Source organism: Amycolatopsis albidoflavus, assembly GCF_039525725.1.
Classification (GTDB): domain Bacteria; phylum Actinomycetota; class Actinomycetes; order Mycobacteriales; family Pseudonocardiaceae; genus Amycolatopsis; species Amycolatopsis albidoflava.
On sequence record NZ_BAAAHV010000015.1, the window covers coordinates 175685 to 233355 of the forward strand.

Annotated in this window: 48 protein-coding genes (2 of these 48 running past the window's edge); 26 read left to right on the forward strand and 22 right to left on the reverse strand. The window is 67.0% G+C overall.

All coding sequences use genetic code 11. The annotated features are described in order from the left end of the window. Both mmsA and mmsB read left to right on the forward strand, forming a co-directional pair. On the forward strand, positions 1–1087 hold the 3' portion of the coding sequence (gene mmsA, locus ABD156_RS25495) for a multiple monosaccharide ABC transporter ATP-binding protein (RefSeq protein WP_344278632.1). Its footprint begins 434 nt before the window's first position; only the last 1087 of its 1521 coding nucleotides appear in the window; the start codon falls outside the window, past its left edge; the stop codon is at positions 1085–1087. Then, positions 1084–2325 carry a multiple monosaccharide ABC transporter permease gene (gene mmsB / locus ABD156_RS25500; RefSeq protein ID WP_344278635.1) on the forward strand — a complete coding sequence of 414 codons (1242 nt, stop codon included), beginning with the start codon at positions 1084–1086 and terminating at the stop codon, positions 2323–2325. The genes mmsA and mmsB overlap by 4 nt, the downstream gene beginning before the upstream one ends. A gap of 48 nt (positions 2326–2373) precedes the next feature. On the opposite strand, the gene ABD156_RS25505 is transcribed toward mmsB, so the two are convergent. The 6 genes from ABD156_RS25505 to ABD156_RS25530 are packed head-to-tail and all read right to left on the reverse strand — an operon-like array spanning position 2374 to position 7801. Then, positions 2374–3054, reverse strand: a complete 681-nt coding sequence (locus ABD156_RS25505; RefSeq protein WP_344278638.1) for a GntR family transcriptional regulator — start codon at positions 3052–3054, stop codon at positions 2374–2376. A 29-nt stretch (positions 3055–3083) separates the two neighbouring features. Further along, complete coding sequence (locus ABD156_RS25510; RefSeq protein ID WP_344278641.1) at positions 3084–4460, reverse strand: FAD-dependent oxidoreductase; 1377 nt, start codon at positions 4458–4460, stop codon at positions 3084–3086. Next, the gene (locus ABD156_RS25515) at positions 4453–4710 is read right to left on the reverse strand and encodes a (2Fe-2S)-binding protein (RefSeq protein WP_344278644.1); all 258 of its coding nucleotides are present in this window, start codon (positions 4708–4710) and stop codon (positions 4453–4455) included. The genes ABD156_RS25510 and ABD156_RS25515 overlap by 8 nt, the downstream gene beginning before the upstream one ends. After that, positions 4707–5858 carry an NAD(P)/FAD-dependent oxidoreductase gene (locus tag ABD156_RS25520; RefSeq protein ID WP_344278647.1) on the reverse strand — a complete coding sequence of 384 codons (1152 nt, stop codon included), beginning with the start codon at positions 5856–5858 and terminating at the stop codon, positions 4707–4709. Before ABD156_RS25520 ends, ABD156_RS25515 begins: the two co-directional genes overlap by 4 nt. Beyond that, complete coding sequence (locus ABD156_RS25525; protein ID WP_344278650.1) at positions 5855–6856, reverse strand: proline racemase family protein; 1002 nt, start codon at positions 6854–6856, stop codon at positions 5855–5857. Before ABD156_RS25525 ends, ABD156_RS25520 begins: the two co-directional genes overlap by 4 nt. A 39-nt stretch (positions 6857–6895) precedes the next feature. Next, entirely contained in the window at positions 6896–7801 is a 906-nt protein-coding gene (locus ABD156_RS25530; RefSeq protein ID WP_344278653.1) for a dihydrodipicolinate synthase family protein, read from the reverse strand. Between the two features lie 164 nt (positions 7802–7965). Here ABD156_RS25530 and ABD156_RS25535 point away from each other — a divergent pair, with 164 nt between their 5' ends. The 5 genes from ABD156_RS25535 (at position 7966) to ABD156_RS25555 (ending at position 11785) form a co-directional block, all read left to right on the forward strand. Then, complete coding sequence (locus ABD156_RS25535; RefSeq protein WP_344278655.1) at positions 7966–8505, forward strand: SigE family RNA polymerase sigma factor; 540 nt, start codon at positions 7966–7968, stop codon at positions 8503–8505. Then, on the forward strand, positions 8502–8870 hold the full coding sequence (locus tag ABD156_RS25540; protein WP_344278657.1) for a hypothetical protein: 369 nt from the start codon (positions 8502–8504) through the stop codon (positions 8868–8870). Before ABD156_RS25535 ends, ABD156_RS25540 begins: the two co-directional genes overlap by 4 nt. A gap of 38 nt (positions 8871–8908) precedes the next feature. Then, positions 8909–10087 (forward strand): hypothetical protein, encoded by a 1179-nt coding sequence (locus ABD156_RS25545; protein ID WP_344278660.1) that lies wholly within the window; start codon positions 8909–8911, stop codon positions 10085–10087. Positions 10088–10427: 340 nt separating this feature from the next. Further along, on the forward strand, positions 10428–10751 hold the full coding sequence (locus ABD156_RS25550) for a hypothetical protein (RefSeq protein WP_344278663.1): 324 nt from the start codon (positions 10428–10430) through the stop codon (positions 10749–10751). Beyond that, complete coding sequence (locus ABD156_RS25555) at positions 10748–11785, forward strand: tyrosine-type recombinase/integrase (RefSeq protein ID WP_344278665.1); 1038 nt, start codon at positions 10748–10750, stop codon at positions 11783–11785. Before ABD156_RS25550 ends, ABD156_RS25555 begins: the two co-directional genes overlap by 4 nt. A gap of 502 nt (positions 11786–12287) precedes the next feature. Here the strand turns inward: ABD156_RS25555 and ABD156_RS25560 are convergent. The 11 genes from ABD156_RS25560 to ABD156_RS25610 form a co-directional block, all read right to left on the reverse strand. Then, the gene (locus ABD156_RS25560; protein WP_344278667.1) at positions 12288–12449 is read right to left on the reverse strand and encodes a hypothetical protein; all 162 of its coding nucleotides are present in this window, start codon (positions 12447–12449) and stop codon (positions 12288–12290) included. Between the two features lie 174 nt (positions 12450–12623). Continuing rightward, the gene (locus ABD156_RS25565) at positions 12624–15935 is read right to left on the reverse strand and encodes a KAP family P-loop NTPase fold protein (RefSeq protein ID WP_344278670.1); all 3312 of its coding nucleotides are present in this window, start codon (positions 15933–15935) and stop codon (positions 12624–12626) included. 14 nt (positions 15936–15949) lie between these two features. Beyond that, positions 15950–16390, reverse strand: coding sequence for a P-loop NTPase fold protein (locus tag ABD156_RS25570; protein WP_344278673.1), 441 nt, complete (start codon positions 16388–16390; stop codon positions 15950–15952). Between the two features lie 379 nt (positions 16391–16769). After that, positions 16770–19880 (reverse strand): WD40 repeat domain-containing protein, encoded by a 3111-nt coding sequence (locus tag ABD156_RS25575; protein ID WP_344278676.1) that lies wholly within the window; start codon positions 19878–19880, stop codon positions 16770–16772. After that, positions 19874–22642, reverse strand: coding sequence for a WD40 repeat domain-containing protein (locus ABD156_RS25580; protein ID WP_344278679.1), 2769 nt, complete (start codon positions 22640–22642; stop codon positions 19874–19876). Before ABD156_RS25580 ends, ABD156_RS25575 begins: the two co-directional genes overlap by 7 nt. Positions 22643–22719: 77 nt before the next feature. Next, complete coding sequence (locus tag ABD156_RS25585) at positions 22720–24702, reverse strand: hypothetical protein (RefSeq protein WP_344278681.1); 1983 nt, start codon at positions 24700–24702, stop codon at positions 22720–22722. Next, entirely contained in the window at positions 24689–25690 is a 1002-nt protein-coding gene (locus tag ABD156_RS25590; RefSeq protein ID WP_344278684.1) for a caspase family protein, read from the reverse strand. Before ABD156_RS25590 ends, ABD156_RS25585 begins: the two co-directional genes overlap by 14 nt. Before the next feature lie 5 nt (positions 25691–25695). Continuing rightward, positions 25696–26628, reverse strand: a complete 933-nt coding sequence (locus ABD156_RS25595; protein WP_344278687.1) for a hypothetical protein — start codon at positions 26626–26628, stop codon at positions 25696–25698. Continuing rightward, on the reverse strand, positions 26625–27038 hold the full coding sequence (locus tag ABD156_RS25600) for a hypothetical protein (RefSeq protein ID WP_344278690.1): 414 nt from the start codon (positions 27036–27038) through the stop codon (positions 26625–26627). Before ABD156_RS25600 ends, ABD156_RS25595 begins: the two co-directional genes overlap by 4 nt. A 543-nt stretch (positions 27039–27581) precedes the next feature. Next, on the reverse strand, positions 27582–27896 hold the full coding sequence (locus tag ABD156_RS25605; protein ID WP_344278692.1) for a hypothetical protein: 315 nt from the start codon (positions 27894–27896) through the stop codon (positions 27582–27584). A gap of 511 nt (positions 27897–28407) precedes the next feature. Further along, positions 28408–29451: a hypothetical protein gene (locus ABD156_RS25610; protein WP_344278695.1), complete on the reverse strand. Its 1044-nt coding sequence runs from the start codon at positions 29449–29451 to the stop codon at positions 28408–28410. A gap of 2542 nt (positions 29452–31993) precedes the next feature. On the opposite strand from ABD156_RS25610, the gene ABD156_RS25615 reads away from it, so the two are divergent. Further along, positions 31994–32482 carry a class F sortase gene (locus tag ABD156_RS25615; RefSeq protein ID WP_344278984.1) on the forward strand — a complete coding sequence of 163 codons (489 nt, stop codon included), beginning with the start codon at positions 31994–31996 and terminating at the stop codon, positions 32480–32482. Between the two features lie 202 nt (positions 32483–32684). Here the strand turns inward: ABD156_RS25615 and ABD156_RS25620 are convergent, their stop codons facing one another. Both ABD156_RS25620 and ABD156_RS25625 read right to left on the reverse strand, forming a co-directional pair. Further along, complete coding sequence (locus tag ABD156_RS25620; protein ID WP_344278698.1) at positions 32685–33017, reverse strand: hypothetical protein; 333 nt, start codon at positions 33015–33017, stop codon at positions 32685–32687. A gap of 161 nt (positions 33018–33178) precedes the next feature. Beyond that, positions 33179–33916, reverse strand: a complete 738-nt coding sequence (locus ABD156_RS25625; RefSeq protein WP_344278701.1) for a helix-turn-helix transcriptional regulator — start codon at positions 33914–33916, stop codon at positions 33179–33181. A 519-nt stretch (positions 33917–34435) separates the two neighbouring features. Between ABD156_RS25625 and ABD156_RS25630 the strand changes: the two genes are divergently transcribed. The 5 genes from ABD156_RS25630 to ABD156_RS25650 all read left to right on the forward strand — a co-directional run bounded on the left by ABD156_RS25630 (position 34436) and on the right by ABD156_RS25650 (position 41579). After that, positions 34436–34873, forward strand: a complete 438-nt coding sequence (locus tag ABD156_RS25630; protein ID WP_344278704.1) for a hypothetical protein — start codon at positions 34436–34438, stop codon at positions 34871–34873. A gap of 87 nt (positions 34874–34960) precedes the next feature. Continuing rightward, positions 34961–35584, forward strand: coding sequence for a helix-turn-helix transcriptional regulator (locus ABD156_RS25635; RefSeq protein WP_344278707.1), 624 nt, complete (start codon positions 34961–34963; stop codon positions 35582–35584). A 181-nt stretch (positions 35585–35765) separates the two neighbouring features. After that, positions 35766–36566: a hypothetical protein gene (locus ABD156_RS25640; RefSeq protein ID WP_344278710.1), complete on the forward strand. Its 801-nt coding sequence runs from the start codon at positions 35766–35768 to the stop codon at positions 36564–36566. A 143-nt stretch (positions 36567–36709) separates the two neighbouring features. Then, entirely contained in the window at positions 36710–38725 is a 2016-nt protein-coding gene (locus tag ABD156_RS25645) for a hypothetical protein (RefSeq protein ID WP_344278712.1), read from the forward strand. Between the two features lie 43 nt (positions 38726–38768). Beyond that, positions 38769–41579: an AfsR/SARP family transcriptional regulator gene (locus tag ABD156_RS25650; RefSeq protein WP_344278714.1), complete on the forward strand. Its 2811-nt coding sequence runs from the start codon at positions 38769–38771 to the stop codon at positions 41577–41579. Here the strand turns inward: ABD156_RS25650 and ABD156_RS25655 are convergent. Continuing rightward, positions 41572–42195: a helix-turn-helix transcriptional regulator gene (locus ABD156_RS25655; protein WP_344278717.1), complete on the reverse strand. Its 624-nt coding sequence runs from the start codon at positions 42193–42195 to the stop codon at positions 41572–41574. The genes ABD156_RS25650 and ABD156_RS25655 overlap by 8 nt on opposite strands. Positions 42196–42365: 170 nt before the next feature. Between ABD156_RS25655 and ABD156_RS25660 the strand changes: the two genes are divergently transcribed. Both ABD156_RS25660 and ABD156_RS25665 read left to right on the forward strand, forming a co-directional pair. Beyond that, on the forward strand, positions 42366–42986 hold the full coding sequence (locus ABD156_RS25660) for a helix-turn-helix transcriptional regulator (RefSeq protein WP_344278719.1): 621 nt from the start codon (positions 42366–42368) through the stop codon (positions 42984–42986). A 125-nt stretch (positions 42987–43111) separates the two neighbouring features. Next, on the forward strand, positions 43112–43777 hold the full coding sequence (locus ABD156_RS25665) for a response regulator transcription factor (protein ID WP_344278722.1): 666 nt from the start codon (positions 43112–43114) through the stop codon (positions 43775–43777). 36 nt (positions 43778–43813) lie between these two features. On the opposite strand, the gene ABD156_RS25670 is transcribed toward ABD156_RS25665, so the two are convergent. After that, entirely contained in the window at positions 43814–44755 is a 942-nt protein-coding gene (locus ABD156_RS25670; protein ID WP_344278725.1) for a sterol desaturase family protein, read from the reverse strand. 384 nt (positions 44756–45139) lie between these two features. On the opposite strand from ABD156_RS25670, the gene ABD156_RS25675 reads away from it, so the two are divergent. From ABD156_RS25675 to ABD156_RS25700, 6 genes are all read left to right on the forward strand, one after another. Next, positions 45140–46114, forward strand: coding sequence for a sterol desaturase family protein (locus ABD156_RS25675; protein ID WP_344278728.1), 975 nt, complete (start codon positions 45140–45142; stop codon positions 46112–46114). Beyond that, positions 46111–47367: a bifunctional glycosyltransferase family 2/GtrA family protein gene (locus ABD156_RS25680; protein WP_344278730.1), complete on the forward strand. Its 1257-nt coding sequence runs from the start codon at positions 46111–46113 to the stop codon at positions 47365–47367. The genes ABD156_RS25675 and ABD156_RS25680 overlap by 4 nt, the downstream gene beginning before the upstream one ends. A 25-nt stretch (positions 47368–47392) precedes the next feature. After that, the gene (locus tag ABD156_RS25685; protein ID WP_344278733.1) at positions 47393–49192 is read left to right on the forward strand and encodes an ArnT family glycosyltransferase; all 1800 of its coding nucleotides are present in this window, start codon (positions 47393–47395) and stop codon (positions 49190–49192) included. Between the two features lie 62 nt (positions 49193–49254). Then, positions 49255–49638 (forward strand): GtrA family protein, encoded by a 384-nt coding sequence (locus ABD156_RS25690; RefSeq protein ID WP_344278987.1) that lies wholly within the window; start codon positions 49255–49257, stop codon positions 49636–49638. After that, positions 49635–50816: an alpha/beta hydrolase gene (locus ABD156_RS25695; protein ID WP_344278734.1), complete on the forward strand. Its 1182-nt coding sequence runs from the start codon at positions 49635–49637 to the stop codon at positions 50814–50816. Before ABD156_RS25690 ends, ABD156_RS25695 begins: the two co-directional genes overlap by 4 nt. A 14-nt stretch (positions 50817–50830) precedes the next feature. Continuing rightward, positions 50831–51040: a hypothetical protein gene (locus ABD156_RS25700; RefSeq protein ID WP_344278735.1), complete on the forward strand. Its 210-nt coding sequence runs from the start codon at positions 50831–50833 to the stop codon at positions 51038–51040. A 2-nt stretch (positions 51041–51042) separates the two neighbouring features. Here the strand turns inward: ABD156_RS25700 and ABD156_RS25705 are convergent, their stop codons facing one another. Then, complete coding sequence (locus ABD156_RS25705; protein ID WP_344278737.1) at positions 51043–51978, reverse strand: endonuclease/exonuclease/phosphatase family protein; 936 nt, start codon at positions 51976–51978, stop codon at positions 51043–51045. 333 nt (positions 51979–52311) lie between these two features. Here ABD156_RS25705 and ABD156_RS25710 point away from each other — a divergent pair, with 333 nt between their 5' ends. The 5 genes from ABD156_RS25710 to ABD156_RS25730 all read left to right on the forward strand — a co-directional run. Then, complete coding sequence (locus ABD156_RS25710; protein WP_344278739.1) at positions 52312–53739, forward strand: FAD-dependent oxidoreductase; 1428 nt, start codon at positions 52312–52314, stop codon at positions 53737–53739. Then, on the forward strand, positions 53736–54680 hold the full coding sequence (locus ABD156_RS25715) for an ATP-binding cassette domain-containing protein (protein ID WP_377927633.1): 945 nt from the start codon (positions 53736–53738) through the stop codon (positions 54678–54680). Before ABD156_RS25710 ends, ABD156_RS25715 begins: the two co-directional genes overlap by 4 nt. A 32-nt stretch (positions 54681–54712) precedes the next feature. Then, positions 54713–55507 carry an ABC transporter permease gene (locus tag ABD156_RS25720; protein WP_344278990.1) on the forward strand — a complete coding sequence of 265 codons (795 nt, stop codon included), beginning with the start codon at positions 54713–54715 and terminating at the stop codon, positions 55505–55507. Positions 55508–55887: 380 nt separating this feature from the next. Beyond that, complete coding sequence (locus ABD156_RS25725; protein WP_344278744.1) at positions 55888–56250, forward strand: hypothetical protein; 363 nt, start codon at positions 55888–55890, stop codon at positions 56248–56250. Between the two features lie 2 nt (positions 56251–56252). After that, on the forward strand, positions 56253–57671 hold the 5' portion of the coding sequence (locus ABD156_RS25730; protein ID WP_344278747.1) for a hypothetical protein. Its footprint extends 309 nt past the window's final position; 1419 of the gene's 1728 nt are visible here — the first part of the coding sequence; the start codon lies at positions 56253–56255; the stop codon falls past the right edge of the window.

The window sequence follows — 57671 nt, forward strand, 5'->3', positions numbered from 1 at the left end:
CGGCAAACAGCAACTCGTCGAAATCGCCAAAGCCCTGTCCAAGCGCGTCAAACTGCTCATCCTCGACGAGCCGACCGCCGCGCTCAACGACGACGATTCGGCGCACCTGCTCGCGTTGCTGCGCGAACTGCGCGACGACGGCGTGACCTGCGTGATCATCTCGCACAAACTCGGCGAGGTCACCGCGATCGCCGACACCGTCACGATCCTGCGCGACGGCAAGACGATCGAAACGCTCGACGCCGCCGGGCTGAGCGAGGAACGCATCATCACCGGCATGGTCGGGCGCGACCTCGAACACCGTTTCCCGCCAAGGGAACCGGACATCGGCGACGAGGTGCTGCGGATCGAGGACTGGACCGTGCACAGCCCGAGCCAGCCCGGCCGGGTCGTAGTGGACGAGGCGAATCTGACGCTGCGCCGCGGCGAGATCGTCGGACTGGCCGGGCTGATGGGCGCGGGCCGCACCGAACTCGCGATGAGCGTCTTCGGCCGCTCGTACGGCACGAATATCTCGGGCCGGCTGGTCAAGGACGGCAAGGAGATCACGCTGCGGTCCGTCCGAGACGCCATCCGCAACGGCATCGCCTACGCCACCGAGGACCGGAAACTGTACGGGCTCAACCTGATCGACGACATCCAGCGCAACACCACCGCGGCCGGGCTGCGCACCGTGGCCCGCCGCGGCTGGATCGACGAGCACGCCGAACACGACGTCGCCGCCCGGTTCCACCGGGACCTGCGGATCAAGGCGCCGTCGGTGCGCAGCGTCACCGGCAAGCTGTCCGGCGGGAACCAGCAGAAAGTCGTGCTGGCCAAGTGGATCTTCACCGATCCGGACGTGCTCATCCTCGACGAGCCGACCCGCGGCATCGACGTCGGCGCGAAGTACGAGATCTACACGATCGTCAACGAGATGGCCGCGCAAGGGAAAGCGGTCCTCGTCATCTCCTCCGAACTCCCCGAACTGCTCGGCCTCTGCGACCGCATCTACACCCTGTCCGCGGGCCGGATCACCGGCGAGGTCGCGCGCGCCGAGGCCACCCAGGAACTGCTCATGCGACACATGACGAAGGAACGGCCATGACCACCACGAACCCGGTGCGGCCCGCCGATCCGGCCGCCCCGCCCGCCGGGCGCAGCCCCCGGCGGATCTCGATCAACCTCCGGCAAAGCGGCATCTACGTCGCCTTCGCGCTGATCGTGGTCCTGTTCGAGGCGATCACCGGCGGCGCGCTGCTCGAACCGCAGAACATCTCGAACATCATCGTGCAGAACTCCTACGTGCTCATCCTCGCCGTCGGGATGATCCTGGTGATCATCTCCGGGCACATCGACCTGTCCGCGGGCTCGGTCGTGGCGATGACCGGCGCGGTCGCCGCGGTCCTCACGGTCAACCTCGGCCTGCCCTGGCCGCTGGCCGTCGTGATCACCCTCGTCGTCGGCGCGGTGATCGGCGCCTGGCAGGGATACTGGGTCGCGTACTTCGGCATCCCCGCCTTCATCGTGACCCTCGCCGGGATGCTCGCCTTCCGCGCGCTCACCCTCACCGTGCTCGGCAACCAGGGCATCGGCCCCTTCCCCGACGCCATCCGCACCCTGTCCAACGGCTTCACCGGCGGCTACCTGGGCAACATCGGCCTCGGCCCCCTCGGCGGCGCGGACCTGTTCAGCCTCCTCGCCGGCGTCGTCGTGATCGCCGGAATCGTGCTCACGCAATGGCGCAAACGCAGCGCGCGGCTCGGCTACGGCCAGGAAGTCGACCCGTTCCCGCTGTTCGTCCTCAAGATCGCCGTCGCCGCCGCGCTCGTGCTCGCGGTCGTCGTGCAGCTCGCCCGGTTCCGCAACCTGCCTTGGGTGCTGGTCCTGCTCGCCGTGCTGGTGCTCGGCTACTCCCTGGTCGCCGGGAAGTCCGTGTTCGGCAGGCACGTCTACGCCATCGGCGGGAACCTGCAGGCCGCGACGCTGTCCGGGGTCAAGGTCAAATCCGTGACGTTCTGGGTCTTCGTGAACATGGGCGTCCTGGCCGCACTGGCCGGCATCATCTTCGCCGGCCGCCTCAACCAGGCTGGGCCGACTGCGGGTGTGAACTTCGAGCTGGACGCCATCGCCGCCGCGTTCATCGGCGGAGCCGCGGTCCAGGGCGGTGTCGGCAAGGTTGTCGGGGCTATCACCGGCGGCCTGATCATGGCGGTGATCAACAACGGGATGTCCCTCGTTGGCGCGCCCAGCGAACGCGTCATGCTGGTCAAAGGTGCCGTGCTGCTCGCGGCGGTCGCTTATGACATCTGGACGAAGCGGCGCGCTGGGGCCGCCGCCCGCTGACCTTCGGTGGGCGGTGCTTCGGCGCCGCCCACCGGGGTTCCGCGAACGTCAGGAATTCCGCTTCCGCTGCGTAGGCTCAGCACTAGCCCACGACTCGCGCACATGCCCGATGTGCGTACGCATGAGCTTCTCGACCAGCCCAGCATTCCCACCGGAGATCGCGTCGAGGATCGCGTGGTGCTCGCGTGCGGACTCCTCCAATTCGCCGCGTTCGGACAATGCAGCGAGCCCGTAAAGCCGCGTATGCGCCCGCAGATCGGCGATCAGCGAAGTCGCCCGGCCATTCCCGGCGTAGTCCAGCAGCCTGAGGTGGAACGCCCGGTCCGCCTCGGTGTACGCGACCAGGTCGCCCGCGGCCGCTTCGTCCACAATGGCCTGGGCCATGGCTCGAAGTTCCGGCAGATCACCGTCCGGAATGTGCGCGACAGCGCGGGCCACCAGAGAAGGCTCGATCAACATGCGAAGCTCGGTGATCTGGTCCAGCTCGCTCTCGGCCATCTCCGTGACCCGGTAACCCTTGTTCGGGACCGTCTCGACCAGGCCTTCGCGAACCAGGTCGAGCATCGCTTCGCGCACGGGAGTGGCGGATACGCCGAACCGTTTGGCCAGCTCCGGCGCGGAGTAGACGTTGCCGGGTTCGAGCTCCCCGGCCACGACTGCGGCGCGAAGGGCGTGCGAGACCCGCTCCCGGAGTGTCGTCTTCTCGAACTCCTGGATGTTCGCGCTCATCCGTCACTCCTCTTCATCGGACGCTCATCCTAGTGAGCTTCGTCCGTCGCGAGCCGTTCCAAGGACACCGGCATCGCGATCGACCGTTTGGACATCGGCGCGAGATCGTTGACCGCCAAGCGTTTTCCCTTGCCCTGGGCGAGCTTGGCCGAGGCGAATCCGCATACGCGGCCCTGGCACCAGCCCATCCCGGGTCGTGCCAGGAGCTTCGCCGTCCGCGCGTCGACGGCGCCCAGAGACTGGCAGGCGTCGCGGATGTCCTGGACGGTCACCTCTTCGCAGCGGCACACCGTCGTGTCCGGTTCGAGCCAGTCCTGCCAATCCGGCGGCAGAGGATGCGCGCGATGCATGGCAGTCGCGAAAGCTCTCCCCCGCCGCACCTGGCGCTGGAGGCGTCCGGCGCGTCCGCGGTCCACAGAGCGGCCCTGGTCCCTAGCCGCGGCCAAGCCCGCGAGTTCGCCTTCAGCAAGTGCGAGCAGCGCCCCGCCGACTCCGGTGGCCTCGCCCGCGACATAGACACCGGCGACATCGGTGCGTTGCCAGGAGTCGACCACGGCGACCAGCGATTCGTCGAGGTCGACGCGAGTAGCGGCACCCGCCGCGAGGATCAGTTCGAGCGACGGCGTGAATCCCCATCCCAGGGCGACCAGGTCGATTCCGTCGAGCGTCTCGGTTCCGGCGCGGTCGACCTTGCGAAGCCGCACGGCGTCGACCTTGTCGCCGCCTTCGATGGAAGCCACGATCGTGCGGGTCCGGAAGGGAATGCGGTGCCGCGCGAACGCGGCGGCGTACGACACGGCTTCGCCCATTTTGGCCGGAACAGCCATCGCGCCGAGCGGTGTCCGCAGCCAGCCCGCGAGGCTGTTCGCGTCGCAGACAGCGACGACCTCCGCGCCCGCTTCCGCGAGTTGCCGCGCCACCGGAAGCAAGAAGGGCCAGGTGCCCGCGACGACGGCTCGCCTGCCGGGGAGGACGCCATGGGCCTTCACCAGGGCTTGGACTCCGCCCGCCGCCATCACCCCGGGGAGATCCCACCCCGGGATCGGCAGCTGGCGGTCGTAGGCGCCCGGGCAGAGGATCAGGGAACGTGCGCGGAGGACGGGCGGGGCCGCGGTGCGCACGCTTTCGTGGACCGGTGCCAGGTGAAGGCTGTGCTCTCCGCCCGGTTCGAGAAGCCAGACCTGGTGTTCCGGGTAATGGTCGACGTCGATCAGGCGTCGGCGCAGCGACTCAAGTGTCGTGCCCTGCTGCGCGGCCGCTTGATCGCTCGGCCGGCGCCAGTACTGGCCGCCGATCTGGGACGAGGCGTCGACGAGTGCCACGCGCAGGCCGTTCCCGGACGCTGCCGCCGCGGCCGCGAGACCGCTGGGACCGCCGCCGACTACGATCACGTCGTACCTACTCATCGGAGTCGCTCCGAACGACCATTCCGTCCCGGACGGGAACCAAGCAGGCCCGCTGGTCAGCCACGTCGTCCACGGTGATCAGGCAGTCGAAGCAGACACCGATCCCGCAGAACAGGCCCCGGGGCCGACCGCCGCGGCGAGTCGTGCGCCACGAGCGCACCCCGGCATCGGTGAGCGCAGCTCCGACGCTCTGGCCGGGCGACGCGGTGAGCGGCTGGCCGTCGAAGGTCAGCGTCACGATTGTGGTCACGAGGCCTCCATCATGGCGAACCGTTCGGGTGCGAAGGGCGAGATGTCGAGGTCGGTCGCCTCGCCGAGAAGCGCTTGGACGAGAATCTTCGCTGTCCCGGCGGAAAGACCGATGCCCGCGCCTTCATGGCCCGCCGCGTGCCACAGGCCGGGTGCCCGGGGGTCCGGTCCGATGACCGGGAGGTGATCGGGACAGTACGGACGGAACCCCAGGTAGCTGCGCATCACCTTGGCCCGGCTCAGCGACGGATAGAGCACGAGCGCCTTCGCGGCGATCTCCCGGAGTGCCCGCGGCGACACGGAACGGTCGAAGCCCACCCGCTCGCGCGAGGAGCCGATGAGGATCGTCCCCGCCTGAGTTCCCTCGACGACCGTTGACGTTTGGAGCCCTTCGCCGGAGCTTTGGGTGCTGGCGACGTATTCCCCGGCGTACACCTTGTGGAACACGGTCGGCGGCAGCGGTTGCGTCACGAGAATGAAGCCCCGGCGCGGCAGAATGGGGACCTCCACGCCGGCGAGCGCGGCAACCTCCCCCGCCCAGGTTCCCGCGGCGTTCACGACGCATCCGCCGTACCGGTCTCCGCGATCGGTTCGGACGCCGAGGATCCGGTCGCCGTCCCGGAGAAACCCGACGACGCGGGTGCCGGTGCGGACCTCGGCGCCGCGTTCGCGCGCCATCCGGAGCAGGTGAGCCGCTACCAGCATGGGTTGCACCTGGCAGTCCTGGGGATAGAACGCGGCTCCGGAAAGCTCACGGGTCAGATGCGGCTCGTAGTCGGGAATCGCTTCCGGGGCAAGGTCAAGCACCTCGACACCCGCGATACGTTGCCGCTCGGCCAGTTGGGCCAGCCCAGCAGCGGAGTCCACTGTGGACGAAACGACCAGGCCGCCTTTCTGCTCGAACTCCCAGAGCGAGCCGTGCTCGCCAAGCTCCTCACGCCAGGCCGCCAGCGACAACAACGCTAGATCGAGTTCAGGTCCGGCTTCTTTGTCCGAGACCAGCAGATTCCCTTCGCAGCTGCTGGTCGTGCCGCTGGCCACCTGCCCTTGTTCGACGACTTCGACGGAAAGGCCCGCACGGGTCGCGAACCAAGCCGTGGCGGCGCCGAGCGCGCCGGCGCCGATGATCAGGACGTCCGGCGTGGTCACAGCTCGAACCCGGCGGGGAACGGATCTGTCGGGTCGAGCATGTACTGCGCGGTGCCGGTGATCCAGGCGCGCCCGGTGATGGTCGGCACTACCGCCGGTATTCCCCCGACTTTCGTTTCCTCGACCAGTCTCCCGGTGAAAGTGGTGCCGATAAAGGACTCGTTGACGAAATCGGTGTCCAGGGCCAGTTCGCCGCGTGCGTGCAGCTGAGCCATCCGGGCGCTCGTCCCGGTGCCGCAGGGCGAACGGTCGAACCATCCGGGGTGAATAGCCATGGCGTGCCGCGAATGTTTCGCGTCGGAGCCGGGCGCTTTGAGGTAGACGTGGTGGCAGCCGGAGATGTCCGGGCGTTCGGGATGCCGGGGCATCGCGTGTTCGTTGATCGCGTCCATGATCTTCAGACCGGCGTCGAGCAGCTCGTTCTTGGCCTTCCGGTCGAAGGGCAGGCCCAAGTCGCCGAGGTCGACGATCGCGTAGAAGTTCCCGCCGAACGCGAGGTCGTAGCGCACGTCCCCGAAGCCGGGAACCTCGACGCTCGCGTCCAGCGCCAGCGAAAAGGAAGGCACGTTGCGGATCGTCACCGACGCGGCTTTCCCGTCCGTGACCGCGACCTCGGCGACCACCAGACCGGCAGGCGTTTCCAGCCGAACCGTCGTCACCGGCTCGACGACGGGAACCATCCCGGTTTCCACCAGGACCGTCGCGGTCCCGATCGTGCCGTGCCCGCACATCGGAAGCAGGCCCGAGACCTCGATGAAAAGCACGCCGTAATCGGCGTCCGGTCGCGTCGGCGGCTGCAGGATGCTGCCGCTCATCGCGGAATGCCCGCGCGGCTCGCACATGAGGAAGGTCCGCAGGTCGTCGGCGTTCTCCTGGAACCACACCCGGCGTTCGGCCATGCTCGCGCCGGGAAACACGCCGACTCCGCCGGTCACCACGCGGGTCGGCATGCCTTCGGTGTGGGAATCGACCGCGTGGATGATTCGAGTCGTCCTCATCGGTTCTCGCTTCCTGGGCGAAGTTCTTGCGGCAGCGGATCAGCGATAGCCCTTTTCGAGAGCAGCCTTGGTATCGGCCTTCACCCGGCCCGCGGCGGCGCCGGTCAGAGCGCGGCGAGGCGGACGGCACGCGCCGCCCTTGCGCCCGGCGAGGTCCATCGAAACCTTGATCGCCTGCACGAACTCGGTCTTGGAATCCCAGCGCAGCAACGAATGCAGGTCCCGGTACAACGGGATCGCCGAGGCGATGTCCTGGGCCTGACCCGACGTCGCCAGGTCGTAGAGCTTCTTCGACGCGACCGGCAGCGCGTTCGGATATCCGGCGATCCAGCCGACCGCCCCCGCGATGCCGAGTTCGAGCACCACGTCGTCGCTGCCGATCAGCACGTCGAGCCCAGGCGCGATTTCGGCGATCTCGTACGCGCGCCGGACATCGCCGGTGAACTCCTTGACCGCCACGATGAGGTCTTCCTCGAAAAGCCGCGCGAGCAGTTCAGGAGTCAAGTCGACCTTGGTGTCATACGGATTGTTGTACGCGACGATCGGAAGGCCCACCACGGCCGCGGCGCGATAATGCTCAACGACAGCGTCGGCGTCGGCCCGGTACGCGTTGGGCGGGAGCAACAGCACCGAGTGCGCGCCGGCCTGAGCCGCCTGCTCGATCCATCGGCAGGTCTCTCCCGAGCCGTACGCGGCGGCACCGGGCATGACCCCGAAACCGTCCGGCGCGGCCTCGACCGCGACTTCGACGACGCGCGCCCGCTCCTCGTCCGTGAGGGTCTGGTACTCCCCCAGCGAACCGTTGGGAGTCACGCCGTCCATGCCGTTTTCGGCAAGCCACCGGACGTGCTCGGCGAAACCGTCGTAGTCCACCGAAAGGTCGTCGTCGAACGGCAGGGCGGTCGCGACATGGATGCCGCGCCAAGGTCGGTCCACCGGGCTCATCGGGTCTCCCTGGTTCCGGCAATGTGTCATGTGACATTGCACTGAGACTCTGGCACGACACTTCTCTCTTTCGCAACCGCTCGACTTTTCGCGCTCGCTTCCTATGACCTGGGTCACTCCACCCGCATGCAACCTCCCAGCCGCCACGAGGCCTGTACCCCGTTGTGGAGCAAGACGCGGGCGGTGCGTGGTGGGAGGACGAGTTCGTCGCGTACGTCATGGCGTCCTCGAGTTCCGTGCGCGCCACCGCGTTCGTCCTGTGCGGAGACTGGCACCGGGCCGACGACCTGCTGCAGGTCACCTTCCTCAAGCTCTACCGCGTGTGGCCGAGGCTGGTCCGGCGGGGCGAGCTGGACGCCTACGTGCGGCGGATGGTCGTGCGCGCGTTCCTGAACGAAAACCGGCGGAAGTGGCGTTCGCGCGAGCACCTTTCCGCGGAGCTGCCGGACGTCAGCACGGCACCGGAACCCGACCATGCCCAGCGGCTTTCCGTGCGCGCGGCGCTCGACGGCGTCCCGCCGAAACAACGCGCGGTTCTCGTGCTGCGCTTCTGGGACGACCTCAGCGTCGACGAAACCGCGGCCGCTCTCGGCTGCTCGGCGGGCACCGTCAAAAGCCAGTCCGCGCGCGGGCTGGCGACCCTGCGCAAACTCCTCGATCCCAGTCAGCTCGGACACCTGGCGTTCCAGCAGAGGCAGGCATGAACGACGAAGAAGCACGCGCGGTGATCCTGCTCGCCGGGCCGGCGGACGTGCCGCCGCCGGGCGTGGATCCCGAGCGGCTGCTGTCGGAAGGCCGCAAGCGACGCCAGCGGCGGAACCTCGTCGTGGTCGGCGGGAGCGCCCTGACGACGGCACTGCTCGTAGTCCTGGTGACAGTGACCGCAGGCCAAACGGGTCCGGCCACCGCGCCGCAGACCGTCCAGCCCGCCGTCGCGCCGACCACCGGAACCCAGCCCGCCCCGACCCTCGACCCGACACCCGGCAGCAGCTCCCCCGGCCTGTCCTCCACCGGAACCGCCCCGAACCGCACGACGACCACTGGCAGCCACCCCACCAGCCACCGCTGACCGGTACGCCAGTTCCCGCACCACGAGAAAGAACCCTCTTGACGACGCTTGCCGAACCAGCCGCCTTCACCCCGCCGGCGATCCGCTGGCACCAACGCCCGTACGTCCGCGCGGTCGGCCTGTACCTGTTCATCCGCGTGTTCAGCGTCGCGCTGCTCGCGCTGTTCGCCGCGAGGACCGGCCAGCCCCTCATCGGCCGCCTCACCGCCTGGGACGGCCAGTTCTACCTGGATATCGCCGATTACGGCTACTTCGGCACCACACGCGGCCTGTACGACGCGGCGGGGAACTACGCGCCCTACACGCCGCTCGCGTTCTTCCCGGCATACCCGACCTTGCTTCGCGTCGTCGCGCCGATCACGTTGGGCAGCACGGTCCTGTCCGGTCTGCTGGTGAGCACAGTCGCCGGATGCCTCGCCGCCGCCGCGATCTTCCGGCTGGCCCAGCGAATCGACGGCCGCGCGCGCACCGGGTTGCTGCTGGTGGCGCTGTGGGCCGGAGCACCGCTCGCCATCACGCAGTCCATGGTCTTCACCGAAGCACTGTTCACCGCCTTCGCCGCCTGGACGCTCGTCGGAGTCGTCGAACGTCGCTGGCTGCTGGCCGCCGCGTGCTGCGTTGGCGCAGGCCTCACCCGCTCGACCGCCGCGGTCCTCATCGCCGTCGTCGGCGTCGCCGCGGTGATCGCCTTCATCCGCACCCGCGACCGCTGGACGACCATGATCTGCGCGGTGCTGTGCCCGCTCGGCTTGCTCGGCTGGTGGGTCTTCGTCGCGGTCTGGACCGGCAGCCCGACCGGCTGGTTCGACCTCGAATGGGACAACTGGCGAACCCGCTTCGACGGAGGCCGCGAGGCGGTCGAATTCTCCTGGCAGAAACTGGCATCCGGTTCTTCAGTGATGGAGACGCTGACCGTTTTCGTCGTGCTGGGCGCGGCCGTGCTCGCCGTCCTGCTGCCGAAAACGCTGCGTCCGCTGTCGCGATGGTGGCCGCTCGCCGCCTACGGCGCCGGAATCGTGGTGCTGGTCGTGGGCACCGCGGGCCTCCCGACCGTCAAGCCGCGCTTCTTGGTCCCCGGTTTCATCCTGCTGTTCCCGATCGCCCGCGGCCTCGCCGCCCGCCGCCCGGGCACCGCAGTGGCCGCGACGGCCGCCTTCGTTCTCATCGGCTGTTGGTTCAGCGCCTACTCCCTCACCGGCTGGCGCTACGTCGTCTGACGGGCCGGATCAGCGAGGACGCATCACCGGACTCCGCACTGAGCGAGCGCTAAGTCGAGTTTTCCGGGGATACATCCCCAAGCCCCAGACCTGACCGAGAACACGCTTCACCGGGCGGTGCGCCGCCCTCTACAGCGCCTCACCCGCTCGCCCCGCAAACCTGTTCGCACCACCGTGATGACCGGGCGGTGGTCGGATGTCTGAGCCGCGAATCGCCGCGCTCATACCCCCGGGTGCGCCTCGCAGAATTCCTGAGCCGAGCAGGCTCTCGGAGCCGCTTCCACTGCCGCCGCAGCCTCCGGAGCACGAGCGCGCAGCTTGGCGCTACTCGATAGTCAAGTTGGATGCCTCCGGCCGGCTGGCGAGCCGAGCGTTGCTGGAAGCCCTCGGCTGGAGCGCGGAGACCCCCTTGACGCACGCCCTTCGGCTCGGACCCGCCGTGCTCATCCGCTCGGATCGGTACGGGACAGCCACCGCAGACCGTGACCTGCGCGTCAAGCTTCCAGCTGCTCTGCGCGCACGGTGTGCGCTCCGCACCGGCGACCCGGTGCTGCTGGCCGCCAGCCCGACGCACCAGATCCTCCTGATCTACACCGTTCCGTTCCTGGACGAGCTGCTGTCAGACGCCCATCAGCACATCAGCTCCGGCGGCCAAGACCGATGACCGCCAACTCTTCCTCCGAGATGGTCGCGGCCGCGAAGACGCTCATCGCCACGATGGGCCTCTCGCAAGCCGAGCTCGCCGAAGCGAAGGCGGCGGCCCTCGCGACGCCGACCATCGCCGAATACGTGCCCAAGGCCCTCAAGGCCGCATCCCCCAGCTCCGCAGCGACATGGGGGATCTACCTGAACATGCTGGCCGACGAGTGGCCCGACCGCCGCCTCGACGAACCGACCCCCACCGAGATCATCAACCTGTCGATCAAGGTCCAAGAACGCTCGATCCTGGGCAGAGCGTCCCGAGGGGGCCACGGCGCTCGCGCCAACTTCATCGACGCCGTCAGATTCTTCTACCGATGCGCGCTCGCGGACAAGTTGCTTATCCAGAGCGACAGCCCGCTGCCCGATCTGAAAAGACCGCCGAAACGCCAAAGCCTCCGCCGGGCTCTCACCCCCCGGCAACTCGCCGAAATCAACGAAGTCGTCGCAACCACCGGCCGGGATCCAGCACTAGACTGCCTGGTCATCCGCCTGCACACAGAAACCGCCTGCCGCCGAGGCGGCGCGATCGCGCTGCGCCCCTGCGACCTCGAAACGTCCCAGCTCACCATCCGGTTACGAGAAAAAGGCAAGACCGTCAGAGACCAACCTGTCTCCACCACTCTGATGGCGGGCCTGCTGTCGCATGTCGAACACCGATCACCCGACGCGGACCCGACCGCACCACTCCTCGTCCGGACCACCGGCAAACCGCTCGACAACAACTACTACCAGAACCTTTGGTACCGGATCGGACAACATGTCCCGTGGGTCAAGAACCTCGGGGTCACTGCCCACTGGCTCAGATACACCACGCTGACCTGGGTCGAACGCAACTTCGGGTTCGCCGTAGCGGCCGGTTACGCGGGCCATGTCCCGGTCGGCAGCCGAGCAGGCAACACCCTCACCTACGTTGCGGCGACACTCGAAGAGATCGCCACTGCGCTGTCGACGTTGACAGGGGAATCACATCCACTCGCAGCAGCCGCCGTGGAGTAGGGCACCGGCAGCTTGCCACGGACGCAAACCAGCATGACGAGCTTGTGGCCCTCCGTATCGTGAGCGGAGGGTCGCAGGCTCAAATCCTGTCATCCCGATCGATAGGGGCTGGACCTGCGGGTTCGGCCCCTTTCTCGTGCCGCCGGACGCGGTACGGGAGCAAGCACAGCGCTCAGTGACACTCCTATTTGAGGATTTCGCCTGCGCACCCGAGCCCTGAAGCCCGCTCCGCCGGCCTGGCACTGGATTTCACAAGACGGGGGCTCCGCGGATACGCGTCGCTCACCCGGAAACGGACTCGCGGTCCAGATACTCGCCGATGAAGAACCGCCGACGGGAACACGCAAGGGTGTGCGACCGATCGTCGACTGCGCCCCGATCACCTCCCCACGACGATGGTGGGGTCCCCCGTCGGGACCAATTGCTCCACCTTACGCACGACGTGCGCTGCGGCCGACGGGAGGATCGGACCTCCGGCGCCGACTGCCGGAGCCAGCCGCTCCTAGCCGTCGAACTTGCGTGCGGACTTCGTCGCGAAGTGCTGCGCGAGAGCTTCTCGCCCGGTCGCCAGGAACCCGATCAACAGGTTGTTGACGCCGTTCTCGCAGTGCGTCCACTCCTTGTCGAGGTCGGCGTGCCGAAGACCCCGCCTCGAGAAGAGCAAGCCACGTCTTTGACGCCATCAGATCGCGAACACAGCACCAGACCAGCTGGACAGGAGCCATGACAGCGTTTCCGGCACCCGCAGGTCGCTGTCACCACCGCGCGGGTTAGGTCTGCGGTGGCGGTGAGGATCCCACAATGGCCGGCCAAATCCGTCGTCGACGGTCCGGCTACATCAACGTCGCTTGCCGAAGTCGATCACTCGGCGAGAACTCAAGAGGCTGGCCGCTTTAGTTGCGTAGCCGAGGGGTTCGAGGCCGTGCAGAGCGGCGTTCTCCAGTTCCTTCTTACCCTCGACCGCCCGTTGTGCGGCGGCGTCGAAGGCACTTCGAACAGACTTTGGCGGACGTCCGATCTTGGGCATGACGCGGAACAAGGATTTCACCGCTTCAGCGTTGGATCCCCCGGAAGAGTTCAGCTCCAGCATCGCGATCGCTACCTGCTTGAAAAGCTCGACCCGTTCGGGATCCTTTCGTATCGAGGCGGCCGCCCACAGATTCAGAACCGCGACGCGCATGGAGTTGTTCCTGCTTCCGCTGTACCGCTCGACCAGCGTTTCCACGACGCCGGCCTCCTTCGCGCCAGTGAGGTTGATCGCGGCGATCACCTTCGTGTCCGGCATCGACGAATCTGGCTTGCCCACGAATGCTCGGATGAACTCCAGATGCTCCTCCTCACTCCAGCTGGCCGTGACGTTCTGGAATGCGGCGACGACATCTGAAGTCAGAAGGGACGTGCCCATTGCAGTCGAGAGCAACACTTGAGCGTCGGCACGCGTGACCACTGCGAGCCGGAGCCAGGTCGCCAGCGGCTCCGCGCACTCGCCGACGAGTTCGTCCGCCAGTTTTGTCATCGTGCCAGCCGCGGGCAGCAGATCGGAAAACGATGGCAGATGATGTCCGGCATGGTTCAGAGACTGGAGTAGAAGCCGCACGCGGCCGAATCGTGCCATCCAGTGTTCTTCGGCCAGGGCGGTCATCAAGTTCATCGCCAGAGTGGTGGCACCGTCCCTCTCAATCTCAGTTCTGAACACTTCTGGAACGTTGTCGAAAAGGTATGACTGCAGAGCTTCCCCTCGGTCGTCCGGTGCGATGTCTGCGCGGAGGGTCTTCGTCAACGAGTCGATCAAGGTCGTCGTCAGCAAAGCGGGGTCCATGAACCCGTGCGCAGCCAGCACGCGCGCCGCGGCGACGGCCGGCCGCCTCGATGCGGCGTCAGATTCGGTCTCGATCACATCCCCGACGGTCTGCACCACCTTGTCGGTGATGTCGGGCCGAGCCCCGGGAAGCGGCTCGATCTGCGTAAGCAGTGCGGACGCGGCGCGCTCGACGTCGGCGACATCCGGGGGATTTTTACCAGTGTTGCTGCTCCACAGCTTGGTGACGAGACTTGTCCAGCGCTGGTCTGCGTCGGGGATACGACTGCCCGGGATGATCGCAGCCAGCCAGCGGGGCCACGAAGCCACGGCACGGAACTCTGTCGAGCGGAGGATTTGCGCAGCCAAATCGCCATCCGATGTGGGCGGCAAGTCGGCGATGATCTCGTGGATCGCCGTACGTCCGTACCTGTGTTCTATGGCGAGTACCAGGTTCACGATCGCGTGAGCCGAGTCGAGGTCGTCGTCACGCAGGTCGTGAGCCAGAGCTGCGAGGCTCGCAATGGCCTGCTTGGCGGCAGTCGCCTTCGGAGATTCGACCGACTCGGTCGATGCTGTCGCGGCGGCGACCACAGTCGTCGTGTCATCCGCTGTCGCGGGCTGCGCCGAAGCCGTGATGGGCGGGGTTTCCAGAGCCTCAGCCAGCAGTTTCGGCAGTATGTGAGCGAGCCGCAGCAACTCGAGTCTGACAGGGGCGTTCAAGGCGCGAAGCGTCGCGAGCGTCGCTTGGCGGTGCGAGCTGCACAGACCTCGGGCCAGCAACGCGTTGGTACCTGCGGCATCGGCGGCTGCGGCCGTCGGCTCTCGGAGGATGAACTGGACGTCGGCTTCCTCGTCGGCTTGGACGATTCGGATGATCCGCTTGCGGAGTCCGCGGGCATCACCTGCCGCGCACAGCGTCAGATGCCAGGCTCCCGCAGCGTTTCTCGTTGTCAGCATGTTGATGCCAGAGTGCTCGAGGTTGGAGATCGAGGTGAGAACCTCGTCGGCCACGATGTCGTAGGACAGACCCGGCCGCTGTTGTGCCAGCTCGACAAGAGCAACGGCGATGTTCTGCTCCGCTACACCAAACGAATGACGCATACGCGTGGTGAGATAACGCAGCGCTGCATCGCGTCGATCTTGAGGCCCGTCTTCGGCCCCGACCGCGTCCACGACCACTGCGGTGTCGCCGTCTTCTGCAGAAGCCAGAAGCCGCTTCGCGGACGCGGCATCGAGGCCGAAGAGGCTCTCCTCGCTTCGCAGGAAAACAAGATCGCGCGATGGGCCCTCGACCGCGCGGGTCCGCCGCAGGTAGTTGAGAAGCTGGCGATGGTGAGTGTGGAGGGTGTCGACGATCCGCTTGTTCCCGGTCTCGGCGGCGCCCTCACCGTTTTCGTTGCCCTCCCCGACCATGAGGGGTGCGAGTTTGGCATCCGGGTTGTTGTACCTCTGGGCAAGCTCTTTCGCATCGGGGTCGATGTCATCGGGCAGGCTTTCGGAATTCTGCAATGCCATCACGTGTGCCGGAAGATCTGAATCGATGACCAAGTCCCGGCCGAACAGAGGGAACTCCACTCGAAGACACACCAGTTTTGCCAGGGCCGGCGCCGACCGCGCAGGGTTCTCGTGAAGCTGCTTGGTCCGAAATCGGTCCTCGGCAAGCCTGTAGGTCAAGGCAAAGGTGTTAAGCAGGTGCTTCACACGGCGTGGGCTGGTCACGTGGCCGGGAATCAGGACTGAGATAACCAACGGAAGATCGGTCAGTTCACTCCAGACGCCGGACTGACGATCCTTCACCAAGTTCAGGGCAAACTCGCCGATGTTGGGGGCGAGCAGAGCGGGAAGGCTGATCTGGTACTGGAAGACCTTGTCGAGGTAGGCACTTCCCGTGCTGTAGTAAGGGTTGTATGCCGTCAACGGCGTGGGTTGCTGCGATTTTCGCGACAGAGCCGCTTCGAGTACCTGTTGATCAGCGGCAACTATGAAGACACATCGGTCTGTTCCGAGGAAGGTTCGCACTGCATCCAACGTGGCGACCACGTCTTCCGAACTGCATCGGTCGAGCTCGTCTACGAAGATCACCACACGGTCTGCTCTGGAGTCCCTCACCAGATCCGCGAGGAGTGCTTCGAATTGTTCGTCGCTGTCCGGCTTGGACAGGCTGCGTTCGGCCGCGAGATTCTTACCGACCAGTGCGATTAGCCCCGACAAGAGCGTCGCCGGAACTAGCCCTGCGGTGACAGCAGTGCCCGCCATCTTGGTGAAATTCTCGCCGAACGGGCCAGCCTGGAGCAGGGCGACGATGGCGATGGCACCCATGAGGAGCGACACGAGGGCGGCGAGCAACAAGGCGAAGACCCAGATCAGCGTCCAGACACTCGCGGCGGGGACACGGAATCCGTCCGAGTGCGTCCCGAGTAGAGGTCTTCGTGATACTTCGCATCGGTTACTCCGAGTTCATTCGCGGCAGCGGTCACGAACGTCCGACGCAGTGGGTTCTCCGCGTATTTGAATGCGTCGAAACGAACGAACCGCACCCCTTTTACCCCATGGAGCCTGCCTTTCACGAGGTTCGCAATACCAGACTTCCCCGAACCCCATGGGCCGTACAGAGCAATGTTCGTCGGAGTGTCGACTCTCGTCGCAAGCTCGACAAGCTGGTCAGCTATGCGCTGGTGCTCGAACCGGTCCTCTTGGACGTCCGTGAGTTCTCGATCTTCAATCAAATCCTCAGGGCCGAGCAACCTGGACCTCGAGGTGACGTCTGCGTCAAAACCACCCACCCCTGCTACCCGGCTGTCCATACCGCACCTCCCTCAGCGCACTATAGAGAAGTCGTCCGACACTTTGAGACCGGACACAGCGCCTTATGTTGTAGCGATACCCATCGGTGATATGAATATTTTCGACGCGCGACCGACGGCGGTTGCAAAATAACTATTGCATGGTCACACTTGCCCTGACAATCGCGCATCGAGCCATATGTGTTCGCTAGGCGAGCGTGGCACCGAGGCGCTCGTGCTGGTTCGAAACGCAGTGGCCCGGCTGGACTGCGCATTGTTGCTCTTGCCCCCTCGGCGGTGCCCTTCGTTCGAGCTGTCGGCTCTGGCGGGCCGGTACTCCATAGGCGTGGTGCTGTCGACGAGCGTCACGTCGTGAACGTTGCCAGGTGAAGCCACACTGTCACAGGCGGCAGAGCACAGTCTCGCCGTACTCGGCCTCAACAGACGGGGCGACGTCGCGCAACAGGGTTCTCAATCGATCCCAGCCGCCCATCGCGCATGCTTTGCGCTGCGCCGCAACAGGATCAAGAACGATATCCGTACTAGTCGCCGGAAACTCGCCACTGGAAACAACCGCCGGGCCGTCGCGCCACAACGTCTTCGTCTGAAAACGCACCGGCAACGTCGTCGCGACGACCGGGAGATCCGCCCTCAGGTCGAACACACGAAGTTTCCGGTCGCGCCCGCCGGACACCACAAGGTCGCCATACGTTGCCAGCCCGGTGACCTGACCGCCATGCCCGGGCAGCGGCGCGCCGGTCCATTGCCCCGCCACGAGCCGGTAGGCCGTCATGGTTCCGGCAGCGCCCGCGGCGATCAACGCACCGCTCTGCGACATCGCGGTCACGGCCGGCTGCTGCGTGCTGACTCGCTGTCCGGCCCCGACAGCCCTGCCATGCTCGTCCAGCGGAAGCACGACCACACCGGCACGACCGCCGACAGCCAACTCCCGCCCGTCCGCGGTCAGTTGCAGCTGGGTGATCACGCCGGGATCCTGGTAAACCCGCACCTCGTTCATCGCAGCGAACTGGTCCGCGGACACCGCGAACAGGTCGCGTCCCCGGGCGACGAGCAGCCGGCGCCGGCTCGGGTCGAATGCCGTCGCAGTCACCTCTCCTTTGGCCGGCGTCAGATCGGCGACCTTGGCCAGGAGACCGTTCCGCACTTGGTAGACATGCGCCGCGCCGTGGTCGTCGCGGACAACGGCGGTCCGCGTCGAAGGTTCGAAGCTCAGCGGCGAATCGACGGCTCCGTCGAACGAGGTCGGGGAAGGCTGGCTGTCCGCGAGCCGGCCGCTGGCCCGGTCGACCAGCAGCAGCGCACTGGACGAGGGAAAGTTGTCACCTCCGCCGCTGGCGACCAGGATCAGCCCGGTTCCCGGTACCGGGTAGGCGCCGGTGATCGCGCGCGCTTTCGCCATGTCGGGGCGGCCGGGTGCGCGCCAGACGAGCAGAGAGCCGGATGCCGAGGGGATCGCCATGCGCTGGCCGTCCGGGCTGATCGCGACCGCTCCGAGATCGCCTGCGCCCGACGGATAACGGCGGTACGCAGACGTCTGGGTCACGGGGTGGATGCCCGGGACAATGTCGATCCGGTCAGCGCCCAGTACTGTGGCCGCGGCGCTGAGGACGGCCGAGCCGCCGCCCGGAGCGGTGATCAACCGGGCCCCGATCGCCTGGCGCACCGGTGATCCGACCGGGGCGAGCGTGTCGAGTCTGAACGTGTGGAGGTCCCCGGAGAACTCGCTGAACGCGACCCATTTGCTCCTGGTATCGAACGCGATCGACGTGATGCCTGTCCCGGCCTGGGCAGTCGCCAGCACGACGGGAGGATCGGCGCCGATTCCCAGCACTTCGAACGTCTTGCTGTCGCCGCCGACAGCGAGCGCCCCGCCAGGGAGCAACGCGACCGCGCGAATCGGTGCGCTCCCCCTGCTGAGCCGCTGATCGGGCGTGTGCGCTAACGAGTGGACCAGCACAGCACCGTTGTCGCCGCCCACCGCGAGCGAGGCCGAGTCCGGGGAGAACGCCAGCGCTGCCGCACCAAGCAGGTTCGATCGCCATACCGTTCGGCCCGCTTTCGCGTCGTAGACGAGGACTTCGCCCCCGCCGGCCGCGGCGAGCCATCGTGAATCCGGCGAGAAGGCGAGTGCACGCACCGCACCCGGCAACTTCTCCGCCGTCGTCGCGGCGGCGGGCTGCGCGAGATTCCGCAGGCCGACCGTCCCGTCGTCGGACCCGGTCGCGGCTAAATCCGAGCTCAACGCCACCGACTTCGGACTGCCGTGCAAGGCGGGAAGGATCTCTTCCAAACCGACTTCGCCGTAGAGAGCTCTTGTCAGACTGTCCTGCGGCAGCTGCCGGTCAGAGCCTAGCGCCATCGCCGCAAGCGCGTACCGGATCGCCTCGTCCGGCCAGCGCGACTGCATCGCGAGGACGGCCAGCGTATCGGCTTGCTTGTCTCGTCGCGCTTTCTCAGCCTTTACCGCCGAGCCATTGCCGGTCAAGACCAGCACCGCACCGACCAGGGCGCAGACGAGTGCCGCGGCGACAGCCATCCGGCCTCGGCGCGGACGCCGGAGCGAGTCGACCGCCTCCCCCACCGTCGCCACCCGCACGACCTCGGCGGACCCGGCGGGCCGTTCCGGTTGCGCATCCGAAAGGAGCAGCCGCATGTCCGCCATACCGGCTGGTTGCGGCGCGGTGTCCGCGGGAACAGGCTCCAAGACGCCGGACGGCGCCAAGCCAGCCAGAAGCACGCCGTCTTTGCGCGCCGTGGCTTTGGTGCGGTAGGCGAGGTCGAGCGCGAAACTCAGTGCGACCGCGGCAGTGGCACCGATCGAAGGGCCGCCGACGACCGGAACCGCGTGGTCCTCGAATTGCACAGTCCAAAGGATGCTGCGGCCGGGCACAAACCGGTCCTGGTTGGTCGCCCAGGTCCAGGCGACAGCCAGCTGTTCCCGAACCTCCGGGGTGATTCGCGCGAACATCATCGCTCGCGGGTCCGGCAGCAGGACGTCAGCACCGACGCTCTCGACTACGTTCGCCGCGAACTGGCCTACACGGCCATCGGGCAGCGCGAGCGCCAGCCGCACCTCGCGCACCGGGACCGGCTCATCGACCAGCAGTGCGGCGCTCTGCCAACCCCACTCGGGAAACTCCGCACGCAAGATCGACACCGTCGCATCGGGGGGTGCCTCGCCGGAATCGCCGTGCCACAGCCGGGCTGCTTGGACCAGTGATCTGTCGTCGGAAGCGATCCTCGCGTGCGCTGCGGAGGCCACCGCACGCGCGCGATCGGCAAGGTCGGGTTCGACCTCGGTCAAGAGCGCGAACACGTCGTCGTCCTCGGGTTCCTCGCCCACGATGACCTGCAGATCGGTGTGCTCGCTGGTGCAGTACGCCCACCAGCCGCCGGCGACCAGGTAGCCGACGGCTTCTTCGGCAGGAGACAGGTCGCTGAAGGCGTGCCCGGTCGCGGCAGTGATCCGGCTCAGCACAGAATTCAGCACGGGTGCGGCACCTCCGGCATGGTTTCCTCGGACACGTTCAAGTCCTGTGCGGTCGCGGGCCGCCCCGCGAGGAGGCACGCACGTTTGACGAGGACGTCCGTCGCGAGGGGAAGGATCTGAATTCTGCCGGTGTTGCCCCCGAAAACGGCGTAACGGCCGTCTGCGGTGATCGCGGCGGAATACACTCCCCGATAGTTCTCCTGCTCACGCGGATTCGGGTCGAGCCCCGGCAACTGCGCCATGAGCGTCAGGTCGTCGGCGCGAAGCACGGCGTTCCTGTCGTCGGCGCCGCCCGACACGACCCGGCCCGCGCTCGTCGACGACGCCAACGCAAGGACGTTCGAATCGTGGCGGAACGACACGACCACGGGAAGGGGCCGCAGGTTGTCGTCGGTTGCGGACACCGAGCCGTCGCCCTCGCCTACGAGAACCCGGCCGTCCGGCAGCGTCGTCATTCCGCGCGCCGTGTACTGGTCGTCGCGGACGTCGTGCACTGTGCCGGAATCCACGGCCGCCCACCAAGTGGCCCCGACGATCGCGGAGCCGGTGAACCGCGACTCCGCCGCGTAGACCCGCCGGCCGCCCGCGCCGAAGATGACCTGGTGGATGACGTTCGCTCCGGTGCTCCAGGTTTCGATCCGTCTGCCGGTGGCGACGTCCCAGAGCGAGACGGTGCCGCCCGCGCCCGCGGCCAGTGATCGTCCGTCCGGCGAGAAAGCCAGCCGGTACACGGCTTTCTGCCCGGTCGAGAGCTGTCGACGCACCGTGCCGTCCAGGTCGCGGATGAGCACTGTTCCGTCTTCGTGGCCGCTGGCCAAAAGCTTGCTCGGGGCAGAGGCGGCGAGACTGTACAACGGCGACTGGTTCGCCGGCGGAATCGAACGCACGATGCGGCTCTGAGCGGCGTCGACCAGGTCGATCCGCCCGGCGGCTCCTGCGGTGAAGACTGATCCGGGGAGGAACGGCGCCGGCACGATGTCCGTGATGATCCCGTCTTGCCGCAGCCGGTTTCCCTCGAGGTCGGTCCATACTGTCGCAGCACCCCTCGCTGTGCGGATTACCGCGGTCCGCAGTGCGCCGTCAGCCGCGACGGCGGCGGTGCCGAATCCGCCGCCGAAGGCGGCGCTCGCGGGCCTGCCTTGGGCGAGGTCCCACATCTGCGTCGACGTCGCCGCGGTTGCGCGATCGATGGTGGTCGACACGCCTGGTCCGGAGAACGTCGTGACGAGCGCGGCGTCGGCGTGTTCGTCCGGATTGAGCGCGTACACCGCCGTGCCCGCGTCGAACGACCGGCGTCGCTTCTGCGACGCGGTGTCCCAGACCGTGACGTGGCCGCCGAGATCTCCGCTGACGAACGCGGTCCCGTCACGGCTGACCGCCAACGCGCTCACGCCTTGGGCGAAGGGACTCTTTCGCGCCCGGAGGAGGACCGTCGGCTGCTCGCTCAGGTGGCGGACGCGATAGGCGAGGAGCTGGTCGGTCACGCGGCGTCCGACCACACCGGCGACCAGGGTGTCCGCGGCGGTGAACATCGCGGACGTGACTGTCGCCGCGACAGTGGCGGAACCGACCTGGGCTCCGGTCCGGGCATCGAGCACGTCGATCCGGTGGAGGTTCCCCAGCACGCCCACAAGAGCGCCGTCCGGGCTGACCGCTACCTGCCTGATCGCTGATGCGTCCTGCTCGGCTGAAGTTCCGAGCGACTGCGGTGCCAACGTCTCGACGTCCCATCGGACGAGCCGGCCGTGTTCGTCGCCGGTGAACAGGTATCTTCCGTCTCGGGAGAACGCCGAAGCGGTAACTCGGCCGCCGCCGGCGTAGCCCGTCCGCGGCACTCCGGCTCGGTCGATCCGGCGCAGCTCGACGGAATGATCGGGCCCGCCGGTCGCCAGCAGTACACCGTCAGGGCTGACGTCGACGGTCGACGCGTCTTCGGCGAGAACGCCGCCGAAGCGACTGTCGATCGCGTTCGCGCCGAGCAGGCTCGCTTGCGCGGCAGCGTCGTCAGGATTCATCGAGACAGCCGTCGCGGCCGCCAGCGCGGCAGCAGCCGGGTCGCTGGCGAGCTTCTGCCGGGACACTGCCGCGAGTTCTTGAACCTGATGGGCTCTCTGCGCGTCCCGGGCCTCACCCTCCTGGACTCCGGCGTACGCGAGGAGTCCGGCTACCAGCGCGCCTACGGCAGCAAAAGCCGGGACAGCGTTCGAACGAGGCAAGGCCGCGAACACCATGGCATCCCGCGCCCGGCTCCCTGCGATGACCGCGGGGAACTCCCCGCGGCGCGAGCCTTGTGCCGCAGTCTCGTTCTTCCTCGCGACAAGCAGTCGCGTCCGCCGGCCCGCGAGCGCGGCCACCTTGGTGTTGAGCTCCGTGACGGTGTCCAACGCGCCGTTGGCATCGAGTCTCGCCGAGATATAGGCATCCGGATCCAGTCTGCGCCGTGAAGGACGGCTGAGACCGAACAAAGCAGCGAGGCCGACGCCGAATGCCGCGCCCAGCGACCCGCCGTCGAGGCTCGGTTCGTCCAGCGTCGACCCGTCGGCGTTACGAAGGCACCACTCGACGGTCCACGGCCGCTTCGGGGATCGAGGAAACTTGTCCCGCGCCTGGGCCCAAGCGTAAGCGTTCTCGAGAGCCTGCGTGAAAGCCGGCAGCGATCGGCCCGCCATAGCCGGGTGCGCGGCCAACCCCGAGCCCCTGTCGCGAGCCCGGCGCAACTCGAGGACGACTGTCCTGGCTTCGATGCTGGTCGCCTGGTACACCGCTGGCACCCGGACCAGACGGCGGAGGCGCCAACCGGACGGGAGCCAGGCACGCAGCCACGTCGGTACCGCCTTCCTCACTCGCTGTCCGAACGGAGCCGGTCGTAAAGCTCCTGCAGCGCGCGAGTTGTCGCGCTGTTCGCGCCGAGGGCGATGGATCGTTCGACCGCCTCGATCGGCAGTTCCGCGGCCAGCAGCGGCTCCGGGACCAGGAAGACGGCTGCTCCCGGCCTGGGCAGGCCCACGCGCAGGGCACCTGTTGCCTGGCCTTGCGTGCGCAGCCAGACAAGAGGAACCACAAGCTGCTGGTCAGGTTCGTCCGGCTTGCGGACGCTCACGACGGCGTACCGGTCCTGGTCTCGGCCGCGGTCGCTTCGCACCACCAATTCGAGGCCGTGATCGACACGCTCGAAAGCCGAAAGGCGCAGAGCCCCGTCGGCGAGTGCGGTCATCCGCCGGATCGGCTCTTCGCCCGAACCGAACCTCGCGCCTTCGGCAGGCTCGAGCGACAACGCTTCGACGGCGACAAGCCCGCCGATCCGCTCGATCAGCGGCACGCTGACGGTGAACGAACCTCGCTCGCTGGCGCGCCAGCGGGCTTCGCCGTTTTCGAATCGCAGCAAGTGCCGCGCGTGGGTCTGTCGAGACAGCAGCAGAGAGAACTCGGACGGCAATTCGCTCCCCAGTGCGAAAACCCGAGCGCCGCGGCCCTCCGGGTCCAGCTCCCACCGAATGCCGACCAACGGCCCGGGAACCTCCCACTCCTTGCTTTCGGGAACCGTCAGCCGGGTGGCCTCCGGATCTCGGTCGAACAGCTCCTGGAGCGCTCGGAGCGCCGACTGGCTCTGCTCGCCAGTGTCGTCGGCGACCGCGGCCAATGCCTTCCGCGCCGCGGCAAGCGGGAGCCCGGTCAGCTCCGCCACCGACTTGGCGTCGCCGCTCCGGACCGCGGCCGCCACCGGATGGTTTTCCTCCTGCAGCAACGGCGTGAGATGCCGGCCGGCCCAGTCCGCGACATCGACCGGTCCGGACGGTGCGGTCAGGTACGGTCCGAGCGAAGACAAACCCGGGGCGAGATCGGACAGTGGCGAGCTGGCCCGGATCACCTCGGCGCCACGCTGGTCCGCAGGCAGCAACGCGCGCCAATACGCCGCAGCCAGCAATGGCGGCCACTCAGCAGTTTTTCCGGCCCCAGCGACGGCGCTCAGCGCGCGTACGTCCGGATGATCCGGCAGCAACCGACGTGCCTCGACAAGCAACGCTTGCTCCTCACGGTGCCCGGTCCCCGCGGCCAACGCGGCAGCTGCCACAGCGATCATCGGTGCGCCGCTCCACCGCTCCGCCTCGGTCACCAGGCGGTCCGGGAGCGCAGGTCGGTGCACGTCCGAACGACGCAGCAAAGACTCCAGCAACACGTCACGCTCGCGCTCAGGCCGCCACGGATCTCCAGACGGGCTGAGATGAACCACTGCCGACCGGACGTCGGGCCCGGCCTCGCCCGACGGGATGAACACGACCGTGCAATATCCTTCCGGCAGCCACAGCGGAAGGGCCCGTGCAGCTTGCCCGATCGTGAATCTCAGCAGGTAGCCGCCCGCTGGCAGGAGTTGAGCTCGCACCTCGAACGATCCGTCCGCAGGCCCGGAGACGTCGGCGGCTCCAGGCACCAGATGACCTTCCGGAGTCACCAATTCGACGACATGGCGGCGCGGGTCGTCCAGAACGACGAAAACGCTGACAGCCCTCGGATCCCGAGCACGCATGCGCTTCCACGCCATGCGAATGAACTCGGCTTTGGCGCTCCCCGCCAACGGCGTCACCGTTTCGAACGGTGCGTCGACATCGGTGCGGACGTACGCCTCGGCACCCCGCAGCGCGACAAGCCGGGTCGAGTATCCGTCTCCGGCATTCGCTCGCAACTCGTACAACCCCGCGGCAAGCCGTGTCCGGAGCCGGCCTGTTCCCTCGGCGGCGACCCGGAACGCGGAATCGACCAGCGTCAAATCGGTCATCGGATGACGAGCGGTCAGATCGACCCGGACTTCCTCATAGCCGGACATGGTGCGGTCCTTCCCCTCCTGGAAGCCGGAACAACCCGTGGTCCGCGAACTGCGCGACGTCGGGGGGCAACGGGCACACCTGATAAATCCCGGGGTACAGAGCGACGGCGTGTTCGGCGTCGGCGACCTCGAGAACCTCGGACGTGTTGTCGCCGTGCACCAACTCGACCCGCAGATCGCCTCGCGGGAAGGACAGCACCACATCGCGTTTCGGGGGTTTGACATTCACCACGACGGTGGCATTGCGCCGGGGCACGAACTCGCAGGTCTGTACGCCGCCCAGCAGATCGGCCACGTAGGTTTCGATCTGGTGGACCGTCACGTTGCCGTCGCGATCGGCCGCGTTGCCCCTCAACGCTTCGAGCAAACGCTCGGTGAATAGCCCCCGGCCGTCTCCCCCGTATGCCGAACTGCCGACAGTCGCGGCGTAGCCGATCACCGCCGCTTCGGTTTGCCGGCCGGTGCGGATTCCGCTGAACGGCGGCCCGTAAGCGTTCCTGCAGTCGTATTCTTTCCGGCAGCAGTCCGCGAAGATGAGCACCTCCTTGAAGAGACCGCTTTCTTCGTACCAGCTCCGGTATTTGTCCAGCTCTATGTGCAGGCCGAGCATTTCCTCGGTGGCATTCGCCATAATGAGCGCGCCCTGCCCTTCGATCGGCTTGAAACCGTGTCCGGCCACGAAAACGTAGAGCCGGGTCCGGTGCCAGGCCGCCGGGTCCGCGCTGATCGCGTCCTGCACCCGCAGCTGCACGTCGCGAAACGCCTCGTTCACTTCGAGCTGCGTCGGAAGAGCGTCCTCGATACGCACCTCGCGGTCGGACGCCTTGACCTCCCGGACATTGGCTTCCAGGAGTCCGCCGCCTGCCGGATCGACCAGCCATTCGCGAAATAGCCGGGCGTCGCGCTGAGCCGTCGTCAGGTTACTCAGACCCGGGTAGCGGTCGATCCCGATGACGACCGCGAAATGGAGATCTTTCAGTGCCGTCACCGGCATCATTTCTTCCCTTCCGGCGAGGTGAACACTGCGTTCCTCGGACGTTGCCCGCGATGCAGGTACATGGACAGATCGCTCCCCCGGCCCGGCTCGTCGTCCGGGTCTTCTGGGAGCGGCAGCCGCAACTGCTCGTACAGCTGGAACCGGTACAAAGCGAACGCGCTCTCGGTGAGATCCGCGAACGCCGCGACCCGTGCCGGCAGCCAGAACCACGCCGTCGCGACACAAGTCGCCGCCCCTACGAGAACGGCCCACCACGCGAAGAATCCGAAGAACGTGAAGGCGGCTCCCCAGATCAACGCGGACAAGCAACTGTCGACAGCGGCGCGGGCACTCAGGAATTCTTCCCGTACGCTCTCCGGCAAGACCAGCCACAACCGCGGCCAAACCGCGGCCGGGGCCAAACCGAACCGCTCAACGATGCGGACGTCAGCCGCACGAGCGACGTTCCCTAGCGGTGTCGGCAAAAAATAGGCGGGGCTGCTGGGCGCGGGCATCCGCCTCAGCCGCTCGTCCAGCCGGGCAAGCCGCTGCTGCTCGTCCGGCGTGGAACTCTCGTCCACTGAAGCGACCTGCTGCCACTGTTCGTTGAGCTTCTCGGCACGATCACGCGCACGCCTCGACGCCCACTCTGAAACCTTCCCCAGCCCGAACCGCCAAGGCCCCTGAAGCAGAGCAAGGACCGGAGAAACCAAGCGACGCACCACCAAACACGACGTGGCGACCACGACCAGCGCCAAGACCGCCAGCGACGCCTGGACCGCGACGGGTTGCCGCGCCACCGGCCCGATCAGCGCGTTGACACCCCCGTCGCGGCGCGCGCCGTAAGCCGCCGCGAGAAGCCCGCCGGCCCAGAAGATCAACGCGCCCACCGCCGTCGCCGCCCACCGATCAGCGAGCTTTCCGGCCATCAGCTCCCAGAATTTGTTCACTCCGCCACCAGCGCGACCTGATGGTCCGGGCACAGTCCCATGTCGATCGACGCGTCCCGCTGGAACCGGGAGTACTTGCCGTCCACCGGGCAGACAAACTTCCGGCGCGGGACCGGCATCGCCGGCCCGAGCCCGTCGATGCCGCGTTCCTCGAACCCCTGCGGCCTCAACGGCCCGGCACCCCAGGACGCCGTCGCCCGCCGCATCCACCTGGCGGTCTCCGGGCGGCTGCCCAGAAGAACCTGAAGCCGTGCCCGCGCCCCTTCCGGGTCGTCCACGGAACGCTGCAGCAACGCCTCAATGTCCCGGTCATACGCGGCAGCCGCGGCGGCGCTTTTCAACAGGCCGGGCAACTCCGGCCGGATACGGCGAGCAGCATCGAGGAACCGGTTTGTGTTTTCGTCGCTCACGTGGTTCCTCCAACCAAATACGCGCGGGTTCGATGGAGTAGGTCGCTAGGGGCCGCCAGCCGTTACAGCCCGGACAGCCGCAACATGGCCAACGACCTCGCCGGCGCACGAGCAAACGAGCATGGTTCGGTGCTGTCTTCAGGTCGTCTGGAGGTTGATGCCCGTTGCAGCGCCACCTCAAGGTTCCAGTCGCCCGACGAAGTCCTCCGCCTCGGACTGACGGGTACCCGAATAGGCACAACGGCACCATTTTTCATAAACATGTGACTTCATGACGACGATTTACGTTGCGTTTGCCCGAAACGCTGTTCGACGACCGCGCGTGGGACCTGGTCCGGGGCGGCATCCGCCCAGTCGAACTCGGGCTGGTTCTGCACGGCAAGACGCTGCTGCAGCATTTCCTTCCGGTGTCGAACCTCGCCAGTGTGCGACGTGGGCGGTCTGGCTGCGTCGTCCTGTCACCGAGATTCAGCCTAGCGCGCCGCCTGCCCAACGTTGCATTGAGAAGAAACTGCCGGCGTGCCTCGTTTCGTCCGCAGCATGCTAGAAGGCGACAGCGTCCGGGATGCCGTTCGGCAGCTCGCGCTGACGGTTCACCTTCTGGAGCATGGCAACGACCGCGTCCTTTGGGTCACGAACGTCCTTTGACAGGCCGCGCAGGACGGCGTCCTGGTCCCCGCCGCGCTCGCCCGCGATGTCGTAGGCGAGTTCGGCTTCGATCCACTCCGGATAGGAGTCGAATCCGCGGCCGGTGACGACCGAGGAGCGATCGAAAATGAGCCATTTGCGACCTGCGTGGGGCTCTTCATGCGGCCGAAGCCGAGCTGCGCTCGCCGCATCGAGTACCACACCGTCCATCGTGGTGGCGATGCGCTTCGTCGGCAGATTCGCCAGCGAGAAGACATCCTCCGCTTTGACGACCTGACACTCCGAGCTTGGGTCAATCGCTTGCTGGACGAAGTGGTGGCGGGCGTCGAGGCCGGCGTAGCCCCGAAATGACGATCACCTCACCCCATGGCGGCGGATGTCGAGTTGTTCACGCGCGGGGTTTGCACTCGTTGGCCGCAGCGCTGCGGCTGCCTGCACCAGAGCACCTCGTCTCTGAGTTGGCCGATGAGCTGCTGGAGCCATGACGAGGTTGATGGCCACAAACGGTCGCACCGAGCAATAACTGTCACTACACGTAGATCGCGAGTAGCACTAGTTGCGCACAAGGGCTCTCGCCAGTCGCTTCCGAAATCGTCAACTCGACATCCGTGTCGGCTATTGAGTTCGCGACGATCGCTCTTGTCTTGCCGGCACAGGCCACGCCTCGGCGAAGACGCTGCCGGCAGCCATGACGAGAGCCCACTGCTCGTCCGTGTAGTCGTCAGACTTGGTGGTCAACCGACTGGTCTTTCTCATCGTCTGTCTTGCCGACCGCCGCTAAGATGCCCTGACGCAGATAGTCATGACGCATCGCGAGTGCTTCTGCTGCCTTCGAGATGTCTTCGTCGTGATGCTCCGACAGCGGCTGGACCGCTTGCACGACGGCATCCGCGGCACCTGGACTGCGGACAAGCATCGACTCCAACCAGGTGAACTGGACATGGGTCATTCGCCGGTCCCCACGGCGGAACACCGCCCTAGTTGCGTCAAGCACCCAGTCCGTCCCGAGCAGACCCGCCTCCTCTGCACGGATCAGTTCTGACTGCGCCAAGGCCGCCACCCTCTCGTACCCGCCATCGAGCAATTGCACAAAAGCGGCAGGGCGATCCGCGACTTCACGAGGCGTGAGATCAAGCTGCGTGTACATCGCCAGGTAACCGCGGATGTCGCCAGCCCGGAACCGCCGGCCCAACGCTGTGGCGCAGCGGTCGATCACGTCATCACGGCTGAAGCGGCCAGCCGCGATCGCCTCCATGACGGCATCCGCGAGCCCCTTGCCACTCTGCCGTACGAAATATCGGCCGGCACCGGCGGTGGAGAACGTCCGGAGCAGGATCGGGTCCCAAGCAGCCCCGGATTCCGGGACGCCGCCCCGCGCCCAAGCCACCACCACCGAATCGGTCGCAGGCAGCAACATTCCGACCTCGTGCGACAGCGCGCTGACCAGCCAGAGCTGGTCAGCGCTAATCCGGTTCAGCCGCGCCAACCGCAGCACCAACTCGACCAGCCACTCCCGGTCCCGGATTCTTAAGCATTTCATGAGCAGCCGTCGTACCGACACCCCAGCCGAGTTCCCCAACTCTATGCCGTACCGGCCGATCCAGCGCGCAACCACCGATGCCAATGGCAAAACCGCAGTCGCAGCGAGCAGCATCGCGTCGCATTGGCGCTGCCCTAGCGCACCAGGACTCCGTTGAAACGTGCGCTCGTACTCGTCGATCGGCGCAACGAGCCCTGCGAACGCAGACGCCGGCAGGTTCGCCACGAAGTCCGCCACCTCAGCAGTCGCACCCCGTTCCAGAAGTCTCCTCAGGTAAAGCCACCCGCTCACCGGCGCTCAGATCCCCTGCACGAGCACGAGGCCATCCCGGCCTTGGTCATACGCCGATCGCCGGTCAAGACATTCACCGCAAAGACCACCTGCCACCGACAATCTCCTCAACTCAATGACAATTCAATAAATGCTCATTGCTCAATACGGAACCGCTTCATCCAGTCTCGAACACGAACCATTCCGACTGGATTATTGAGCCGTGATTAGATCTGTTCACTGGTTGCAACTTAACCAGGTACGAGACTGCTCGAAGCTAGCAGGCGACCACTGCCACGCAGTCGCGCACAGCACCAACTGGCGAAACGGGCAAGGATTTGTGCCCCAAGAGACATGGTGCCTCAGGGGCAGCATCATTCCGCATCGGAACAAACTGGGGTGCACACCGCACAGCCGGAGACAGCGCGAGACCCTTCCCACAATGAGCACACGCGGCGCATCGCATGGCAACCAGTGCGCGCTCGCCGTTCGGGCGAAGCAACGGACGCCTCGCAAAAGGCATGAGGCCTGCGACCCGGCGCCCGCAACACCGACATCTCACCCACCAGAGCCGTCCGTCGCCTACCAGCAGGAATACAGCCGACCGGATACACGGATCGCGCGGCGGCGACCGCAACGACGCCGCACGCAGACACGTGCCGCTAGCGCACGCCACTGGCCAACTTCGCGCGACCAGGGCAATGCAGCGAACTGATCAGAGCCACACGGACAGGTCGATTCGGGCACATGTGATCCTGGCAGCTTTTACAGGCACGGAGATCGCCAAATTAGGCACGCCGGATCAGCCGATCAACACTCGGCCGTGTTTGCTCTGCCCGCAATGCCCTGGACCGGCGACCGCGTCCGGCCGACCATGAACGCGAGACGAAGCAAGTCCGGCACCAACTCGCCCGCCTTGAACAAGCACGCATTGGTCGTCGCGACCGAAACGGCAGGCATTCCCATCCCGAACGATCATGCCCGTGCAGCCGCGAGACGAAGCGGCGCAGCCAGACTGCCACGTGAACGCTGTCGCGACTGGCTGCTCAAGGAGGCCTTCCACCCATAGCCGGCATCGACGGCTCATGACTCGACTCACCAGCCGATCCCAAATATTCCGGCACCACCATTCCGATGCGTCAGGTTTTCCCTAAAATTTCGCCGCTTTCGCGGTAAGCCAGCAGGGCACGCAGTCGGTTTCGTTCGCCAACAACTCACGCACTGCTCCGACTCCGATCGCCGCGTCCAAGCCGTCGACGAACGAGCCGCAGGAACACCCGAGGCACCGCCTGCATCTTCAGTGCCCACAGCCGACACCCATGGTAAATATAGCCGTCCTCCGGCGACATGATGGACGTATTTCCCAGAGTCTTCGCCGAGGACGAAACCTTCGAATGGCGGCTTGTGAACGCCCCGAGGGCAAAAAGCGGCCGACTTCCGGGCATCGTGCCCAGGTCCAAACGCGACTGACGACCCCCACGGCCTAACATCGCATCGCGACGGCAGATCAGACGCCTTCGCAACCGGCCGCGCGGTTCCCTCTTCCGCAAGATGACGTGCGGTCACGGCGGTCCCCGTCCGGCCCAAGGCCTCAGGCGGGGACCGTCCGTTTCCGGGGATAGAGCCAATCTGCCTCGTCGCCCCGCAGCACCTGGCCCGGCCGCGAACCACCTTGGCAAGGCCTGCAAGGGAAGATCTTGCGTGTACTTTCGGACTCCGATCCCGGTACCGATTAGACAGAAAACATCCGGCCGTCCAGAATGCCTTCCACCGGGCGGAGAGAGCGGCGAATGCCGTGCCCGGTCCACTTGGCCAGGAATGGGGCTCCTGACCTCAGCGTGCACCTCCAGGAGAACCATGACCAGGAAACTCATCGCCCGCACCTGCGGCCTGCTGGCGTTGTCCACCGCCGTCCTGTTAGGCGTCGCCCCCGACGCGCTGGCCAACTACCCGACGGCGCCCCCGCCGCCCTGTGGCGACTACTGCCCGCCGCCGGTTACCAGCACCAAACCGGCACCCCCGTCCCAGTCGGCACCGCCCACGTCGACGAGCAACTACCCGACGAAGCCGACTTCCCCCACCCAGTCGGCACCGACCGCGACCAGCCATCCCACGACTGGTCCCTCGACAACCACGGCAGCCGGCACTCAGCGCAACACGCCCGTCGCGGCACCACGGACTGCGCCAACTCCGGTTCACCAGGTGAAACAGATCCCAAAGGGCGCACCCGAGACCGGCGGAGGCGGGACTGCCGACGACTCGCGATGGCCACTGCTGCTCCTTGGTCTGATCGCGGCCGGCGGGCTCCCAGTGGCCGCACGCCGGATCCGGGCACGCAGGAACTGAAGTGAAGATGGCGAGCCCCCGCATGCGCGCGCTCTCCGCAGTGGGCGGTGCGGGGGCCGCCCTCGCAGCGGTCCTCGTCCTTACAATAATGGGCCAGGACCCACAGGCTTCGTCAACTGCACCCACCGCGGCAGCGCTGCGACCAAGTCCCATGGCACCTGCCACGACCGCAGCTTCCCGGGTCGCTCCGGCCCCCGTCGCCACTGCCATTCGCATCCCGTCGATCGGAGTCACTTCCACTCTGATTCCACTGGGTCTGAACGCCGACGGAACAGTTCAGGTCCCTTCGCTCGACACACCAGGTCAAGCCGGCTGGTACCGCTACGGGCCGTCTCCCGGCGAGCCCGGCCCTGCGGTTGTCCTCGGCCACGTGGACGGGAGCCACAAGGCAGGGGTTTTCTACCGCCTCCATGACCTCCGGCCGGGCGATACGGCTGAGTTCGACCTTGCCGACGGCACGCACCGCACGTTCGTGATCACCCGACTTGATCAGCAACCGAAGGATGCGTTCCCCACCGCCGCCGTCTACGGCGAAACACCTGATCCGGAACTGCGGCTGATCACGTGCGGCGGCGCATTCGACCGGGCAAAACACTCCTACGTCGACAACGTAATCGTGTATGCCGTTCTCCGGGAGTGACCTTCGGGCAGACACATCTGCCTTCACTCACCGGCGTGCCGGAATGGGGCCGCGGGCCTGCGAGGTCCGTGATCAACTGCTCGTGATGATCCAGTGCCCGCTCCCGACGGGCATCGGCCGTGGCTCGTCTCTCCGAGCCATGCCAGTCATCACACCTGTGGCACGCGGTCGTCGCCCCATGACGACTGCGTGCCACAGGCCTTCACAGATCCATCGAGTCCTTGACCTTCTGCGCCGCCTCGTTGATCGCGTTCTCGGTGTCTTTGGCGACCTTCGCCGCGTCGTCCAAGTTGTCGGCCTGCACCCGCAGCGCGTCAGGCAAATCCTTCAAGAAGGACTCGATATCGGCCGCATGCATCTTGTTGTCGAGATCACGGCGAAACTGGTTGGCGGCTTTGTCGGAAGGCAAACCCGCGACAACCTTCGGGTCTATCAGGTTTCCGGCGAGCCCCTGTGCCTTGGTGGCAAGGTCGTGCAGGCGGCGCGCAAGATCGGCGATCTTGTCGGGGTCATAGCCGATCAGCCCGTCGGGCATGGTCCACCTGCTTTCGTCGCGAAATTTTCCGGATCGTCGCCGGAGAACAGGAAACAGGCAAGGCGACTGCCGCTCACTCTGCCCTGCCGCACTGCCATCAGTTGCGCGAAACACCCTGGGCCGGCGACGAAAATTGGGAGGCGACGCCAGTTCCAGACGCGTCAGCCGGTCGGTTGATGTTCCTCGATGCGAGGACAGCTGGCCAGCCAGCGGAGAATTGCCTGCGCTCTGGTGTCGACGTGAAGCTTGGCGAAGATCCGGTTGATGTGGTTCTTCACCGTTTTTTCGCTCATCCACAGCACTTGTGCGACGTCACGATTGCGCAGACCGAGGGCCATTTGGCGGAGCACCTCGATCTCCCGGGGGGACAGCTGCGCGAGATCAGCGGCTTCGCTGCCCTGCGGCCCGGCGAAAAGCCGGACTACTCGTTCGCCCGACTGCCCCGCAGCCTCGGCGACCGGGTGTCTGCGCGCCTGTTGAACAGGCAGCCGGACGACTGTCGCCCTCGCAGCCGAAGGAGGGAAGCCTGCCGCGCGAACAGCACCGACCAGGTCCTCCTCGACCAGGTCATCGAAACGGAACACTTTCGCCGCACCGCGCCGCGCCAGAATGGGTGTGTGCCGCTCGTCGCCGCGCCGCACCACCGCTACGACGACTGTCCGGCAGGCAAGACCGGGCAAGACCGACAACACATCGGCCAGCCGGTCCCCCACGTCCAGCAACAGAACGGCCGGCCGGATGTCCACGGCGGCTTTGGCCGCAGCCCAGACCGAGTTCGCCTCAGTGACTGCCGCGGCAGGCAGCCATTCCATCAGGATCGCCCGGATTCCTTGCCGGACGACGACATCCGAACTTGCGATCACGGCGCGGCCCGCGACCGCGGCGAAGCTGTCCGGCATGGTGACCACCCTCCCTGGTTCGATCGGCGGAGAGTCGGGCTCGAAAACTGGCCAGATCGAATCAAGCAGCCGCAGACAAGTTGCCGGACGCTCTCAGCCCGGGTACCAATTTCGCCCTCTCTCTGCCCTAAACGGCCAAGTTGATCAGCTGAATCGCCCTTCTCGCGCGCGCGGTACCGCTTTCCGCCGCTGCATGCCCCACCGCTGTCTCCCGAGAACCACCTAACCGCGCCGGATGCCGCCCCCGGCAGGCGGATCACCGTCCTCAAGGCGATTCAAAGGGCGGGTCTTCCCGTTTCCGCTCCTTCGCGCTCCCAGCACGTTCCCATGACGTTCGGGCAGTCCCCGCCCTGCTTCCAGGGCAGGCACCGCGTCCTGAAACTCGTTTCCGGCTGGTTCCGACGTTCACTGGTTCCGATAAGCCGGGCACCGGAATACTCGGCATCCACACGAAAGCCGACGGCCATGACCAGTACGCTCAGAAATCTCAAGTCAGAGTCCGAGTCGGTCCCACGCGACATGAGCGCCGCCCTTCAGCACTATCGCGCGTGCGGATGGCCGGTCAGCCATGACAGCGTCGGCAAGAGCGTGCTGGTGCGAACCGGAAGCACGGTCGACGCTATCGTGCTGGACCCGTCCCTGAGCGGCGAGGTGCTCGCACATCTCGAGGTGCACATGCTCGCCGGACCAGTCCTGAGTTATCGGGTCGCGCCGGATTCGATGGTTTTCCTGACCACGCCCGCGACACCAGTGCGCCGCTCGACGCTCGCAGACCTCGAACACGCGCACGTCACTCTTCCCCGCCCCGGCTCGGCGCTCGCTCTCCCGATGGCCGGTAGCTCGAGCAGCGACGTGTGGTGGGTCCGGCCTCCCCGGCCCGGCCGGATGCTCGCCCCGTGGCAAGCGGTGGTTTCCTCTGTCCGAGTCGTGCTCACGACCGGCGACCATGCCGCTTGACCCCACCGTCCTGAGTGTCGGAGCAGCCGTGGCCAGTCACGATGCCCACCGGATTCCATGAAGACCGCGTCTGCCGCTGGAGGAGCCATGGACTGCCTGACCGTCGCCATCTGGTCGACTGATCCGTTGACTGTGCCGGGGTTGGCGAGCGTGCTCCGAGCCCGTCCCGAGCTGCACGCTGTACCCCTGCATGGGGTCGGCGATGCACAGGCTGCGCTGGTCGCAGCCGAGTCGATCACCGCCGATGTCTGCGCGGCGCTTGATCGGATCGCCGCTGCGTCATCGGCCCGCGTAGTGCTGTTGACCAACGAACTCACCGACGCTGACCTGCGCCTGGCGGCGCGCTGCGGTGTGGTCTCCGTCCTGCCGCGGTCCGTCGTCACGACGAATCAGTTGCTCGCGGCCGTGATGTCCGCGCTCCGCACTCCGACGCCGGACCCGGCCGAACGGACCGCTCGGCTTACTGGCCAGCTGGAACGGGTGCAGCGCGGTCTCCTCCGCCCCCGAGGGCTCGGCTGCACACCGCTAGCCCCGCGGGAGCGGGACCTGCTGCGCCTGCTCGCCGACGGCCTTGACACCGCCGAAATCGCCCACCAGTTGGCCTACTCCGAGCGCACGGTCAAGAATATTGTGCAGGGTCTGATGAGCCGGCTCGGGCTGAAGAACCGCACCCACGCCGTCGCGTTCGCGATGCGCTCCGGAGTGCTCTGAGTCACGGTGCACGCTGCCGAGAGCGTGCGAGGGAACCAATATTCGGATACCGGTGCAGAATGTGCCGCGCGCCCGCCTCGGTGTTCTGGAAAACCGCTTCCATTGGACGCGCGACCGATGACCATCGACCAGACGGTTGCCGGGCTCTTCTCAACCCACCGAGCACGCAGGAGGTGCCGCCTTGTCCGACGAGAGCGATCCGGGGTTCACCCCGGAATTCACCGCACCGACCGACACTGTCGATGTCAAGCTGCCCGGCAACGGCCTGAGCGTAAATGGGCACAATGTCGACAACTGGAAAGCGCTGTTCGGCGACAACAGCATCAGCGTTCACAGCACGACGTCGGTCACCGGCCACATGGACCTGTCGAAGGTCGACATCGGAACCCCGGACTACCACAATCCGGATCCCAATCTCGACGCGGACATCGACTTCGCCCGCAAGTTCAACGTGGACGGTGTCGCCGGCACCGTCGATCCCGCCTCGGGCGACGGCTTCGTCAAGGTCGACCCCAACCAGCTGAAGGCATGGGCGGACAAGATCGAATCGGAGCTGCTGCCCTACGTCGAGTCGATCCAGACCAAGCTGGCCAACCAGAATCTCTACATCGGCGGCCTGCCCGAAGCGCAGAACCTCCAGTCCGACGTCGCGAAGCTCAAAGATCTGTACGCCACGACCTTGCAGAACTCCAAGACCGGGCTGCAAAAGCTAGTCCAGGACCTCCGCAGCGCCGCGAAGACATACGACAGCACTGCCGAGCTCACCAAGGACAAGGCCCAGTACGTCTCGAAGCTCGTCAGCGACATGGGTCAATTCACCAACGGCGGCACCGGGACCGGCGCGCCCACTCTCAACAAGCCCGATAGCGGTGCAAGCGGCACCTCCCCCACCACGCCCAACAACGGCACCACCGGCAGCGCTCCGGCCAATAACACGACCGCGCCAGCCCCGCCCGGACCGGATGCCGCGAAGAAGAACTGACCAGGGCGCGTCCGCGGCTGCGTCGGCCAGCATCCGGGCCACGCCGCCGCGCACGTCCGCCCAGACTCCGGAACCACGTCCAGGCACACCATCGGCAGCCATCACGCGCCCGCGAGACGGGCCCCGCACGAGACGGACCGACCATGTCCGACCAGAACCCCCTTCCGCACGCGCCGAAGGTCAAGCACCTCGACGACACCAAGGCGGCCACCGAGAACACCACGGTCCCGACCGGCGCGAACTCCGAAGGGCCGACCGGTCTGGGACCTGCATGGAATGACTGGCACGTCATCAAGAAGGCCATTGTCGGCTATACCGATATGGACACCGGCACAGCGCAGGCCTACCTGTCGAAAAACGGCGGCGGCTGGGCACAACCGCAGACGGCCTTCGACCTGGGCGACGACTTCGCCACGCTGGCTGACACGCTCAGCTACCTGCGCGACGCGATGGTCACGCAGACCAACAGATTGTTCGAGAGCTGGCAGGGACCTGGCGCGCAATCCTATGGCGACGTGATCAACTCCGCGAGCAACATGCTCCTCGCACAGTACAACGCGATCGTCGCCCCGCCCGGCGGTCAAAGCATGCAGAATTTGCTCTATCACGTCGGCAACACCCTGCTGTGGGCACAGCAAGCCATCGAAAGCGTTGACCACGCGTTCGCCCAGGCTGCCGAGGCCGCCGGTGCCGGCGTCTACAGCTCCGACGGCAGCGGCACCGTCGTTCACATCAGCGAAACACCCGTGCTGGCCCAGGCGATGACCAAATACTTCCTCCAGATCGCCACCGCGACCAACAACTCCTTCGGCACGGACCGAGGTTTGATGGGCAACCCGCCGCCATCGTCGGACTTCGCTGCCAGCCCGTCGTCAACTCTCGGCCTCAACGGACCGGACTCGCCGTCGCTGGACACTTCCGGGCTGCAGAAGCAGTTGGACAACCTCTTCCCCAACCTCAAAGACACGCCGAATCTTCCCAGCCTCACCGACGCCAACGGCAACCCGATCTCGGTGCCGAATCCCAGCGGCGCCGCTGTCACCGCGCCGAACGTCGATGTCGGATCGCCCCCCGCACTCGGCACCGGCACACCGGGTCTGGCGAATTCGCCGTCGACCAGTCCCGCCGGGCTCGGCGGCCCCCAGCCGCAAATTCCGCAGCTCGATCTCGGTTCCCCACCCGGGGTCAACGGCACCGCTGGCGCGCCAGGGGGCGGTGCCCCGGGCATCGGCGGCCTGCCGATGGGCGGTCTCCCGCCGTCCGCGGGGAAGCAAGCCGACCGGGGCGCCGGCACCACCTCCGCACCGCAGATCAAGGTGCCACAGCTTGATGTCGGCCAGCCTCCGGGTCTCGACGGCACACCCGGCACCGGCGTCACCGAACTCCAGCCCGGAAACGCCGGCGTTCCGGCGCTGAATCCGGACAGTTCACCCCTCTCCTCGATCGGCACCGACGGTGCCGGAAACCCGATCTCGGTTCCCCAGGTCGGCATCGGCTCGCCGCCGGGCCTGAGCACTGGCGGCGGTGGCGGAATCTCGGCCCCCGGCACGGACGGCGCAGGTCTGGGCAGTGCAGGAGGCCTGCCCGGGATCGGCACCAGCGGAACAGGCGCCCAACTGGGTGCAGACGGCCTCCCGATCGGCGGAACCGCCCCGGCCGGCACCGGTACAGACCTGGGCGTCGGCTCGGGCAACGGCGCAAACTCCCTCGGGACCGGCGGAACGGACGCCGCGGGCGCAGCCGGCACCGGCATGCCGAGCACGGCCGGAGCCGCAGGCATGACCGGTGCCGCCATCCCGGGCGAGGCTGGGGCCGCAGGCGCGGCCGGCGGCGGAATGCCCATGATCCCGCCGATGATGGGCGGTATGGGCGGCATGGGCGGTCAGCAGGCCAAGGAAGGCAGCAACACCTGGCTGCAGGAGCATCGCAAGCCGTGGGACCAGGGCGACGCCGACGGTCTCCCAGCTGCCACGCTCGGCCGTGACACCGCGACCGGCGAACGCGACCGCAGGCGACAGTCGCATGTGGTCCGGCGACTCCAGCCAGCATTCCAGCAGCACGCCACGCACACCGCGACTGAGTCGTTCGAGAACCAGACAGCAGCTCAGCAGCCCGGCGCTGCGGAACCGCAGGCTGGCGAAGCGTCCGCCCACAGCTGAACCTGCGACCGTGCACAACCGATCGAAAGCAGGTGCCTCACCAGTGGCCCGACGGCTCGCGAAGTCGCTCTGCGCGGAACTCCTGGGTCCGCCCCGCGCATGGATCGACGGCGAAGAGGTCACGCTCGGCCCGCCCATGCAGCAAGCCGTGTTCGCTGCCTTGGCTGCGCGCTGCGGACGCCCGGTCTCCCGTACGGAGCTACTCGCCGATTTGTGGGGTTCCGCGCGGCCGCACAGCGCGGAGGGCAACCTGCACACATACGTGGCGGGATTGCGCCGGGCGCTCGAGCCGGATCGGTCAGCTCGTCAACCGGCGTCCCTTCTGTCCAGCGAGAACGGTGGCTATGTGCTGCGGATCGACGAGGCCAAGCTCGACCTGGCGATCTTCGAGCGGTACCGCGCGCAAGCTGAGGCACGGAAGGCCGATGGTGATCTGGTCGGAGCGTCGAGCCAGCTCGAAGCTGCGCTCGGGTTGTGGCGGGGACAAGCCATGGCCGGGCTGCCCGGTCCGTTCGCGGAGCTATCCCGGGTCAGGCTGGCCGAGCAACGGCTCCTGGCCACGGAAGAACGAGCTGAGCTGCTCCTCGAACTGGGCCAAGTCCCGACAGCCGTCGCGGAGCTGGCAGTTGTCGTCAGAGAGCAGCCGCTGCGGGAGCACGCCCGTGCGCTGCTGATGCTCGCGCTGTTCCGCGCGGGCCGCCAAGCCGACGCGCTGGCTTCCTTCCGCGACGGACAACACCTGCTCGCTGCAGAACTGGGCGTCGAGCCCGGGCAAGAGCTGCGCGAGACGCACGCGCGGATCCTCGCCGAGACTCCGCTGCTCGTGTCCCGCCATCCAGCCCAGCCGGCTCCGATCCCCCGCCCAGCTCAGCTCCCGTGCGGCATCCGCGACTTCGCTGCGCGGCACCAAGAGCTCGCCCTGCTGCGAGCCTGGGTCGACGACGCACCAGACGACAGTCCTCCGTTGATCGTGCTCCACGGCGTCGGCGGCGTCGGGAAGACCGCACTGGCGACCCGTTTCGCCGCCGAGATGGCGGGGCGTTTCCCCGACGGGCAGATGTACGTCCACCTGCGCGGATACGATCCGGCGCAGCCCCCGCTCTCGACCGCCGAAATCCTCGCGCAGCTGCTGCGCGGCCTGCGGGTCGAGATGCAAGCCGTCCCAGTGTGCCTCGAGGAGCGGGCAGAGGCGCTTCGCCAGGCGGTTTCCGGGAAGCGCCTGCTGATCTTCCTTGACGACGCAGCGTCCCCGGTGCAGCTCTGCCCAGTGCTTCCGGCGCTCCGCGGCACGTTGGTCCTGATGACCACCCGCAGGCGAATGAGCGAGCTGGCGGACACTCCCGGAATCCGACGGCTCTCGGTTCCCGCTCTGGAACGCCACGATTCGGTGGAACTGCTGCAGACCGTCCTCGGCGCGGAACCCGATCCGCTCCTGGACCGGCTCGCCGCCGCGTGCGGCGACCTGCCGCTAGCGCTGCGAGTCGCCGCGGAACGCATCACCAGTCGTGCCCTGTTCGATCCGGCGCAGCTCGTCGACGAGTTGGCTACCGAGCGCTTCCGGCTCGATGTGCTCGACAGCGGGGATGACGACGCGACCGCGTTGCGTGCGGTGTTTTCCTGGTCCTATCGTGCGCTTGGACCGGAACGCGCTCGAAGCTTCCGTTTGCTCGGCCTGCATCCCGCAGTGCAGTTCAGTACGCCAGCTGCCGCCGCGCTGCTCGACGTCAGCGTCACTACGGCGCGGCGGCTTCTTGATTCGCTGGCAAATGAGCATCTACTGGAACGAGTCGGCGAGAGCGACTTCCGGTTTCACGACCTGGTCTGGTTGTACGCGGCAGATCGAGCGGGTGAGGAGGAGACAGCGGCGACCCGCGACCGCGTGCGGACCCGCCTGATCACCTGGTATCTGCGCACCATGGACGCGGCGGCGGCGGTGCTGAACCCGCACCGTCCGCGAATACGCCTCACCGAGCCGAAGGAGGACTGCGGTCGGCTCAGCTTCGCCGACCGGAATGCCGCGCTCGCCTGGTGCGAGTGCCAACGGCTCAACATCCTTGCTGTCATCGACCACGCCGCCGAGCTTGGCGAGCACCGGTTGGCCTGGGAACTGGCGCGGTCGTCCTGGGCGTTCTTCCACCTGCGTTCGCACTGGTCTGACTGGTCCGCCGCGGCAAGCACCGCGCTGCGGTCCGCGCGCGCTTTGCAGGACCCGAGTGCGGAGGCCGCGGCGCTGGTCGACCTCGCGACGCCGTTGCAACATTCCGGCGAACTGGCAGCAGCCGAAGAAGACCTGCGCTCGGCTTTGGCGATCTACCAAACGCTCCGCGATTCCGCCGGGCTCGCCCGGGCAGCCAACAACCTGTCGTTGGTGCTTTGCGACCGCGGCGAGGCAGGGACAGCGCTCGAATACGCACAATTCGCCCTCGCGACATTCAGCGAGGTCGGCAACGGATGGGCCCAGGCGAACGCACTCGGCAATCTCGGGTGGTGCTACAGCCTCGAAGGCCGCCATCACGACGCGATCGACCACTTCGTCCGCAGCCTGGTGCAATGCCGTCGGCATGATTACGAGTGGGGTGAAAGCTTCGCGTTGCGCGGCCTTGGCACCGCACACGGCGCGCTGCGGAATTTCGAAGCAGCGAAGTCGTGCTTCGCGCAGTCCTTGGACCTGTGCCGCGCCGCTGGCGACCGCCGGGGCTCCGGGATGGCGCTGGAAAGCCTCGGCGAGGTCGCGGCGCTGCGTGGCGAACTGGACGAGGCCCGCTCCCGGTGGGAAGCAGCGATCGCGATACTGGCAGAAGCCAATGACCCCTATGCCGAGCGGATCCGAGCACGCCTTGCGGCATTCAAATGATGCCCGCTCTCATCGCGTAGGCGACCGCGTGCGGCCGGTTCTTCAAATTCAGCCGGTTCATCAAGGCGTAGATCACGTTCTTGACGGTTCGCTCCGAGTAGCACAACTGCTCCGCGATCTCGGAGGTGTCAGCGCCTTCGGCCATGAGACGCAATACGTCCACCTCGCGCGGGGCAAGCCCGGTGGCATTGAGCCCGTGCGCCGCCAAGACCTCCCGCTGGAGCCGCTCCACCTGCTTCATCAACGTGCCGAGAAGGTCCGATGGCAGCATCCCCCGTCCCTCAGCAGCCGCCATGACCGCGCTGATCAGCCGCTCCCCGCTCGCTGCCGAGCGCAACAGCACAACCACTACGCCGCATTCGATCGCGGTCAGCAGATCCGTTTCCGGCAGCTCGTTCGTGATCAGCACCGTGCGCATCGGCGAATCCGCGACGGCTCTCCGCAGCATCGCCATGATCTCCGCGGTGACGACATCCGCCGCCACCACCAGCACTTCCGCCTCGGCAAGCCGGCCGCTGGGCAGAACATGGACCTCCGGCCGGGAGCGCAGGTAACTCGTGGCCCCGGCGTGGGTGATCGGGTCCGACGAATGAACGGCAACACGTATTCGTTCCATCGGTCTCTCCTCACACCTCCGGAGCTGGTAGGTCCAAGTCTGCGCGCGCCGACTTCATGAACTCTTGATGCGAACTCAATGGCGCGCAGTCCTCGACAGGTGTGCAGACTTCATGAAGGCAGCTCGCCGACACTCGAAGAAACGACAGCAGACTCCTGGCGGGAGGCACGGTGGACCGACTGCGCGTCGCAGTGCACGCCGACGACCCACTCACCCATTGCGGCGTGACCAGCTGGTTGCGGACCAGCGAGCGTCTCGAAGTGGTGCCGAGCAGACTGGGGCCAGGAACCGGAGTGCTCGTGCTGGCAACCGGGCCGACGAGCCGCGACGTCCTGGGCTCGCTGGCGAGAGCATGTCCCGCTGGGAACCTCTTACGACTGGTCTTGCTGGTGAACCATGCCTCCGAGCAAGACCTCGCGGCGGTCGCGCTCACCGGAATAGTGTTCGTGCTCCCCCGGGCAACCGCGCAGCCTGGCCAGCTGGTGAGGGCTGTGCTGGACGCGGGCAGTCGGCCGGCGCTTGGATCTGCCGACGCAATGACCGCGCTGCGCCGTCAGTTGAGCCGCGCCCAGCGAGAGCTGCGCCCGCACCACGATCGCGCCGGCCTGTCCCCGCGGGAGGTCGACGTGCTCCGGATGCTGTCTGCCGGTTGGGACACGGCGGAGATCGCCGAGGCACTGTCCTATTCGGAGCGGACCGTGAAGAACCTCATCCATCGCATGCTCAAACGCCTGAACCTGCGCAACCGCACTCATGCGGTCGCCTACGCCGTCCGGACCGGAATCGTCTGACCGCGCCGGCGTCGTGCCGGGAAAGATGAGTTCGGGCAGCACCAGCCCGGGCGGAGGGGCAAACCGGACCATCGCTGGTAGCCGTCGGTGACCAAGTCGGTTTCAGTGGTCGCAGGAGGTCGGCCATGTCGTCCGCAGGAGCCCGCACGAGCGGGCAACACCCCTCGACGAAAGTCGCCCGGGTCATTGCCGCCGCGTCCAACACGATCGTGCGGCACGGCGTCCGGCACATGCTCGTCGGCTGCCCGCTCGTGTCGTTGGTCGCCGAAGTCCGCGTCGGCGGCCAGGTCCGCGACACTGTCCTGGCTGTACGACCAGACCTGCTGATCGTCGACCTCGAAATGCTGGGTCCCCGGCACGACGAAATCGTGCTGAAGCTCGGCGAGCTGACGACCGTGGTCGCATTGGCAAGGGAACGCGACCGGACGACGACCGCGGCCCGCACCCTCTTCCACGGCGACTTCACCCGCGAGGACTTCCTGCGCGCAGTCGTCGCGGCGTCCCGGCGAGGCATCGCCGCGGCCGCCGACCGTCCGCCGCCGGTACGAACTGAGCCCGCCCGTTCCGCCCTCCCGCGAAGCACCGCCATGCCACCGGCCAGCCGCCTGCTCTCCCGGCGCGAGGCCGAGGTGATGTCCTACATCGCCCGGGGGCTGCGCAATCAGGACATCGCCGCCAGTCTCAACCTCACGGAGAAAACGGTCAAGAATCACATCAACCGGATCTTCGCCAAGCTCCAGGTCGACACCCGCACCCAGGCCATCGTCTTGTGGCTGCGCCCCGGCGAGTGAGACCCCCGCGTTTCCGCGCGTCGGACGACCGCCAGGTCAAGCTGCCTCGCGGTTCGCCGCGCCGACCCCCGCACGATCGGTCGCGGACGTCGCGGGGACGAGTTTCGGGCCTCGCCAAGGCGCGAGAATCTGCGAAGTCCAGCTCTCCGGCAACTGATGGCGGGCCGGAATCCCGAGCAAGACATCCGGTGTGACGCCCGGGCGCTGGTAGGTACCGAAGACCAGATCCCACACCGCGATCGTGCCGCCGAAGTTGACCTGCGCGAGCTTCGGATCCTTCAGGTGGTGCCAGCGATGCAGCTCCGGGGTGTCGACCAGGAGGTTGAACAGCCGACCGGACACGACATCCGCGTTCAGGTGCGGGAACATCGAATGCGTACTGATCACGACCATCACGACCGCGACCACCGGTGCGGGTACCCCGAGCAGGATCAGCGGCACCGATCGAGCAGCCACGTGATGCATGATCTCGTCGAGCCAGTGCAGGCGCCAGCCCATCAGCCAGTCGAGATTCTCCGGGCTGTGATGGACCCGGTGCGAGCGCCAGAAGATGTTGTCGCCGTGGTTGAGCCGGTGGATCCAGTAGTAGCCGAACTCGACGACGAGCAGCGCGAGGACGACCTGGAGCGCGACCGGCCAGGCCGCGGGCCAGATCCGCCAATGCCCCAGCAGAAGGTCCCGGACGTGCTGCATGCCGGGCAGCAACAGAAGCTGAATGCCGTAGTACAGCGCCGGGCTGGTGACCAGGTAAAGCACGTCCGTCCACAGTTGACTCCGGTAGCGGACCCGCGGCACCGATACGAACGGGATCAGCCGTTCCGCGATCAGCCCGGTTCCGGCGACCGCGGCGTAGACGGCGTAGACGCCGACCGACGAACCGCCGGCGACGGCCAGTACGCCGAACGCAGGAAAGACGAGCACGAAAAGGTACGGCAGGCCGTACCGCAAGAGGGTCCGGGCTCTTCCGGTCGATGACATCGGCGTCTCCTCGCGTCCGATCTTCCTCCGAGCGGGGCAGTCCGGTCAGAACCGGGCCGTATCCCCATCAGTGGCACAGATGCTGCGGCGATCACACGAACCCGCCCAGGGTCCGCAGACCTACCCGGCGAATCCGGGCCGGCCCGTGCCAACCAGTTGGCCTCGCCATCCCCTCCGCCAATATTCCTTTGTTCCCAAGGGATTCGGCTTCCGCGAGAAATCATCCGGGCGAACGCGAATGCTCGCTTGTGGCGGATTCGTTGCCAGCAGGCCGATCCTGTACAACCGCGCTGATTGTGGGCCCGGGGACCCTGGGAGATCGTTATCACAGAAGCAACCATCAGCGCATCGGATACCACCGCTCCCTCCCCCCAAGGAGTCCCGATGCCTTCCAGTCCGCCCCCACCCCTCAACCCCGGTCATGAAGCGGTCGCCGCCGCGATGACCTACACCCAGCACTACCCGCGACGCGTCGAGGCCGTCCGCCGCGCGCTGCCTTACCTGTTCCTCGGCGTCTACCCGACGCTCGGGGTAATCGCGACATTGCACGGCTCCTGGTTCGGCATCCTCGCGATTTACGGGGTTGTGGAAATCAGCGCGATCCTCGCCGAGCGGTTCCTGCCCTTCGTCCGCCCTGCCGCGCACAACCGCTGGCGGAACCGCGTCACCGACATCATCTATCTCGTGACCAGTCCGCTGCTGCTGCTCGCGCTGCAGCAGACTGTGGTGCCCTGGATGGGAAACCTCCGGCACAGCCTCCTCGGCGACACCGCCTACTGGGCGACCGGGTTGCCGACCGCAGTGCAGGTCGCACTCGTGCTGATCGGCATGGAATTCACCTATTACTGGGCGCACCGGCTCAGCCACAGCAACAACATCTTCTGGCGCTCGCATCGGATCCATCACAGCCCGGACAACGTCGACTGGCTCATGGGCTGGCGCATCCACTGGCTCAACGAGGCCTTGCATCTGGTCGCCCGCTTCGTGCCCGTGATTCTCCTCGGCGTGCCGACCCCCGTCGTCGCGCTGGCCCTGGTCATCGTCAACGTGCACTCGATGTTCCCGCACATCAACGCCGACGTGCATTCCGCACGCCTGCTCACCAAGGTGGTCAACACCCCGGAAATGCACCGCTGGCACCACGTCGTCGACCCGGCGGCCGCGGGCAACTACGCCTCCACGTTCATGTTGTGGGACCAGGTCTTCGGCACCTACCGGTCCCCGATCCTTCCGCCCACCACCGAATTCGGCATTGAGCCCGAGGAACTGAAGAATGTTCCGCCGTCCTGGTCGCAGCAAATCCTCTCTCCCCTGCGCAAGAACGCCGCGGACCGCTACTCGAAAGCAGGCCGGCCATGACATCCCCCATTCTGACCCCCGCAAGCGAGCACACTGTCATCCCGGCTCAGCGGTCCCCCGGCGCCACGACCGTCGCCGTCGACGTGGTCCTTCCGGTATACAACGAAATCGTCGCCCTGGAGCCCAGTCTCCGACGGCTGCACACCTACCTCACCGAGGAATTCCCGTTCACGTTCCGGATCACGATCGCCGACAACGCCAGCACCGACGGTACCGACCAGTTGGCCGCCGAGCTCGCCGGGCAGCTGCCGAACGTGCGGGCGATCCGGCTTCCGGAGAAGGGACGCGGCCGGGCGCTGCGCGCCGTCTGGTCCACTTCGGACGCTGATGTTCTGACCTATATGGACATTGACCTCTCCACCGACCTCGCGGCTTTGCTGCCTTTGGTGGCACCGCTCCTGTCCGGGCACTCGGACCTGGCGATCGGGTCCCGGCTCTCGCGCAGTTCCCGGGTTGTCCGCGGACCGAAACGCGAGGTGATCTCGCGGTGCTACAACCTGATCCTCCGCGGCACGCTCTCGGCGAAGTTCTCCGACGCCCAATGCGGCTTCAAGGCGATCCGCCGCGAGGTCGCCGAGCGGCTGCTGCCGCTCGTCCAGGACACCGGCTGGTTCTTCGACACCGAAATGCTCGTTCTCGCGGAACGAGCAGGGCTGAGAATCCACGAGGTCCCGGTCGACTGGGTTGACGACCCGGACAGCCGGGTGAATATCATCTCGACCGCGCTCGCGGACTTGCGGGGCGTCGCCCGACTCACCAAGGCGTTCCTCACCGGCGCTCTGCCCATGACCGAACTGCGGGAAGCGCTAGGGCGGGACCGGTTAGCGGAAGCGGTGCCCGGCACCTCACGCGGGATGGCGGCGCAGCTCATCCGTTTCGGCGGAATCGGCGTGCTCAGCACCCTCGCCTACCTGTTGCTGTATGGCCTGCTGCGAGGCGCTGTCGGGCCGTTCTCCGCCAACCTGATCGCGTTGCTCACCACCGCGGTCGCCAACACCGCGGCGAACCGGCGGCTCACCTTCGGGATCAGAGGCCGCCACAACCGAGGACGGCAACAGGCCGAAGGGCTCATCGTGTTCGGCATCGGCCTGCTCCTGACGACCGGCGCTCTCGGCGGCCTTGCTTTGGCGGTGCCTCATGCCGGCCGCCCGCTCGAACTCGGAGTCCTGGTGGCCGCGAACCTGGCCGCCACTGTGCTGCGGTTCCTGCTGTTCCGCTCCTGGGTCTTCCATCCGCGCCGCGGCTCGGCCTGAGCACCTTCGCCAAAGGAGAGAGCCCATGTCCGTCGCACCTCCGCCGACCGCTTCCGCTGCTGATTCCGCATCTTCGCCGACCGGATCAAACGACACTGCGAGCAGGCCGACCGGCTCGAGGCGGTCCCGCTGGCTGCTGTTCGTCCTCCTCGGCTTGACCGCGGTGCTTTACTCCTGGCATTTCGGCTCAGACCAGGCAAGCAGCTACTACGCGTCGTGGGTCCAAGCGAGCGCGCAGAGCTGGAAAGCGTTCTTCTTCGGAGCGACGGATCAGACTGCCTTCATCACTACCGACACCCCTCCCGCGCCACTGTGGGTCATGGGGATCTCCGCCCGGATCTTCGGGTTCAATACCTGGAGCATGCTCGTGCCCCAGGCAATCGAGGGAGTCGCCACGGTTTGGCTGCTCTGCGCCACGGTCCGAAGGTGGGCGTCGCCGGCGGCGGGTCTCGTCGCCGGCGGCGTTCTGGCGGTAACGCCGGTCGCAGCGCTGATCTTCCGGTACAACCGGCCGGACGCACTGCTAGTCCTCCTGCTCGTGGCTGCCGCGTACTGCGTGGTTCGAGCAATGGAACGAGCCAGCGCGCAGTGGATGCTGGCCGCCGGCAGTTGCCTCGGGTTCGCCTTTCTCACCAAGTTCGTCCAGGCGTTTCTCGTCCTGCCAGCATTCGTGCTGGTCTACCTCGTGGCGGCACCCGCCTCACTGCGGCGCAGGATCGGCCATGTTCTCCTGGCCGGCGGCGCGATGGCTGTCTCGGCAGGATGGTGGATCGCGATCGTGGCGGTGTGGCCCGCCGGCAGCCGTCCCTACATCGGGGAAACCCAGCACAACAGCATCCTCGAACTCGTCTTCGGGTCGAACGGCATCAACCGGGTGAGCGGCAGCGCTGCTCCCGCGGGGGCGCCGGATTCACCCGGCCCCTTCAGGTTGACAGACAGCGTCCTCGGCGGCCAGGTCGGCTGGCTCGTCCCCGCTGCGGTGCTTTTGCTAAGCGCGCTCATTTGGCTGCCCAAGCCGCGCTTGCCGCGCAGCGACCCGCGGCGCAAATCGGTGCTGCTCTGGGGTGCCTGGCTAGCAGTCACCGGGATCGTCCTCAGCTTCATGCCGGGCCACTTCCTCGCGGTCTACACAGCCGAACTCGCACCGGCGGTGGCCGCTGTGGTCGGGGTCGGCGGTGTCCTCTGCTGGAACCGGCGCGGAGAACTGAAGGCCCGATGGATTCTCGTCGGGGCAGTGTTCACGACCGTCGCGGAGGCACTGTTCGTGCTCGGCCAGACACCGGAGTGGCTGCCGTTGCTGCGCCCCACGCTGCTGGTCGCCGGGTTGATCACGGTTGCCGCGATGGTGTACAAACCCGGGCGCTTCGCTGCCGCCGCGGCGATCGTCGTCGGCCTGACCGGACCGGTGGCCTACAGCATCTGCACCGTGTCAGCCCTGCCTGCGAGCGAGGAACCGACAGCGGGCCCGGTGGACCACGGAGCGGTTTCGTCCGAGGGCCTCGGAGCGCACCTCGTCACCGTGCTCAGCACAAACTCCAGCGCCTACTCCTGGGCGGTCGCCACGGTTTCCGGACAGGCCGCAGCACGCTACCAGTTGGCTATCAACGCTCCAGTCATGACAATCGGCGGGTACTTCGGCACTGACCCCGTACCAGCGCCGCCGGACTTCCAGCGATTCACCCGAGCGCACCGTATCCACTTCTTCGTCGCCGGAGAAGCACGCGGAACCGGCTACAGCACTCAGATCACTGACTGGGTCACGCGAACCTTCACCGAGACCGAGATCGACGGCGTCCGCGTCTACGACCTGACGAGGCCCCGATGAGCGCCGTCATTGAAGCACGGCCGACACGATTCTCTGGCGTCCGCAAGCTGCTCGGCCAGCTAATGCGATACAGCGCAGTCGGAATCGTGACGACACTCGGTTATCTGACGGTGTTCGCGGTCCTTCGGACCTTCCTTGGTCCGTTCGTCGGGAACGGGATCGCGCTGGTCCTCGCGTCGTTGTCCAGCACAGCCGCGAATCGGCGGCTGACCTTCGGCGTCGTCGGGGCGCATCGGCGCGGGCGGCAATTCCTCGAAGGCTTCCTGATCTTCTGTGCCGGGCTGGCGTTGACCAGCGGAGCGCTGGCCGTCGTGGACAATGTCGGTTCACCCGGGTTCCGCTTGGCCGAGCTCGGCCTGCTGGCGGCAGCGAAACTGTCCGGCGGAATCCTGCGGTTCGCACTCTTCCGCGTCTGGGTGTTCCACCCACGCAGGCTGTCGGCATGAGCACGGCCACGCCCCGGCACCGCCGGATTCGGACCTGGCTGTTGGTCTCGTGGACGGCTGGGCTGATTGCCTGCTCGGCCGTCATCGTCATTCCATTGCCGCGGACTGAGCCGCTTTGGCTGCTCTACTTGGGCATCAGCTCGTTTTCGCTGTGGCTGGCACCGTTGAGCGCGGGCGCGGTGATCCTCGTTGTGCTCTGGCGGGCTCAGACGAGCCGGCGGCTCCGCATCGCCGCCGCGCTCGCCGCGGCGGCCGGACTCACCACCGCGATACTGCCGCTCGGCCTGGCCAGGCAGGCTGCCATCGAGACCGGGACGTCCCTGTCCGCGGCAGACTATCTCCGGGGAGGGATCAACTTCTCGTCGGACCCCGATCCGGCGCGCGCCAAGATCTACGCCACGCAAGACGGTCAGCCGCTGCCGCTCGACTTCTGGCCGCCCACGCACCTGAGCACGCGGCCCTCGCCGGCAGTCGTGTGGCTGCACGGCGGCGGATTCACGGTGGGCAAGCAAAGCAGGTATCCGCGGTGGGACGAATGGCTGTCCGGGCGGGGCTTCGCGGTGTTCGATGTCGCGTATCGGCTTTCGCCCCCGGCACGGTGGGCCGATGCGGTTGGTGACGTGAAATGCGCACTGGGCTGGATCGTACGGCACGCGACCGCGCTCGGCGTCGACCCGCAGCAGATCGTCCTCGCCGGCCAGTCCGCCGGCGGCGCTCTCGCACTCCAGGCGGCCTACACGACCGGCGACCCGACCCTGCCTTCCAGTTGCTCCGCCCCTGATGTCCCAGTCCGCGCAGTCGTCGCGCTCTACCCGCTGACCGATCTCACCGCAGGCTGGAACAGCGACTTCAACGGCGAACTGCGGGATTCGGTCTCGGAGTACATCGGCGGAACTCCGTTGACTCAGCCGGAACGGTACCGCGGCGCGTCGCCGGTCGCTCATGTTCATCCGGGCGACCCGCCGACGCTGCTGATAGCCGGCACTCATGATTCGGTCGCCGGACCGCAGGCACCTCGCCTCGATGCGGCTCTGCGCACCTCGGCGATTCCGTGCACGTTCGTCTCCATTCGCGGTGCCGACCACGGGTTCGACATCCAGTGGGGCGGCTGGGCCGCGCAGATCGCCCGCCACGCCCTCGACGAATTCCTCCAGCGATACCTGCCGACGAACAGCTGAGAGAGGTAAAAACCATGGGACGCAACAAGGCCAAAGCCGCCGACCAACGAGCCCGCGCCGTCGTGCTCGCCTTCGTCGGCAAGAAGGGCAACGACAAACCGCAAGCGGTCGTGCGGAAGCTGATGAAGGCCGGAAAGGTCAAGCAGAAATGCTGCCGTTCCCGCGGTCGCTGCCAACGGTGCCCGGTGCTGGCGCTCCGCGCCGCCAAGAGCCTGGCTGCCTGAAGTCACGGGTTGCCCGGCAACACGATTTCGGCGAGCACCGCGCGATGATCGCTGCCCGGGAGATCGTGCACCGAGCAAGAGCGCACCTCGGCACGCAGGTCGGCCAGGACGTGGTCGATGGTTACGGGCGGCCAAGAGCGCCGGACCGCACCGGGCCACGTCGGCCGCAAACCAGCACCGGCCGCCGCGGCGGCGTCCCGGTAGCCGCTCGCCATCAGGTCGCGCAGGACGCGATGATCCAAAGTCGCGTTGAGGTCGCCGGCGAGGACCCGCACCGGACCGCTGCCAACGGCCCGGGGCAGGTCTGCCACGGCGGCGTACCAGAGGCTGGGGCCTTTCCGGCTCATTGGCCAGATGGGATGCGCCGCGAAGACCTCGAGCAGACGACCGTCCGCCAGCCGCACGATCCCGCCGACCGCGTATGGACGCTCAGCCGTGACGGACACGATCGAGTGCCGCGACGCCAGCCCGGTGTCCCGGCCCCTTCCGAGCACATTGTCGAAGAGCACATGCGGCATCTCGTCGGCCAGCCCGGCGTGTTTCAGGTTCTGCACCGCGTCGACGGTGAGTTCCTGCAAGCAGAGCAGGTCAACGCGATGTTCCCGGACCAGTTCGACCAAAGCTGCCGCATCCGCGCGGCCGCGGAGGAGATTCGCGGTCAGGACGCGCACCGACGTGCCTGCCGAATTCGAGGGCTGCGACCACGCCCGCGGGGCGACGAACGCCGACGCCAGAACCGTAATGGTCGCGGCCAGACCGCCAACTGCCCAGCGACCCAGCGCAAAAGAAACCGCGGCGAGCAGACATCCGGCCGGGACGCAGTACGGAAACAGCGCGGCCAGAGCCGCCACCGGACGTCCGCGTTTGCAGGACGCGAATCTCGTGGCGAGCATCGCCAAGGGGACAGCGGCGAGCGCGAGCAGGATCAAATCGAGCAATGCACCTCCACAGACTGCCGGAAACACCATGGAACCCGTCAGCGGCAGGTCGGGTGAGCTCGACCCGAGCCACGGAGACGAATGGGCACTCTTTCAGCGCGCAGGTGGGCAGCCGTACCGGGTCTAGCACGGATTCCGGGGCAGGCCGACCGGAGCGCAACGCCGCCTAGCTCGGCTCTTGCGGCTCTCGGACGTTCTCGCCGCGCACAGTGCCGATCTTGGCCGCGGGTTCCCCTGAACGGCCGGGGTCTGCGGGCCCTGGGTGGCCTACGCAACCTACTCCATGGTTATGGGCCGACCAGGAAGCGCAGCGGCCGCAGACGGAGATCGATGATGGCGGAAAACTGGGATGTAGTAGTGATCGGCGCAGGCGCTATCGGACTCATGACCGCGCAAGCCCTCGCCGACCGTGATCCGCGGCTGCGGATCGCCGTCTTCACCGGCCCGGGTTCCGGCGGTGCCTCGGCCTCTTCGGGCGCGATGATCGCGCCGTTCACCGAGCTCACCGCCGCAGGCTTGCGCGAGCCAGACCATGCCGAGCGCCTCCAGTACGCGCGGCGGGCAGCGGCGCTGTGGCGCGACCACCTCGCGCGGTTCGACGACGGCGACCTCATCACGTCCGACGGCGTTGTCCTGATCGCCAACACTGTCTCGACCGACCTGGCAGATCACAACTACCGGGCGATAAAGTCGGCGCTCCGAGCCGAAACCGCCGACTTCGAGCAACTGGACCCGGCCGAGCTCGGCCGCGGTGTTTCGCCTGCCTGGCATGCCCGCCCCACCGAAGCGATACTGGTCCACGAGGAGTACGCCTTCGATGCGAGGGCCGCATTCGCCCTCATGACCGGCAACTGGACCAGTCGATGCAACATCCGGCTGGTCCAGGCCTGCGCGAAGCTCCGGCACGAGTCTCCGAGCTCCGCTCCCGACGTCATCGACGACACCGGTCAAGTCCACAGCGCGGGAGCCGTGGTCGTCGCGGCAGGCGCCTGGACCCGGGACCTGTTCCCCGACGACGACCGGAGACTGCTGCCTCCGGTGTTCTCGGGCGTCGGCATGGCCCTGCTCGTCGCTCAGCCCGCGGTGCCGATTCCCTTGGCGGTCCGGACTCCGAACGAGTCCTTCGCGTGCGGCCTGCACGCGGTTCCGCAGCGCGACGGCCTGCTCTACCTCGGGGAGACGAGCCAACTTGCCGTGCACCCCGCACTGCACGCTCCGTTGGGAGCCATCGAACACCTCGCCCGGTCCTCGGTCCGGCAACTGAGCACCCGGCTCGCCGAGACCCGTCACTTGGGCACGCTGACCGGCAACCGTCCGGTGAGTCTTGACCTAGACCCGGTCATCGGACGGACCGCGCTCGCCAATGTCCACGTCGCGACCGGAACCGGCAGAGAAGGGCTTGCCCTGTCCCCCGTGATCGGCGAGTACCTGGCAGGCCAAGTCCTCGCCGGCCATGGCAACGACATCAAGCTGTGGGACCCGCAACGACCGCCGCAGCAGGCCTGGACCGCGGAGGCCGCCGCCGCGGAGGTTGTCCGCAACACCATGTGCTCATTCGCCGAGAAGGAAGGAAAGTTCGCCTTCGCCGGCTGGTACGAACAGGCGCCGCGGGTGCTGGCCGCGCACGCCGAGCAGGTCTACGAGAACCTGCCGGCGGGCTTTGTGATCGAACCCGCCCTCTGCGACCTCTATCTCCGCGATCCGGAATCGATGACACCCATTCTCGACGAGTACCTGCAAGCCTGGGGATGGCACCGTTGAGCATCGTCGTCGAGTGCGTAAGCAAGCGTTATGGCGCAGTTCAGGCGCTGGACGGAATCAGTTTCACCGTCCAGGAGGGGACTGTCCTCGGGCTTCTCGGGCCCAGCCGGTCAGGGAAGACGACCATGATCCGGCTGCTGGCCACGTTGCTCGCCCACGACTCCGGCCGGATCCTCGTCGACGGGCTCGACATCTACCGAGACGCGCGCATGCTGCGCACCAGGCTCGGTCTGGCCGGCCAGTTCGTGTCGCTCGTCCCTCAACTCACCGGGTACGAGAACCTCGTGATGGCGGGACGGCTGTGCGGGCTCGGCAGGCATCGCAGCCGCTCCCGCGCCGCGGAGCTCGTCGACCAGTTCGACCTCAGCGAGGTGGCGGACCGCCGCCTTGACCGGTGCAGCTGCCTTGTCCGGTGCAAGTTCGGCCTGGCCGCGGCCCTGGTGCACGAGCCGAGGGTCCTCCTCCTCGACGAACCCGCTCTCGGGCTCGACGCGGCAACACGCATGCGCTTGTGGGACGCAGTCGGCAATCGGGTGCTGGGAGGCCGGACAGTTCTCCTCGCCACTCAGTGTCTTGAGGAGGCTGACCTGCTCGCACGGCGCATCACGGTCATCGACTGCGGCCAGGTGGTCGCCGAGGGCACCGGCGACGAAGTCAAGGCGCTGACCGGCGGCGTGTGCCTTGAGGCAGAACTGAGGAATGACGGCGATCTCGCGGCCGCCCAAGCCGTGCTCTCGCCGATCGCCGACGCACCTTTGGTCACGGACCTGCGCACTCTCCGGATTCGCACACCGACCGCACGCGGGGCGGAATTGCTCAGCGAAGCGGTCCGGATCCTGAGCCAGAACGGCGTCCAGGTACGCGAAATCGGGCTCCGGCTCCCTACGCTCGGCGATGTCCTCCAAGCCGTCGGCCAGCGCGCCGTCGCGGACCGGAAATGAACGCGTTCGGCCGGATGGTGTCGGACGGCTTGGTGATCGCCCGGTGCAACCTCGTCAAGGGCATGCGCGCCCCGAAACGCGTCGTGGTGTGCCTGTTGTCCTCCATCCTGTTGCTGCTGCTGTTCGACTACGTGTTCGGCAGCGTCGTTGCGGTCCCGGCCGGGTCTTATCGGGAGTTCTTCCTGCCCGGAATTCTCACCTGCTCGATGGTCTTCACCTGCACGACGACGAGCACAACGCTCGCCGCTGAACTGCGCGGCGGCACAGTTGACAGAATCCGTGCCCTCCCAACCTCTCGCGGCACGGTTCTCGTCGGGCGGACGGTCAGCGATCTCGTGACTGGCGCCCTCGTCGTGACCGCGATTTCGTCCGCAGGCCTGGCAATCGGCTGGCGGCCGCACGCGTCGGTGTGGTCTGTCCTCGCCGGCTACGCGGTCCTCTACGGATTCGCCTTCGCATTCTCATGGTTGACGCTCGTCGCGGCGTTCCTGGCTCGCGGACGAAATGCTGGCTTCTTCGCCTTGCTCCCGACGGCTGCCATTGCCCGGACGTTCGTGGACACCACGCATTTTCCAGTGCCGCTCAGGACGGTCGCTGACTGGAATCCGATCTCTGCAGTCGCAGAAAGTACTCGAACGCTGCTTAGCGACGCGACGGCCCTGCGCTCGACGGCACCGAGCTGGCCGATGCAGCATCCGATCGTCGCCTCACTGGCGTGGACCACGGCTCTCCTGGTGCTCTTCGTTCCGGTCGCGCTCTCGGTTTACGCCGACCCCTCGGGGAGGATCCGCAGCACCGCGTCATCGCCCGAACGCACGCCGGGTTAGTAGGGAGACTCTGGAGATTCGCGCCTGACGCCCGTTTCCCTGCACCAGAGGGTCCACCGTGTTCCGCTGGGGCACCGGGCGCAAGTGCCGCCTCGCCCACGGAGAACTCGAAATCGATCACGAGCACTTCCTTGGGCAGTCAGCACTTCTTTGCATCGGCACCGGGCAGCGGGCAACCCTCCTCCGACCAACCAGGGTCCGGAGGCCCACTTGACGAACGTTCGAACGAGAGGCGGCGGTAGTTCAGCAGGACGGAAAACCTTGCCCTTTTGGCTCCGCGGCGACGTCGGCGATGACGCGGAAATGAACTCGGCGAGGTGCTCGATGAACAGTCTTTTCCCAGGGTTTTCCCGGCCGCGGGGCCAGGAGAGGCTGGGGCTGTGCAGAACGCATCAGAAGAAGCTCACGGCGGCCGCGTCGCGGTAGACCTCGAGGAACTGCAACAGCTCAGCGAAGGGTTCCGGTCGGCCGCGGCAAACCTCCGGGCCCGCATCGACCAGTTCCGGACGACGGCAGCACCTACCGGCGACGCCTTCGGCAAGCTCGGAGCGTCCCGGTCGGCCGCGGTGGCCGACCGGGACATCACCGGGTCGATGCTCGACAATCTCGGCCAACTGCACCGCGACCTCGAAAACACAGCTGACGCATTGGCCGAAGCAGTTCGTCAGCATCGCACCGCTCTCGCCGGATCAGTCTCGACCGCACAGCAGATGCTGCTCTCTATTCGGCCCGCAGAATCATGACCGTGACCACGACCTCCGCACTCGCGTCGCTGCGGATTCCCGATCCAGGCGGAAACCCCGCAGCTCAACGATTGACTGCGACGGCTTGGCATGATCTCGCCGGCCACCTTCAGGAACAGTCCGCACATCTGACTGAACTGTCCGGACGGGCCGGCCGAGCGTGGCAAGGAGGCGGCGCAGACAGTTTCCGAGCCCAGGCGCAAGCACTGGCTGACAAAGCCGCGATCGGGGCGCACGCGGCCAGCCAGGTCGCCAATACCCGGGACAGCCATGCCGAGAAGCACCAGCAGGTTCTCGAACTGCTCCGCCAGATCGGCATCGAAATTGCTGCCATGCTTGGTTTCTGGGCTGCCGCGGCCGCCGTCCCGCCCTTGCTGGCGGCAGCGGACGCCTGGCTCTCCGCATTGGCCGTCCAAGGCGGTCGCATCGTCCAGTTACTGGCCCGTGCGCTGGCGGACCTAGTCGGATTCCTCGTGCGAAGCCGGGCGTGGATCCAGGAAGTAATGGGCCTGACCTGGCGCACAGAACGCTTTTCGCTGGGCTACGGGCGCATGATCACCGAGGGAATCCGCGACGCGGTGCTGGACGTGTCGTCCAATTCCGTCACCTCCGCTATTCTGGGCAAGAAGATCGATCCGGGACAGCTCGCGAAGAGTGCCGGCCTTAGTTTCCTCGTTGGCGGATTGATCGGAGGACTCGAAAAATCCGGCACGAGCAGAGTCCTCGACAACTTGGGCAAGGTGAAGCGGACACCGGACGGCCTGCCGGTTTTCCGGAGTTTCAGCGATCAGGCGAAGTCGGCCGTCAACTCGCTCGGCCGACACAACCCGGCCACCCCGGTCAGAGCAGCGCCGAGTGAGAAGGCGCTGTTGTTCGGTGAACTCGACGAGAGCTCGCGGATCGCGCGGGGGCTAGGTCTCCGCGGTCACGCGGCCGAGAAGGCGGCACTCGAGCAAGAACTCGAGACCCTCCGGTCGGTCCAGCAACGGACGATCGACCGGCATACCGACGCCGGAAGGTTCTCCGACGATGCCGCTGAGCGCGCGATCGCGCTGCGGAATACTGTGACCGACCGCGCAAAAGCAGCGAAGGCGGCCGCGGACGATCTGCGAACCGCCTGGGTGAACGGTGTGGATGACGTGGGCCTGCGCTCGGCAACCCGCCAGCACGCCGACGCCCTGGCGGCCCTCGAATCCGCTTCTCGGCAAGCCGCAGGCGGCGACCGAGCAGCAGCCCGAGCTCGGCTGGCGATGCGGGCGACTGAGGCTGAGACCGCTGCGGTGCAGGCGCGAGTACACACGGCAACGGATCGGCTCCACTCCAGCGTCCGCTGGCAGGAAGCGCGGGATGCGGTGCGGCAGAACACCAGTGTGCGCGAGCAGTGGTCGGACGCATGGGAGCGCAACGTCTGGCGCGATGGC

What these genes read in the sequence shown, in the direction of transcription:
- mmsB (WP_344278635.1), top strand. Translation starts at nt 1,084, where the DNA reads ATGACCACCACGAACCCGGTGCGGCCCGCCGATCCGGCCGCCCCGCCC.
- ABD156_RS25505 (WP_344278638.1), bottom strand. Translation starts at nt 3,054, where the DNA reads ATGAGCGCGAACATCCAGGAGTTCGAGAAGACGACACTCCGGGAGCGG.
- ABD156_RS25510 (WP_344278641.1), bottom strand. Translation starts at nt 4,460, where the DNA reads ATGAGTAGGTACGACGTGATCGTAGTCGGCGGCGGTCCCAGCGGTCTC.
- ABD156_RS25525 (WP_344278650.1), bottom strand. Translation starts at nt 6,856, where the DNA reads ATGAGGACGACTCGAATCATCCACGCGGTCGATTCCCACACCGAAGGC.
- ABD156_RS25530 (WP_344278653.1), bottom strand. Translation starts at nt 7,801, where the DNA reads ATGAGCCCGGTGGACCGACCTTGGCGCGGCATCCATGTCGCGACCGCC.
- ABD156_RS25540 (WP_344278657.1), top strand. Translation starts at nt 8,502, where the DNA reads ATGAACGACGAAGAAGCACGCGCGGTGATCCTGCTCGCCGGGCCGGCG.
- ABD156_RS25555 (WP_344278665.1), top strand. Translation starts at nt 10,748, where the DNA reads ATGACCGCCAACTCTTCCTCCGAGATGGTCGCGGCCGCGAAGACGCTC.
- ABD156_RS25570 (WP_344278673.1), bottom strand. Translation starts at nt 16,390, where the DNA reads ATGGACAGCCGGGTAGCAGGGGTGGGTGGTTTTGACGCAGACGTCACC.
- ABD156_RS25585 (WP_344278681.1), bottom strand. Translation starts at nt 24,702, where the DNA reads ATGTCCGGCTATGAGGAAGTCCGGGTCGATCTGACCGCTCGTCATCCG.
- ABD156_RS25605 (WP_344278692.1), bottom strand. Translation starts at nt 27,896, where the DNA reads ATGGACGGTGTGGTACTCGATGCGGCGAGCGCAGCTCGGCTTCGGCCG.
- ABD156_RS25615 (WP_344278984.1), top strand. Translation starts at nt 31,994, where the DNA reads ATGGCACCTGCCACGACCGCAGCTTCCCGGGTCGCTCCGGCCCCCGTC.
- ABD156_RS25620 (WP_344278698.1), bottom strand. Translation starts at nt 33,017, where the DNA reads ATGCCCGACGGGCTGATCGGCTATGACCCCGACAAGATCGCCGATCTT.
- ABD156_RS25625 (WP_344278701.1), bottom strand. Translation starts at nt 33,916, where the DNA reads ATGCCGGACAGCTTCGCCGCGGTCGCGGGCCGCGCCGTGATCGCAAGT.
- ABD156_RS25630 (WP_344278704.1), top strand. Translation starts at nt 34,436, where the DNA reads ATGAGCGCCGCCCTTCAGCACTATCGCGCGTGCGGATGGCCGGTCAGC.
- ABD156_RS25635 (WP_344278707.1), top strand. Translation starts at nt 34,961, where the DNA reads ATGGACTGCCTGACCGTCGCCATCTGGTCGACTGATCCGTTGACTGTG.
- ABD156_RS25645 (WP_344278712.1), top strand. Translation starts at nt 36,710, where the DNA reads ATGTCCGACCAGAACCCCCTTCCGCACGCGCCGAAGGTCAAGCACCTC.
- ABD156_RS25655 (WP_344278717.1), bottom strand. Translation starts at nt 42,195, where the DNA reads ATGGAACGAATACGTGTTGCCGTTCATTCGTCGGACCCGATCACCCAC.
- ABD156_RS25665 (WP_344278722.1), top strand. Translation starts at nt 43,112, where the DNA reads ATGTCGTCCGCAGGAGCCCGCACGAGCGGGCAACACCCCTCGACGAAA.
- ABD156_RS25670 (WP_344278725.1), bottom strand. Translation starts at nt 44,755, where the DNA reads ATGTCATCGACCGGAAGAGCCCGGACCCTCTTGCGGTACGGCCTGCCG.
- ABD156_RS25675 (WP_344278728.1), top strand. Translation starts at nt 45,140, where the DNA reads ATGCCTTCCAGTCCGCCCCCACCCCTCAACCCCGGTCATGAAGCGGTC.
- ABD156_RS25680 (WP_344278730.1), top strand. Translation starts at nt 46,111, where the DNA reads ATGACATCCCCCATTCTGACCCCCGCAAGCGAGCACACTGTCATCCCG.
- ABD156_RS25685 (WP_344278733.1), top strand. Translation starts at nt 47,393, where the DNA reads ATGTCCGTCGCACCTCCGCCGACCGCTTCCGCTGCTGATTCCGCATCT.
- ABD156_RS25690 (WP_344278987.1), top strand. Translation starts at nt 49,255, where the DNA reads ATGCGATACAGCGCAGTCGGAATCGTGACGACACTCGGTTATCTGACG.
- ABD156_RS25695 (WP_344278734.1), top strand. Translation starts at nt 49,635, where the DNA reads ATGAGCACGGCCACGCCCCGGCACCGCCGGATTCGGACCTGGCTGTTG.
- ABD156_RS25700 (WP_344278735.1), top strand. Translation starts at nt 50,831, where the DNA reads ATGGGACGCAACAAGGCCAAAGCCGCCGACCAACGAGCCCGCGCCGTC.
- ABD156_RS25710 (WP_344278739.1), top strand. Translation starts at nt 52,312, where the DNA reads ATGGCGGAAAACTGGGATGTAGTAGTGATCGGCGCAGGCGCTATCGGA.